The 40471-nt window shown below is 64.0% G+C and carries 38 protein-coding genes and 1 tRNA gene; 20 read left to right on the top strand and 19 right to left on the bottom strand.

Going from position 1 to position 40471, the window contains the following annotated elements; all coding sequences use genetic code 11:
- Nucleotides 1-146 precede the first annotated feature (146 nt).
- Together fusA and J7573_RS23195 are read right to left on the bottom strand one after the other, a co-directional pair.
- Nucleotides 147-2258 (bottom strand): elongation factor G, encoded by a 2112-nt coding sequence (fusA, locus tag J7573_RS23200; protein WP_294340652.1) that lies wholly within the window; start codon nt 2256-2258, stop codon nt 147-149.
- Nucleotides 2259-2331: 73 nt separating this feature from the next.
- Entirely contained in the window at nt 2332-2757 is a 426-nt protein-coding gene (locus J7573_RS23195) for a hypothetical protein (RefSeq protein ID WP_294340651.1), read from the bottom strand.
- Nucleotides 2758-2996: 239 nt separating this feature from the next.
- Here J7573_RS23195 and J7573_RS23190 point away from each other — a divergent pair, with 239 nt between their 5' ends.
- Complete coding sequence (locus tag J7573_RS23190) at nt 2997-3299, top strand: hypothetical protein (RefSeq protein WP_085676159.1); 303 nt, start codon at nt 2997-2999, stop codon at nt 3297-3299.
- 3 nt (nt 3300-3302) lie between these two features.
- On the opposite strand, the gene J7573_RS23185 is transcribed toward J7573_RS23190, so the two are convergent.
- Together J7573_RS23185 and gcvA are read right to left on the bottom strand one after the other, a co-directional pair.
- On the bottom strand, nt 3303-4553 hold the full coding sequence (locus tag J7573_RS23185; RefSeq protein WP_294340650.1) for an aspartate aminotransferase family protein: 1251 nt from the start codon (nt 4551-4553) through the stop codon (nt 3303-3305).
- 102 nt (nt 4554-4655) lie between these two features.
- Nucleotides 4656-5555, bottom strand: a complete 900-nt coding sequence (gene gcvA, locus J7573_RS23180; protein WP_294340649.1) for a transcriptional regulator GcvA — start codon at nt 5553-5555, stop codon at nt 4656-4658.
- A 267-nt stretch (nt 5556-5822) separates the two neighbouring features.
- Between gcvA and J7573_RS23175 the strand changes: the two genes are divergently transcribed.
- The 3 genes from J7573_RS23175 (at nt 5823) to J7573_RS23165 (ending at nt 8533) form a co-directional block, all read left to right on the top strand.
- Nucleotides 5823-7205: an amino acid permease gene (locus J7573_RS23175; RefSeq protein ID WP_294340648.1), complete on the top strand. Its 1383-nt coding sequence runs from the start codon at nt 5823-5825 to the stop codon at nt 7203-7205.
- 57 nt (nt 7206-7262) lie between these two features.
- Nucleotides 7263-7763 (top strand): hotdog domain-containing protein, encoded by a 501-nt coding sequence (locus J7573_RS23170; RefSeq protein WP_294340647.1) that lies wholly within the window; start codon nt 7263-7265, stop codon nt 7761-7763.
- Nucleotides 7764-7837: 74 nt separating this feature from the next.
- Nucleotides 7838-8533, top strand: coding sequence for a glutathione S-transferase N-terminal domain-containing protein (locus J7573_RS23165; protein WP_294340646.1), 696 nt, complete (start codon nt 7838-7840; stop codon nt 8531-8533).
- A gap of 169 nt (nt 8534-8702) precedes the next feature.
- Here the strand turns inward: J7573_RS23165 and J7573_RS23160 are convergent, their stop codons facing one another.
- Nucleotides 8703-10319 carry an inorganic phosphate transporter gene (locus J7573_RS23160; protein WP_294340645.1) on the bottom strand — a complete coding sequence of 539 codons (1617 nt, stop codon included), beginning with the start codon at nt 10317-10319 and terminating at the stop codon, nt 8703-8705.
- 121 nt (nt 10320-10440) lie between these two features.
- On the opposite strand from J7573_RS23160, the gene J7573_RS23155 reads away from it, so the two are divergent.
- Nucleotides 10441-10827: a DUF488 family protein gene (locus J7573_RS23155; RefSeq protein WP_294340644.1), complete on the top strand. Its 387-nt coding sequence runs from the start codon at nt 10441-10443 to the stop codon at nt 10825-10827.
- Complete coding sequence (locus J7573_RS23150; RefSeq protein ID WP_294340643.1) at nt 10817-11248, top strand: GNAT family N-acetyltransferase; 432 nt, start codon at nt 10817-10819, stop codon at nt 11246-11248. Before J7573_RS23155 ends, J7573_RS23150 begins: the two co-directional genes overlap by 11 nt.
- 125 nt (nt 11249-11373) lie before the next feature.
- Here J7573_RS23150 and J7573_RS23145 read toward each other — a convergent pair whose 3' ends face one another.
- The 11 genes from J7573_RS23145 to J7573_RS23095 form a co-directional block, all read right to left on the bottom strand.
- Nucleotides 11374-12828: a right-handed parallel beta-helix repeat-containing protein gene (locus J7573_RS23145; RefSeq protein ID WP_294340642.1), complete on the bottom strand. Its 1455-nt coding sequence runs from the start codon at nt 12826-12828 to the stop codon at nt 11374-11376.
- A gap of 3 nt (nt 12829-12831) precedes the next feature.
- A complete protein-coding gene (locus J7573_RS23140; protein ID WP_294340641.1) occupies nt 12832-13920 on the bottom strand; it encodes a polysaccharide lyase in 1089 nt (362 codons plus the stop codon).
- 131 nt (nt 13921-14051) lie between these two features.
- On the bottom strand, nt 14052-15464 hold the full coding sequence (locus tag J7573_RS23135) for an alginate biosynthesis protein AlgX (protein ID WP_294340640.1): 1413 nt from the start codon (nt 15462-15464) through the stop codon (nt 14052-14054).
- 27 nt (nt 15465-15491) lie between these two features.
- Entirely contained in the window at nt 15492-16121 is a 630-nt protein-coding gene (locus J7573_RS23130; protein ID WP_294340639.1) for an alginate O-acetyltransferase AlgF, read from the bottom strand.
- A gap of 18 nt (nt 16122-16139) precedes the next feature.
- Nucleotides 16140-17234 (bottom strand): alginate O-acetyltransferase, encoded by a 1095-nt coding sequence (locus tag J7573_RS23125; protein WP_294340638.1) that lies wholly within the window; start codon nt 17232-17234, stop codon nt 16140-16142.
- Nucleotides 17235-17243: 9 nt separating this feature from the next.
- The gene (locus J7573_RS23120; RefSeq protein ID WP_294340637.1) at nt 17244-18671 is read right to left on the bottom strand and encodes an MBOAT family O-acyltransferase; all 1428 of its coding nucleotides are present in this window, start codon (nt 18669-18671) and stop codon (nt 17244-17246) included.
- A 14-nt stretch (nt 18672-18685) separates the two neighbouring features.
- Complete coding sequence (locus J7573_RS23115) at nt 18686-20140, bottom strand: alginate export family protein (protein ID WP_294340636.1); 1455 nt, start codon at nt 20138-20140, stop codon at nt 18686-18688.
- Nucleotides 20137-21588 (bottom strand): sel1 repeat family protein, encoded by a 1452-nt coding sequence (locus J7573_RS23110; protein ID WP_294340635.1) that lies wholly within the window; start codon nt 21586-21588, stop codon nt 20137-20139. Before J7573_RS23110 ends, J7573_RS23115 begins: the two co-directional genes overlap by 4 nt.
- Nucleotides 21589-21609: 21 nt before the next feature.
- Nucleotides 21610-22773, bottom strand: coding sequence for a PilZ domain-containing protein (locus tag J7573_RS23105; RefSeq protein WP_294340634.1), 1164 nt, complete (start codon nt 22771-22773; stop codon nt 21610-21612).
- Between the two features lie 16 nt (nt 22774-22789).
- Entirely contained in the window at nt 22790-24319 is a 1530-nt protein-coding gene (locus J7573_RS23100; RefSeq protein ID WP_294340633.1) for a glycosyltransferase, read from the bottom strand.
- 88 nt (nt 24320-24407) lie between these two features.
- On the bottom strand, nt 24408-25715 hold the full coding sequence (locus J7573_RS23095) for a UDP-glucose/GDP-mannose dehydrogenase family protein (RefSeq protein WP_294340632.1): 1308 nt from the start codon (nt 25713-25715) through the stop codon (nt 24408-24410).
- A 525-nt stretch (nt 25716-26240) separates the two neighbouring features.
- Here J7573_RS23095 and J7573_RS23090 point away from each other — a divergent pair.
- The 5 genes from J7573_RS23090 to J7573_RS23070 all read left to right on the top strand — a co-directional run bounded on the left by J7573_RS23090 (nt 26241) and on the right by J7573_RS23070 (nt 29895).
- Entirely contained in the window at nt 26241-26630 is a 390-nt protein-coding gene (locus J7573_RS23090; RefSeq protein ID WP_294340631.1) for a helix-turn-helix domain-containing protein, read from the top strand.
- A 63-nt stretch (nt 26631-26693) separates the two neighbouring features.
- Nucleotides 26694-27332: a UvrY/SirA/GacA family response regulator transcription factor gene (gene uvrY / locus J7573_RS23085; protein ID WP_054884910.1), complete on the top strand. Its 639-nt coding sequence runs from the start codon at nt 26694-26696 to the stop codon at nt 27330-27332.
- Nucleotides 27333-27338: 6 nt separating this feature from the next.
- Nucleotides 27339-29162 carry an excinuclease ABC subunit UvrC gene (gene uvrC / locus J7573_RS23080; protein WP_294340630.1) on the top strand — a complete coding sequence of 608 codons (1824 nt, stop codon included), beginning with the start codon at nt 27339-27341 and terminating at the stop codon, nt 29160-29162.
- Nucleotides 29163-29195: 33 nt separating this feature from the next.
- On the top strand, nt 29196-29756 hold the full coding sequence (gene pgsA, locus J7573_RS23075) for a CDP-diacylglycerol--glycerol-3-phosphate 3-phosphatidyltransferase (RefSeq protein WP_027920568.1): 561 nt from the start codon (nt 29196-29198) through the stop codon (nt 29754-29756).
- 63 nt (nt 29757-29819) lie between these two features.
- Nucleotides 29820-29895, top strand: a tRNA-Gly gene (locus J7573_RS23070).
- 108 nt (nt 29896-30003) lie between these two features.
- On the opposite strand, the gene speB is transcribed toward J7573_RS23070, so the two are convergent.
- Together speB and J7573_RS23060 are read right to left on the bottom strand one after the other, a co-directional pair.
- Nucleotides 30004-30972, bottom strand: a complete 969-nt coding sequence (gene speB, locus J7573_RS23065) for an agmatinase (RefSeq protein WP_294340629.1) — start codon at nt 30970-30972, stop codon at nt 30004-30006.
- 9 nt (nt 30973-30981) lie between these two features.
- The gene (locus tag J7573_RS23060) at nt 30982-32013 is read right to left on the bottom strand and encodes an extracellular solute-binding protein (protein WP_294340654.1); all 1032 of its coding nucleotides are present in this window, start codon (nt 32011-32013) and stop codon (nt 30982-30984) included.
- Between the two features lie 213 nt (nt 32014-32226).
- On the opposite strand from J7573_RS23060, the gene J7573_RS23055 reads away from it, so the two are divergent.
- Nucleotides 32227-33126: a LysR substrate-binding domain-containing protein gene (locus tag J7573_RS23055; RefSeq protein WP_294340628.1), complete on the top strand. Its 900-nt coding sequence runs from the start codon at nt 32227-32229 to the stop codon at nt 33124-33126.
- A 1-nt stretch (nt 33127) separates the two neighbouring features.
- On the opposite strand, the gene J7573_RS23050 is transcribed toward J7573_RS23055, so the two are convergent.
- Nucleotides 33128-34024, bottom strand: a complete 897-nt coding sequence (locus tag J7573_RS23050; protein WP_294340627.1) for a LysR substrate-binding domain-containing protein — start codon at nt 34022-34024, stop codon at nt 33128-33130.
- A gap of 105 nt (nt 34025-34129) precedes the next feature.
- Between J7573_RS23050 and J7573_RS23045 the strand changes: the two genes are divergently transcribed.
- The 8 genes from J7573_RS23045 to J7573_RS23010 all read left to right on the top strand — a co-directional run bounded on the left by J7573_RS23045 (nt 34130) and on the right by J7573_RS23010 (nt 40307).
- A complete protein-coding gene (locus J7573_RS23045; RefSeq protein ID WP_294340626.1) occupies nt 34130-34918 on the top strand; it encodes a 2OG-Fe(II) oxygenase in 789 nt (262 codons plus the stop codon).
- Between the two features lie 95 nt (nt 34919-35013).
- Entirely contained in the window at nt 35014-35871 is an 858-nt protein-coding gene (locus tag J7573_RS23040) for a transporter substrate-binding domain-containing protein (protein ID WP_294340625.1), read from the top strand.
- Nucleotides 35872-35968: 97 nt separating this feature from the next.
- Entirely contained in the window at nt 35969-36691 is a 723-nt protein-coding gene (locus tag J7573_RS23035) for an ABC transporter permease subunit (RefSeq protein WP_294340624.1), read from the top strand.
- 17 nt (nt 36692-36708) lie between these two features.
- The gene (locus tag J7573_RS23030) at nt 36709-37470 is read left to right on the top strand and encodes an ABC transporter permease (RefSeq protein WP_294340623.1); all 762 of its coding nucleotides are present in this window, start codon (nt 36709-36711) and stop codon (nt 37468-37470) included.
- A complete protein-coding gene (locus J7573_RS23025; RefSeq protein WP_294340622.1) occupies nt 37467-38258 on the top strand; it encodes an ATP-binding cassette domain-containing protein in 792 nt (263 codons plus the stop codon). The genes J7573_RS23030 and J7573_RS23025 overlap by 4 nt, the downstream gene beginning before the upstream one ends.
- A gap of 184 nt (nt 38259-38442) precedes the next feature.
- Nucleotides 38443-39555, top strand: a complete 1113-nt coding sequence (locus tag J7573_RS23020) for an S-(hydroxymethyl)glutathione dehydrogenase/class III alcohol dehydrogenase (RefSeq protein WP_294340621.1) — start codon at nt 38443-38445, stop codon at nt 39553-39555.
- Between the two features lie 33 nt (nt 39556-39588).
- Nucleotides 39589-39972: a VOC family protein gene (locus J7573_RS23015; protein WP_294340620.1), complete on the top strand. Its 384-nt coding sequence runs from the start codon at nt 39589-39591 to the stop codon at nt 39970-39972.
- Nucleotides 39973-40067: 95 nt separating this feature from the next.
- Complete coding sequence (locus tag J7573_RS23010) at nt 40068-40307, top strand: hypothetical protein (protein WP_294340653.1); 240 nt, start codon at nt 40068-40070, stop codon at nt 40305-40307.
- The last annotated feature ends 164 nt before the right edge of the window (nt 40308-40471 follow it).

The following is a 40471-nucleotide window of genomic DNA, read 5'->3' as shown; positions in this document are numbered from 1 at the left end:
TTGCCGATGCCATCGTGAAAAAGAACCGCGGGGAGTAAGCGCTTCTCCTGCACCGCCCCCTTCGCGGGCACGCCCGCTCCCACAGGAATCGCATATTCCCTGTGGGAGCGGGCGTGCCCGCGAAGGGGGCGGTGCAGGAGAAGCGCTTACTCCCCGCGGTTCTTTTTCACGATGGCATCGGCAATGCTCGCCGGTGCCTCGGCATAGCGGGTGAACTCCATCGAGAAGCTCGCCCGCCCCTGGGTCATCGAGCGCATCGAGGTGGCATAGCCGAACATCTCGCCCAACGGCACCTCGGCGCGGATCACCTTGCCCGCCGGTGTCTCGTCGCCATCCTGGATCATCCCCCGACGCCGGCTCAAGTCGCCGAGGATATCGCCCTGATACTCCTCGGGCGTTACCACCTCGACCTTCATCACCGGTTCCAGCAACACTGCGCCGCCTTTCTGCGACAGCTGCTTGGTGGCCATGGAGGCCGCGATCTTGTAGGCCATCTCGTTGGAGTCGACGTCGTGGTACGAGCCGTCGAATACCGCCGCCTTCAGATTGATCAGCGGGTAACCGGCCAGCACGCCGTTCTTCATCTGCTCCTCGATGCCTTTCTGGATCGCCGGGATGTACTCGCGTGGCACCACGCCGCCGACGATCTCGTTGACGAACTCCAGGCCTTCCTTGCCTTCATCGCCGGGGGCGAAGCGGATCCAGCAGTGGCCATACTGGCCGCGCCCGCCCGACTGGCGAACGAAGCGGCCCTCGATCTCGCAGGTGTTGCGGATCTTCTCGCGGTAGGCCACCTGCGGCTTGCCGATGTTGGCGTCGACGTTGAACTCGCGTTTCATGCGGTCGACGATGATGTCCAGGTGCAGTTCGCCCATGCCGGAGATGATGGTCTGGCCGGTTTCTTCATCGGTGCGCACGCGGAACGACGGGTCCTCCTGGGCCAGCTTGCCCAGGGCGATGCCCATCTTCTCCTGGTCGCCCTTGGTCTTCGGTTCCACCGCCACCGAGATCACCGGGTCGGGGAAGTCCATGCGTTCGAGAATGATCGGCTTGTCCATGTCGCACAGGGTATCGCCGGTGGTGACGTCCTTCATGCCTATCAGTGCGGCGATGTCGCCGGCACACACGTCCTTGATCTCGGCGCGCTGGTTGGCGTGCATCTGCACCATGCGGCCGATGCGCTCCTTCTTGCCTTTCACCGAATTGAGCACGGCGTTGCCTGAGCTGAGCACGCCGGAATACACCCGGGCGAAGGTCAGGGTGCCGACGAAGGGGTCGGTGGCGATCTTGAAGGCCAGGGCGGAGAAAGGTTCCTTGTCGTCTGCGTGACGTTCCAGATGTTTTTCTTCGTCGTCCGGGTCGGTGCCCTTGATCGCCGGGATTTCCGAAGGGGCGGGCAGGTAGTCGATCACCGCGTCGAGCATCAGCGGTACACCCTTGTTCTTGAACGACGAGCCGAGAATGGTCGGGACGATTTCATTGGCGATGGTGCGCTGGCGCAAGGCAGCCTTGATTTCATCGACGCTCAGCTCCTCGCCTTCGAGAAACTTCATGGTCAGCTCATCGTTGGCTTCGGCGGCGGCCTCGATCATGTGCGCTCGCCATTCGTCGGCCAGCGCCTGCAGTTCGGCGGGAATGGCTTCTTCGCGGTAGCTGGTGCCCTGGTCGTTGTCGTTCCAGTAGATCGCCTTCATCTTCACCAGGTCGATCTGGCCGATGAAGTTCTCCTCGCTGCCGATGGCCAGCTGGATCGGCACCGGGTGGTGGCCCAGGCGCTGGTCGATCTGCTTGACCACCCGCAGGAAGTCAGCCCCCTGGCGGTCCATCTTGTTGATGTAGGCGAGGCGCGGCACATGGTACTTGTTGGCCTGGCGCCAGACCGTCTCAGATTGCGGTTCGACGCCGTCGGCGCCGCTGAACACCACCACCGCGCCATCGAGCACGCGCAGCGAGCGCTCCACCTCGATGGTGAAGTCGACGTGGCCGGGGGTGTCGATGATGTTGAAGCGGTACTTGTCGGCGAACTGCTTGGTCGAGCCTTGCCAGAAGGCCGTGGTCGCCGCCGAGGTGATGGTGATGCCGCGTTCCTGTTCCTGGGCCATCCAGTCCATGGTCGCGGCGCCATCGTGCACCTCGCCCATCTTGTGGTTGACCCCGGTGTAGAACAGGATGCGCTCGGTGGTCGTGGTCTTGCCAGCGTCCACGTGGGCGACGATGCCGATATTGCGGTACAGCTCGATGGGCGTTGTACGGGCCATGGCGGACTACCTGCGGATGGGCGGATTCCCCCACGGTAGCAGAGCGGGGGAATCCTGCCTGACCGCCGGGCCGTCAGTCAGCCTGGGCTTGCAGCATCCACTGGCCGTCGATTTCGCGGGCCAGGCCGCTGGCCGGCAGCAGGGCCAGCAGGCGCTCGTGCAGGGCGGCTTCGGTGAAGGTCTTGAGGGTGGTCAGGTCCAGCGCGCCGATCAGGCTGAGATCGGCCTTGGTGTACGACAGCCAGGCCTTTTTCAGCACCTGGGCGACGTCGCTGCCGGCGGTGCTGGCAAAGCGGCGGTGCCACGGGCGGCCCTCGAAGGTGAAGTTGTGTGCGTGGCTGTAGGTGCTTTCGTCGCTGCCTTCAGCGCAGCGGTGGCAGCGGCATGGGCCTTCGCCAAAGGCGTTGCGCAGGTAGCTGTTGAAATCCACGACGGGCTTGAGGGTCAGGCGTTTGTCGACCTCGAACAGGTCGGCGATCAGGGGTTCTTCGGCGCTCACTCAGGTGTCCTCGTGTGGTGTGGCGTGCATCGGCGGGCACCCTAACAGATCGGGACGTCTTTTGCAGGCCCGGCCTCTTCGCGGGTAAACCCGCTCCCACAGGTACCGCACAGCTTTTGAATACTGTGCGGTACCTGTGGGAGCGGGCGAGCCCGCGAAGAGGCCAGTAGAGACAACAAGGGCCACCTGCCGTACTCTACGCGCCCATATACCCAGACACCCTTTTGAGGTAACCCCGCTTGAGCACCAAGTACCCCTACACCGCCACCGTGACCATCAGCGCCGAAGACCGTGGCGGTGACACCGAAGCCTCGGAAAACCCGGGCATGCGCGTCGGTCTGGAAGCGGTAACCGAAACCCTGAAGAAGGTGCATTTCGTCGGTACGCTCGCGGCCCCCGAGAAGTCCGCCACGCACATCTGCGTGACCCTGGAGAACGGCCTGACCTACTACGGCCCGATCGTCAACGGCCACGCCGAACTCGAAGGCGGCTGGATCGCCTTCGAATCCGACATGCTCACCCCTGAAGAACTGGGCCTGTAAGGCTCAGCTCAGTTCAGCCAGGCACTGCTCGAGGATATCCAGCCCTTCCTCGAGCACCTCGGCCTCGATGGTCAGCGGTGCCAGCAGGCGAATGATGTGCCGCGCTTTGCCGCTGGGCATCAGTAACAGCCCCTTGGCCCGCGCCGCTTCCATCACCTTGGCCAACTGGGCTGGCGCCGGGCTGCCGTCGGCATTGACGAACTCGATGCCGCGCATGGCGCCGGTACCGGTCAGGCGGCCGATGTACGGGCTCAGGTTCGAGGCCTTCCAGCGGGCGTGGCGGCCAACGATCGCCTGTTCCTGGCGCTCACCCCAGGTGGCGACGTTCTCGTCGGTCATCTGTGCCAGGCTCGCCAGCGCCGCCGCGCAGGCGATCGGGTTGCCCGAATAGGTGCCCCCCAGGCCGCCCTTGGGCAGTGCCGCCATCAAGTCCTGACGCCCGACCACTGCGCCCAGCGGCATGCCGCCAGCGATGCTCTTGGCCAGCAGCAGCAGGTCCGGCTCGATGCCCAGACGTGGGAAGGCAAAACGCTGGCCGGTACGGCCGAAACCGGACTGGATCTCGTCGATGATGATCAGGATCCCGCGCTCGTCGCAGAAGCGCCGCAGCGCCTGGGCAAACCCTGGGTCAAGGGCGAGGAAGCCGCCTTCGCCTTGCACCGGCTCGAAGATGAACGCCGCCACGTCCTCCACCGCCAACTCGACGCTGAACAAGCGGTCCATGGCCTTGAGCGCCTGCTCGCAGGTCACGCCGGTATCGGCGCTGGGGTAGGGCAGGTGGTACACCGGCCCCGGCAGTTCGCCGACCTTTTGCTTGTACGGCGCGACCTTGCCGTTGAGGTTCAGGGTGGCCAGGGTGCGGCCGTGGAAGCCGCCGTCGAAGGCAATGATGGCGCGTTTGCCGGTAGCGCCGCGGGCGACTTTCAGGGCGTTTTCCGCCGCTTCCGCACCGCTGTTGGTGAGCATGCCGGCCAGTGGGTAGCTGACCGGGACGAACTGGCGCAGGCGCTCCATCAGCTCGAGGTAAGGGCCATGGGGGGCGGCGTTGAAGGCGTAGTGGGTCAGGCGGCTGGCCTGGGCCTGGATCGCCTCGACCACGGCCGGGTTGCAGTGGCCCAGGTTGAGTACGCCGATACCGCCGACAAAGTCGATGTAACGTTTGCCGTCGGTATCCCAGACTTCGGCATTACGGCCATGGGAAAGTGTGATCGGATGAACGATGGCAATGGATTGACTGATACTTTCCAGATTCATGGGCACGCGGACCTTGTTCGAGTTTCTTAATATCCAAGCGCGCCGCAGTATTATTCCGCAAACGAATTATTCGATTGCGATCATTCCCTGGATTCGCGAACTTTACCGATCACCTTCGGCCACCCGCTCACGAATCCACTGCACGAAGGCCTTGACCTTGGGCACTTCCGCGGCGTGTTCGGCATGGGCGATGAAGTGCCGGCCATTGCTCGCCACCGGGTGGTCCCAGGCCACCACCAGCTTGCCTTCGCTCAGTTCCTCAGCCACCAGGTAGCGCGGAATCAGGGCAATGCCACAGCCGGCGATGGCCGCGCGGATGCACAGGTAGAACGTGTCGAAGCGCGGCCCGTGGTAGCTGTTCTGGCTATGCAGGCCCAACCCCAGGAACCACTCGTGCCAGGCCTCCGGCCGTGATGCGCACTGCAGCAGGCGGTGTTCGGTGAGCGCCTCGGCGCTGTCGAAACGGTGCCGGGCCAGCAGCTCGGGTGCGCACACCGGCACCACCTCTTCGCTGAACAGCGCGATGCAGGTCGCCCCGGGCCAGGTGCCCTGGCCGAAGAAGAAGGCGATATCGGCCTTGGCCTGCACCAGGTCGAACGGCTCCAGCTCGTTGCGGATGTCCAGGTGGATGCGAGGGTGACGGTCGCCGAAGCCCTTGAGCCTGGGCACCAGCCAGCGTGCGCCGAAGGTTGGCTGGGTGGCGATGCGCAGCACCTCGGTCTCGTCGCCGTAGCTGAGGATGTAGCGGCTGGAGATGTCGATCTGGGTGAGGATCTTGTTCACTTCGGTGAGGTACAGCGCGCCAGCCGGGGTCAGGTGCAGGCGCCGGCGAATACGCTGGAACAGCGAATGCGACAGCATGTCCTCGAGCTGCGCGACCTGCTTGCTGACGGCGCTCTGGGTCAGGTGCAGCTCCTGTGCCGCACGGGTGAAGCTCAGGTGCCGGGCGGCGGCTTCGAAGCACTGCAGGGCGGTGGTCGAGGGCATCAGGCGTTTGGACATGGCAGGCGCATACCGAGCAAAAAAGGAAGAAGTTCATTCCGCAATGGAATCATGTGCTTCGAAAAGGTCGTTTGTTGACCTCGCCCTATAGATTAATACTGACCTCGATCAATGATTACAACCGGTATGGCGAAGAGGAGGTAATTGCGCGACCGGCGACTTAAAACAACAAAAAACAGCAACACGACCTACCCGAAATCTGCTCCAACTTTTCAGCCGTCGACGGCATGACCGCCGCACGCCGGCCGACCCATTCGAGGGTTCTTCATGGCTTCGCTACACAACAACAAACAGCGTTCCTTGCAGCACGGCCTGACCTCGCGTCAGGTGTCCATGATTTCCATTGCCGGCATCATCGGTGCCGGTCTGTTCATCGGTTCTTCCAACGCCATCGCGACGGCAGGCCCGGCCATTCTCATCTCCTACGCCATGACCGGCCTGCTGGTGCTGCTGGTGATGCGCATGCTGGGCGAAATGGCCATCGCCAACCCCAACAGCGGCTCGTTCTCCACCTACGCCTCGGAGGCCATCGGCCCCTGGGCAGGCTTTACCATCGGTTGGCTGTACTGGTGGTTCTGGGTGCTGATCATCCCGGTCGAGGCCATCGCCGGCGCGGACATCCTGCATGCCTACTTCCCGGGCGTACCGTCCTGGCTGTTCGCCTTCCTGATCATGGTCGTGCTGTCGGGCAGCAACCTGGTCAGCGTGAAGAACTTCGGTGCGTTCGAATATTGGTTCGCGCTGGTCAAGGTGGTCGCGATCATCGCCTTCATCGGGGTCTGCAGCCTGGCCGTGTTCGGCTTCTGGCCGCTGGCCGAGGTGTCCGGCATCAGCCGCCTGTGGGACAACGGCGGGTTCATGCCCAACGGTTTCGGTACCGTGCTCGGTGGTGTGCTGATCACCATCTTCTCGTTCTTCGGCGCCGAGATCGTCACCATCGCCGCCGACGAGACCGCCAACCCGAAAGACAAGATCCGCCGTGCCACCAACCTGGTGGTGTACCGCATCGCGATCTTCTACCTGGCGTCGATCTTCCTGGTGGTGTCGCTGGTGGCCTGGAACGACCCAAGCCTGAAAGCGGTGGGTTCGTTCCAGCGCGTGCTGGAAGTGCTCAACGTGCCGGGCGCCAAGTTGCTGGTCGACCTGGTGGTGCTGGTGGCTGTGACCAGCTGCATGAACTCTGGCCTGTACACGGCTTCGCGGATGCTCTATTCGCTGGGTGCCCGCGGCCAGGCGCTGAGCATGACCAAGCGCATTTCCGGTGCTGGCGTGCCGACCGTGGCGGTGATTCTCTCGACCCTGGCCGGCTTCGTCGGTTGCTTCGTCAACTATGTGCTGCCGGGCAAGGTCTTCGGTTTCCTGCTGTCCACCACCGGCGCCATCGCCTTGCTGGTGTACCTGGTGATCGCCGTGTCGCAACTGCGCATGCGTGCCCGTGCCGAGCGTGAGGGGCGGGCGCTGGAGCTGAAAATGTGGCTGTTCCCGTGGCTGACCTGGCTGGTGATCGGCACCATCGTCATGGTCCTGGGCTACATGCTGTTCAGCGATGCCTACCGCTACGAGACGCTGATGACCGCTGGCGTGACCCTGTTCATCCTGCTGGTGTCGCTGACCCAGAAGGGCGGCAAGGTGGTTGCCCAGCCGGCTTGAGGTTTCTGCTTTAATGGGGGCGTTTCGCGCCCCCATTTCAACAACCACAGGCAGCGTATGAACAACCCGATTCCCTCTCTCCAGGCCCTGGCCGCCCCCGAAGGCACCTGCTTCGGCTGCGGCTGTTCCCACCCCTCCGGCCTGCACCTGCAAAGTCACTGGGATGCCGATGGCATCCACCTGTTGTGCCGACACTCACCCGACAGCACTTATATCGGCTGGCCCGGCCTGGTCTATGGCGGCTTGCTGGCCATGCTGGTCGACTGCCATTCGAACTGGACCGCCATGGCCTACCACTACCGCGCCGAAGGCCGCGAAGCGGGCAGCTTGCCGCGCATCGATTGTGTCACCGGCAGCCTCGGGCTGAATTACCTCAAGCCCACCCCGATGGGCGTGGAGTTGCTGCTCAAGGCGCGCGTGGAAGGTGAAGTCGGGCGCAAGACCCGGGTCATCTGCGAGGTCTGGGCGGGTGATGTACTGACGGTCAGCGCCGACTCGGTGTTCGTGCGGGTGGACACCGAGAAGCTCAAGCTCAAGGCGCACGGCCAGGCCAGCTGATCAACGGCAGGTGATGGTCAGCCGCGCGGGATGTCTCTAGAGTGACAAGTCCATTCCCAAGGCCAAGGTTGACCATGACCGATCTGAGCGCTTTCCCCATCACCCGTAAATGGCCCGCGAAGCATCCCGAGCGCCTGCAACTTTACTCGCTGCCCACGCCCAACGGCGTCAAGGTGTCGATCATGCTGGAGGAGATCGGCCTGGCCTACGAGCCGCACAAGGTCAGCTTCGACAACGATGACCAACTGAGCCCCGAATTCATCTCGCTCAGCGCCAACAACAAGATCCCGGCGATTCTCGACCCCAACGGCCCGGGCGGCCAGGCGCTGGCGCTGTTCGAGTCGGGGGCGATCCTGCAGTACCTGGCGGAAAAGAGCGGGCAGTTGCTGAGCCAGGACCCGACCCAGCGTTACCAGACCCTGCAGTGGCTGATGTTCCAGATGGGCGGCATCGGGCCGATGTTCGGCCAGGTCGGCTTCTTCCATTTCTTTGCCGGCAAGGAATACGAAGACAAGCGCCCGCGCGACCGTTACGTCAACGAATCGAAGCGCCTGCTGGGTGTGCTGGACCGGCACCTGAAAGGGCGCGAGTGGATGGTCGACGAATACAGCATCGCCGACATCGCCATCTTCCCCTGGGTGCGCAACCTGGTGGAGCGCTACAACGCACGGGAACTGGTGGGCTTCGATGAATTCAAGGAAGTGCAGCGGGTGCTGGCGAAATTCCTCGAGCGGCCAGCCGTGCAGCGCGGCCTGAAAATCCCTGCCTGATCAGCTCACGCCACTTCCTGCAGGTGCGGCCTTTGTGGGAGCGGCCTTGCGTCGCGAAAGGGCTGCGAAGCAGCCCCCAGCGATATGTAATGGCGCAGAAATCTTGGGGCCGCTTCGCGCCCCTTTCGCGACGCAAGGCCGCTCCCACAAAAAAAGCGTTCATTCCAGATCAGAAAATCTGGTTCAGCAGCCAGTACAAGCTACCGGCCAACAGCATCGCCGCCGGCAGCGTCAGCACCCAGGCCATCAGCAGGTTGATCAGCGTGCGCTTCTGAATCCCCGAGCCGTTGGCGACCATGGCCCCGGCCACCCCCGAGCTCAGCACGTGGGTGGTCGACACCGGCAGGCCGAACATGTCCGCCGCACCAATGGTGCACATGGCGACCACTTCCGCCGAAGCGCCCTGGGCATAGCTCAGGTGGGTCTTGCCGATTTTCTCGCCCACCGTCACCACGATACGCCGCCAGCCGACCATGGTGCCCAGGCCCAAGGCGATGGCCACGGCGACCTTCACCCACAGCGGGATGTAGCGGGTGGCATCGTCCAGCTGGTTCTTGAGCAACAGCACATGGCTGCGGGTATCGGCGTCGAACGCCACCAGCTGCTGCTTCTCGATCAGGCGGATGGCTTCGCTGGTCAGGTACATGTCGTTGCGCACGTTGGCCATGGCTTCGGCCGGCACCCGTTGCAGCGAACCGTAGCCTTTGACCTGGTCACCGATCATGCCGGTGAGCGCGGCCAGTGCCGGCACCAGCTGCGGGCTGGCCTTGGGCTCGGCGATGAACGCCGTCAGCGCCTGGCGCGGATCGGTGGGGGCCGGCCCGGGGTCGGTGCGCACCAATGCTTGGCGGGTCACTTCGGCAACGGCAGAGAACTGCAGCGCCTGCTCGCTGGGCATGGTCTTGTTCAGGGCGTAGGCCATCGGCAGGGTGCCGACCAGGATCAGCATGATCAGGCCCATGCCTTTCTGCCCGTCGTTGGAGCCGTGGGCGAACGACACGCCGGTGCAGGTCAGGATCAGGATGCCGCGGATCCACCACGGTGGCGGCGTGCGGCCTTCTGGTGCCTGATACAGCTCCTTGCGCTTGACCAGTGCGCGCAGCGCCAGCAGCAACAAGGCTGCACAGGCAAAGCCGATCAGCGGCGAGAACAGCAGGGCATAACCCACCTTGCTGGCCTGGCTCCAATCGACCCCGCTGGTGCCGTCGCGCCCGTGCATCAACGCGTTGGCCACACCGACGCCGATGATCGAGCCGATCAGCGTATGCGAAGACGACGCCGGCAGCCCCAACCACCAGGTGCCGAGGTTCCAGATGATCGCCGCCAGCAGCAAGGCGAACACCATGGCGAAGCCCGCCGAGGAACCGACCTGTAGAATCAGCTCCACCGGCAACAGGGCGATAATGCCGAACGCCACTGCGCCACTGGAAAGCAGCACACCGAGGAAGTTGCACAACCCGGACCAGACCACCGCCACCGGCGCCGGCAGCGAGTGGGTATAGATCACCGTGGCCACCGCGTTGGCGGTGTCATGGAAGCCGTTGACGAATTCGAAGCCCAGGGCGATCAGCAGCGCCAGGCCCAGCAGCAGGAAGGGCGTGACGGTGGTGATCACCGTGCCGCTGGCGGTCACGTCCTGCTTGAGGTTCCAGGCGGTGTAGGCGATGCCGGCCAACAGCAGGCCGAAGAACAGCACGAGGGTGGCGCGCCCGGGTTTGTGCGAAAGCTGCGGGCGGGAATCGCTATGGGCCAGTGGCGGCTGGCTGGCCAGGGACGGGGTTGCCATGGGGGCTCCGATTGGCGTCGGCGAGGGTGGCTCTGAGCATAGAAACAATTCCTCGACTGGACGTGACCTCGGTCAATGAATTACCTAGGCTCAAGACAGACGGTAAAAGCAGGAGAACCCCATGATTCGCTGCAAGCGCGTCTACGACGCGCCAGAGAAGGAAGATGGCCGGCGCGTGCTGGTCGACCGCCTGTGGCCGCGCAATAAACGCAAGGACCAACTGCATGGCGAGTGGCTGCGCGAAGTGGCGCCATCCACTGATTTGCGCAAGGCGTTTCACCAGGGCGAGGTGGATTTTGCCGGGTTCACCCAGCGCTATCAGCAGGAACTGGCGGCGCACCCGGAACACTGGTATCCGCTGCTGGACCTCGCCGCCAAAGGCAACCTGACCTTGCTGTATGCCGGCAAGGACACCGCGCACAACAACGCCCAGGTGCTGGCGGCCTGGCTGGAAGACGAACTGGAGCGGCGCGGCCCAGGCAGCTCGCCGGTATGCTATGCCCGTTGAGCTGATCGCCGCGAGCGATGCCTGGTGCACGTTTGCCCGCGACCTCACGCGCCGGGCGATGTTGCCGTATTACCGCGAGTTCGACCTGTTGTGGATCGAGGAGGCTTTCGACGAAGCCTGGGGCTGGCGCGAGCAATGGCTGGTGATGGAAGGGGAGGACGTGCTGGGTTTCTGCAGCCTCAGCCAGGACCGGCAGGCATTGTTCATTCGTGAGTTGCACCTGGTGCCGGAGCAGCGTGGGCGCGGGGTGGGCAGCCAGGTGCTGGAAACACTGGCCGGCTGGGCGGCGCAGCGGCGTTTGCCACTCTTGAGGTTGATGGTGTTCAAGAGCAACCCGGCGCGGCAGTTGTACCTGCGCCATGGGTTTGTCGAGATGGGTGAGGATGATTGCTTTGTGAGGATGCAGCGGGTCATTGGTTGACCTGCGCCGGCCTCTTCGCGGGCTCGCCCGCTCCCACAGGATCACCACAATTCTGAATGCTGTGGAGTACCTGTGGGAGCGGGCGTGCCCGCGAGGAGGCCGGTGCAGTTACAGCAGATGCTGGATCATTGCTGCCTGACCCGCACTGTCTCACCCTGGCGAACCGTGGCCTCGAGCAACTGCCCCTGCACTGGCAACAGGTCGCCGATCAACAGGTTCTGCAGCAACGGCTTGCCATCGAAGCTGTTGCCCCCCAGCACCACATCCCGCACACCCTCCACCCGCACCAGCGCCTTGCCGACCCGGCCCAGGCGGTTGCCGCTGAGTACCAGCGGCCCGGCCAGTGGCGTGGCATTGCGCAGGCTGATGGCATATTCCGCCGTGTTGCCGATGTGGTTGTCGAGCAGCGCCACGGCGCTCACCTCGCTGGCATCCACCGCGCTGCCCTGGCTGCTGGCCAGCAGGTTGTCGTCGATCACCAGCGGAGCCGTTGCAGTGGGTGCCAGGTTGCGCAGCTGGATGCCGTTGCCACGGCTGTCGCCGATGCGGTTGCCGGCCAGCAGCACTGCGCCCTGTTGCTCGCTGACTTCGATGGCGGCCTTGGTCGCACCGAGGATCAGGTTGCCTTCGACCAGGGCACGGGTCTGGCCACGCAGGCGCACGCCGCTGTTGTTGTCGATGCCGCGCAGCTGGTTGCCCTGCAGCTTGACCTGGCTGTTCTGCACATCGATGGCGTATTGCTGCGACTGCTCGAATTGGCTGCCGGTAATGGTCGCCTGGCTGTGTTGCAGCTCCACCGCGCTGGACATCTCGCTGAACTGGCTGTCGCGGATGATCACCGTGGCCGGGCGCGTGCTGGCGGCCTGCTGGGTGCTCAAGGCAGTGGTCAGGCCACGAGAGAGGTTGGCGTTGTAGCCCAGGCGCTTGAGCGTCGAGCCGATCACCTGGGTATGGCTGCCGGCCCAGGCCACCACGAACGGCCGCCAGGCCCGGTCGGTGCTGCCCGGCTTGTCGCCAGCCATGCTCTCCAGGCTGGACTGGTTGAGCCCGAGCCAGCCCTGGTTGATCAGTGCCGTGCCGGAGAAGCTCGACAGGTACAGGCTGGTGCCTTCCAGTACCAGCCCGGCGTCGCTGGCGATCATCAGCGGGTAGCTGAGCAGGTAGCCATCCTTGTAGCGCTTGAGAATGCGTGGTTCGTTCAGGGCGTCGTGCAACTGCGCCAGGGTGATGCTGCCACCGCGCAGCATCACCACCTGCGGGTGGTGCGCCTGGTAGCCGGCGATGGCGCGGAACAGGCCGTTGTTGACGAACGGCTCGAACGGCCAGCTGCCGGCCTGGGACGAGAACATCGGCTGCAGGCTGACGCTGGCGCGCCCGGCCGGGCGTTGCCGTTCGGCCTGCTGGAAGGCCACGGCCTGACGCACCTGCTGGCGCAGTTGCTCGACCTTGAGCTGGCGTTGCTCGCGGGGCAGGGTGTCCACGGTCTGCTTGACCGGCAGCGATTGGCTGGCAGCCTGGGCGGCGCCTGCCAGGCACAGGGCGGCCAGGCAGGTAAGGGAAAAGCGGGCGAGGGCAGCCATGGGTCAGCTCCTTGATCCGGGCAATGGGGGGTAGAACGCTTTGATCGGGCCACCGAGCTGGCTGTAGTTGTCCACCTCGCCGTCTTCGCTGTCGTACAGCTGGCGCGCCAGCGCATGGCCGGGGTTGCGTTGCAGGAACGGGATCAGCCAGGCCAGTTTGTACGGTGCCACGTCCGCCTGGGGCTGGCCCTTGAGTTCGGGCAGCTCGCCCGGGGCAAGCACCGTACGGGCAGCGAAGCTGGCCAGCTGGTCGAGGGTCTGCTGGTCGTCGTGGCTCCACGGCAGGTTATTGGCACGTGCCGACTCGGCCAGCAGCACCAGCGGCACCAGGGCGTACTGGCTGTAGTTGGCCGCCAGCTTGCTGCGCGCCACTTCCAGCGGCAGATAGGCGTAGTTACCGTTGTTGGCGCGCACGGCCTGGGCCAGGGCGCGGCGCAGGTTGCCGTCGGCCCACTGGATGAAGTCGTCGCGGCCGACCAGCATGCCGGTGGCGGCCACGGCCCAGGCTGCCCAGTAGTCGTGGTTGTTGAAGTACACACCGCTGGTGCTGCGGCGCGGGTCGTACTCACGGATCACCTGCTCGCCGAGGCGGGTGAACCAGCTGCGCTGCGTTTCGTTCAGTTGCAGCTTGCCGTCGGCGGCCGACTGGGTCAGCAGCACGGCACCGGCCATGGCCGCCAGCGCCCATTTGCGCGCGGCCATGCCGGTGCCGCTGGCATCCGGGTTGAGCAGGGCGCCGGCTTCGGCCCAGTGTTGCAGCCACTGGTCCTGGCAGGCCAGGGCCATGTTGGCGTCCTGGGGTTTCTTGGCGGCCTGGAAGCGTTTGCTGGCGTAGATCAGGCCACCGACGAACTGCTTGACCTGCTTGGCGACCTGCTCGCTGTTGGCGTCGGGGCTGCTGCGCAGGGTCGACTTGCTGGCGTCGCGCTGGTCGTACTTGCTTTCCAGGCGCAAGCTGCCGGTGTAGGGCGCGGGCGGTTCCCTGGTGCAGGAGAGGGTGCGGTAGTCGGCGATCATGGCCGACTGCGGGGTGCTGTGGGCGGGCCAGATGGATTGCGCCGCCTGTGTCAGTGGGCTCATCAGAAACATCATGAGCAGGACTGGGGCTGCTTTGCAGCCCTTCGCGGGCATGCCCGCTCCCACAGGGATTTGTGAGGCTGAGGTGGTAGGTGTGGGAGCGGGCGTGCCCGCGAAGGGCCGCAACGCGGCCCCAATCAGCGGTATTACAGGCATAGCCGGGTCTCCACATCGGTCGCCACAGTCCCGGCCTTGGTCGGCTCCATGAACACCGACAGCAGGTTGGCCCCGGCATACTCCGGTGCCTTGCTCAGCTCCAGGTAGTACTGGCCACCGGTCACCGCCGCCTCACGGCGGAACCACACCTTGTCCCGCGCACCGTTGTCGTAGTAGACGATGATGTAGAAGTCCTTGACGTTCTTGTCGCTCAGGCGAATGTCGAGGAACCCTTTGGACAGCGCCTGGCGGCCACTGCCGGCATTGCTCAGCAGTTCGATGCGCTCGCCCACCTGCAACGCCGGGCGCTGCAGTTTCGAGCCAAGTACTTCCCTGTTTGCCGAGCACCCACCCTGGACCGCCGGCACCAGCTGGCGATACATCAGCGGCGAATCGAGCCGGTAGTTGGCCGGCAGCTCCCAGACGATCAGCTTGGGCGGCGCCTTGGGCTTGTAGTCGCTGGACAACAGGTACTCCAGCAGCGAGCCATCTTCACCCACCCCGGGCAGGGCGTAGTTGAGGATGTCGACATTCAGGTACTGCTTCAGGTAGCCGTCGAAGTTGTACTGTTTGCTCTCGTCCTCACGGGCCGCGGCGTTACTGTCGCCGACCAGGATCACTTCCGGGTCCGGTGCCTCGTCGAACAGCGCGTCGGCGCCTGCGGCCACCGGGATGGTCTGGTAACCACGTACGTACTGGAAACCGTAGTTGTTGCCGCAGATGCTGCTCATCGCCAGGTTCATGGTGCCATCCTTGGGCACCATCACGCCCGGCTCGGTGCGGTACGCCTTCTTGGTCAGCCCGGCATAGAACGGCTGGCGGCGGATTTCCTCGGCCATCAGTTTCGCCGTGGCTTCGGCGCCGGTGGGTGTCCAGTGGTGGTCGCGGCGGAAGAAGTACTCGCCCTGCGGCGGTTGCTGCACCAGCTGCATCATCGGCGCCACCACCGCGCCGCCCTGGCGCAACTGGCCGAGATAGGCGGCAAGGCTGTTGCTGGCGCGGGCATAGTCGAAGCCGTGCAGCTGGTCGGCGAACAGCTTGTCGCGGTGCATCAGCCCGCGGGTCGGCTGGATCGCCATGGCCACATGGATGCCCTGGCGCTCGAACGCCTGCATCAGGCGGGCGAACTCCGGGCGCATCGGCGCGGGGATGCCAAAGTCATTGGTCAGGTCGACGGCCGAGCGGAACAGCCAGCGGTCCTTGCCAGGCACGATCTCGCGCATCAGTTTCATGCGCCCTTCGGCGTAGCGTTGCGGGTCGCTCAAGGCCGGGCAAACCATGCACTGCAGGTTCTCGCAGCCGGCCCCGGCCACTTGGGCAGCCTGGGCCGGCTGCGCAGCCAGGCCGGGCAGGCTGAACAAGGCCAGGGCAGCGCTCAGGCCAAAAGGTACAAGGGTCTTCATGTGCCATTCATCCTTGCAGGGCATTCATCACTCGGTCGGGTCGATGCTGTTGGCCAGGGTCATGCTGCGATTGCCGGGCAGCAGCACATAGCTGTACGAGCGGCCCTTCTTGAGGAACTGCTCGTCGAAGCTGGCGACCTTGGTGTCCTGCTGGTAGGCGGCGAAGTCGATCTTGATCTCGTTGACCATGCGCGTGCCGGTCTCGCCGTTGCCAATGGCCTCGACCACGTCATGCTTGCCATCGGAGGTTTTCAGCGTGGCCTGGTTGGCGGTCAGGTTGTAGAAGGCGATCTGCGCCTTCTTCGGCTCGTTGACGTACTTGTCGCTGATCAGCTTCAGCTGCTTGCCGTCGTAGACCACGGTGCTGGCGGCATTGGCCTTGAGCTGCGGCTCGATCGACTTGCCGCCGACGGCGATCTTGTGCGGGCCGGCAGGGGTGAAGCGGTAACCGCTGAGCTGGCCGGCGGCGACCCGCTGCGGGTTGACCTTGCCGCTGAGGGTCACGTCGATGTTGCTGTCGGACAGGTTCAGCACGCGGACAAACGCCGAGTCGGCCGGGGCCACGGCATCGTACAGGTCGGCGTTGCCTTCGGCGGCCAGGGCGGCATGGCTGGCAGCGGCCAGGGCGATGGCGGTGAACAGCTGGGTAAGTTTCATCAGGCTCTCCTTGAATCGTCAGAAATGCTGGGGCGCAGCGCTGCGGCTGAGCGAGCCGGGGCGGTGGGCGAGCAGGGTGCGCAGGGGGAATTCCCAGACCACGGTGTCGATCTGCGTGTTGGCCAGCTGGTCGCTGGCCAGGAACTGGTTCATCGCCTCGAACGGGCCGCGGGCTTCCACGGCGATGCTCAGCAGGTCGCGGTTGAGTGCTTCCTTGAGGAAGCCGACGAAGTTCCAGTCGTCGATCTTGCTGTAGCTGGTGCCGACCAGCAGCAGGCTCTGGTTTTCTTCGGCGAACAGGTCGTCGGCGCCTTGCGTGGCCTTCAGGGTTTCGTACAGGGCGATCGGGTTGGGGCCGAACTGTGGCGCCAGGCGCGCGTGGTCGAACTGGATGTAGTTCATCAGGTCGCCCTTGACGCTCTTCTCGCCGGCCTTGCGCGACACGTACACCTGGTCACCCAACAGTTGCGGGCGCTGGCGCGCCAGTTCGTAGGCCGACAGCCGTGCGCCTTCCGGGCTCCAGTGGGTGTCGGACTTGAGGAACAGCTGCGGGCCGTCGAGGTTGGCGAGGAACGCCCCGCGCAGCGGCACCACGTCCAGCTGGCGGTTTTGCAACTCGCCAACGAAGTGGTCGTAGAGGCTGGTCACCCGTGGGTCGAAGGCATGCTGGGCATGGGCCGCGTACACGTCCAGCTTCATCGGCAGCGGCAGGATCACCAGCTGCTTGCCGTGCTCGGCCAGCTGCGTGCGGACCTTGGCGATCTGCTCCAGCTGGCTTGCCAGGTTGGCCTCAAGGTCGTTGGGTACACGGTATTCCTGGTTGGTATAGAGCCAGCCATCCTTGCCCAGCACCACACCCTTGGTACCTTCGCCGAACAGGTGGAACTGGGCATCGGCCCACAGCTCCACCGACGGGTCACGCAGGAAGAAACGCTTGTCGTAGGCCTGCTCGAACTTGCGCAGCAGCTTGCCGTCGACGAACAGGTTCCAGGTATCGGTCGAGGTGCGGGCAAAGCTGAACACCGGTGGCAGCGAATAGACGAACATCGCCGCCAACACCACCACGAACAGAATGCCATTGGCCTTGCTGGCCGAATTCATCACCGGGTACATGGCCGTCTCCTAGAACTGGAAATACAGGAAGGGCGAAAACGAGTTGGCCGCCAGGCTGCTCAGCGCCAGCAGGAAGCCGCCCCACAGCAGCACGCTGTGCAGCGCGCCGACATGGCGCATGAAGTAGCCGTCCTTGTTGCCGGCGTAGAACCGCACGTTGTTGATCCCGGCCAGTACCAGCCAGGCCAGCGCCACCAGGGCGAAGGCCATGGCCATCTTCGAGGCGCCGAGCACGTACAGTTCCAGCGAACCGAAGCCGTTGAGGCCGAACAGCGCCTGGTAGATGTCGATGCTGTGGCGCAGGTCCATGGTGAAGAACAGCGGCATGCTCAGCAGGATCAGCCCCCCGGTGCGCAGGTTACGGCCCAGGTGGTAGGGCGTGCTGACCTTGGTCGCCAGGTTGAACTTGCGCTCGATCACCATGCCGACGCCAAAGAACAGGCCCCAGCAGATGAAGGCGAAGCTCGCCCCGTGCCACAGGCCCGACAGCAGCATGGTCCAGATCAGGGCCGGCAGGGCACCGGCCACGCGCTTGCGCACCAGTGGCATGTACACGTAGTCGCGCAGGAAGTGCGCCAGGGTCATGTGCCAGCGTGCCCAGAACTCGGTGATGCTCTGCGAGACATACGGCTGGTTGAAGTTTTCCGGGAAGCGGAAGCCCATCATCAGCGCCAGGCCCAGGGCCATGTGGCTGTAGCCGGCAAAGTCGAAGTACAGCTGCAGGGTCGAGATCACCAGGCCGAACCAGGCATCGGCGAACTGCAGCGTGCCTTCGCTGACGAACAGCACGTTGATCGGCGCCAGGCGGTCGGCGATCAGCACCTTCATGATGAAACCGAGCATGAAGCGGCACACGCCCAGCGAGAACAGCTCCAGCGAATGGGTACGTTCGCGCAGCTGCGGCGCCAGCTGGCTGTAGCGCAGGATCGGCCCGGCCACCAGGTGCGGGAACAGCGCGACGAAGGCGGCGAAGTCGATGAAGTTGCGCGTCGGCGTGGCGTCCTTGCGGTAGATGTCGACGATGTAGCTCAGGGCATGGAACACGTAGAACGAAATGCCCAGCGGCAGGAAGATGTTCTCCAGCGTCCAGGTGTTGATGCCCAGCGGCGCCAGCAGCAGGGCCAGCACCTCGGCGCCGAAGTTGGCGTACTTGAAGTAGCCCAGGGTCGACAGGTTGCCGGCGATGCCGATCCACAGCAGGCGCAGGGCCATGACTTTGTCGCCGGCGTCCAGGCGTGCCTTGATGCGCAGGCCGAACCAGTAGTTCCAGTAGGTGATGCCCACGAACAGCAGCAGGAAGTCCGGGCGCCACCAGGCATAGAAGATATAGCTGGCAGCCACGATCACCGTGGAGCGCCACTGTGCCTTGGCCAGGAAGTATACGGCCAGGAACAGCGGCAGGTAGAGGAACAGGAACACATTGGAGGCGAAGATCATGGCACGGCCCTTCCTTAGTAACTGATTACCACGCCGACGCTCAGCTGGTAGTCATCGCCGGTTTCCAATGCACTGCCGGCATTGAGGTAACTGGCGCTGACCAGCGCGTTGACGTCCAGGTGCTTGCCATCGATAGCCACCGGAAACATCTTCCAGTAGTAGTTGAGGTCGACCATCTGCCCGACATTGCGCCCGTTGCCATTGCTGCCTTGGGTAATGGCGCGGTTGCGCTCGGCGCGTTGATCGCCGTTCATGCGGATCGGCAGGGTGCCGTCGGCATCGCGCAGGTCGAGCTGGGTCACCCGCAGGTCCAGCGCGCTGCGCGGGGTGGGGCGGGTCTCCACGGCAAAGCCGTAGTAGCTCAGGTTGCGCAGGTCGAGGGCGACGAACGAGCTGGTCAGGCGCGTGCTGTAGGAGCCGGTGCGGGTGATGCGGTCGGACTGGATGGCGTTCAGGCGGAAGCCGTCGTTCTCGTCGCTGGGCTTGTCGGTCAGGCCGCCTCGCAGTGCCACGCGCGGGGTCCACGCCAGGCTGTCGAAGCGCTTGCCGACTTCGCCCAGCACCGCCCAGCCCTTGCTGCTGTGGCCGGTGGTGGTGACGCCGTTGCCGTCGGTGTTGTCCATCTTGCCGTCCAGCGCCGCCAGTTCCAGGTGGTAGTCGCTGAGCACCGGGTAGGCGAGGTTGTCGCCCTTGAAGAACAGCCCGTAGCGCATGCCCTTGAAGTCGTAGCGGTCGTCGGCGTCGTGGCCGCTGTGGTCGTTCTCGTGCATCAGGCGCACACCGACCTGGTTGTTCTGGCTCCAGCGGTAGGCGTACTGGCCCATCAGGTAGGTGGTGCGCTCCTCGCTGTCGGCCAGGCGGTTGACGTCGGTGTTGTAGTTGTGGAACTTCTGGCCGACGGCAAAGAACGCCTCGCTGAAGGTGTCCTGGTAATTGAAACGCAGCGATTCGAGGCTGTCGTCCCACCAGATGCCGTAGTCGTCATAGAAGCGCTGGCGGCCGAACGAGGCAGAGAAGCGCGGGTCGTCGCCGATCAGGTTGCGCTTGACGTACAGCTCGCGCAGTTCGGCGTACCAGCCTTCGGGCTGCTCGCGTTCGTTGGCGTTGGACGCTTCGTTGGTCAGGTTGCTCGACTGGCTGGAGTCGTAGTTCAACCACAGGCGGCCGTAGACCATCCATTTGGCCCAGCGTTTTTCCGGCGAGTACCAGGCGAACGATGGCTCGTAACGCAGGCTGTAGAACATCTCGCGGTCGCTGCCGACCTGGGAGTCTTCGGGGCCGTAGCCGGTTTGCACGGTGAGCTTGTTGAACACTTCCGAGGTAATCACCGGCTCGCTGCCATCCAGCGCGGCGACGCGCACCGGTTCGTTGCTGTCGGCTTCGGGGCCGGTGATTTCTTCTGCGGCGAAGGCCGCTGGCAACGGTGCCAGGGCCAGCAGGGCGCCGAACAGGGGGTGATGCGCTTTCACAGGGTGGCCTCCTTGAACAGCCCGTTGCGAGCGGCCAGGGCACGCTCGATGTCATCCTTTGGCAGGGTCTTTTCCAGGCGCTTGATCAGGCTGCGCGCGCTGCGTTCACCCAGGTCGAGGGCGACGCGGGCGTAGGTGTAGGCCTTGACCGGGTCGTGGCACAGGGCACGGCCGTAGGCGTGCAGGGTGGCCATGCGGTACCAGGCGGCGGTGTTGCCCTTGTCGGCTTCGGCCTGGAACAGCGCCAGGGCCTTCTCCTGGTCGGGCTGGTCCTCGACACCTTTGCTGTAGTACTCGCCCAGCAGCAGGCCGGCACCGGGGTAGCCGCTGGCACGCAGTTCGTCGATCAGTGCGCGGGCCTTGTCCGGGTCCAGGGTCAGCCAGTTGTTGACCATGTAGAACTGCGCCTGCAGGGCCTTGGCCCGGGTCGGCTCGCGCTCGCGCACCTGATCGATCATCGCCTGGGTTTCCTCGGCGTTGTGCTCGGTCGGGTTGGAAATCATGTAGTTGGCCTTGGACACCATGGCCGGCACGAAGCCGCGGGCCACGGCCACATTGCGCCAGCGCTGGACCCGGGCGGTGGCGAGGTTCAGCGCATCGCCCTGGGCTTTTTCGCGGGCCAGTTGCTCCGGGGTTGGCGGCAGCTTTTCAGCACCGGACGCGCTGGCCTGGTTCTCGTAGCGGTCGGCTTCCTGTTCGGCGCGCTGCACGCTGGTGATGCTGTCGAGCAGCGCAGCGACGCGGTGGACGATCTCCACCGGCAACTGCTCGCGCTCAGGTTCGAGCTGGTCAGCGAACGGCGGGAACAGGCGGTCCTGCTGCTCGCCGAGGAAGGCGTAGTAGCGGTCGACGGCGCGCGCGTCCACGCGCACCGCCTGGCGATACCAGCGCTCGGCGCCGGCACGGTCGCCCTGGCGCTCGGCGAGCACGGCGTGGTACAGCTCGGGGCGGCAGTTGAGCAGGCAGGCCTGCTCGTACAGCGCCAGCAGTTGAGTCGCCTGGGCGGTGTCGACCAACTCCGGGTAAGTCAGGAACACTTCCAGCGTGGTACTGGTGTTGCGCGGGTCGAGGTTGGCCGGGTAGCGCGTCAGTGCCTGCGCCATCCAGGGGCGCTGCGCCTCGCGCAGGCTCGGCGTGCGGTCGATCAGGCGAGCCAGCGAAGCCAGTGCCGGGACCATGCCATGGCCGTCGGCAAAGGCCTTCTGGTACAGCGCCACCACTTCTGCGCGGCTGGCGTCTTCGCGGCCGGCCAGCACATCGCCAAGCAGCAGGGTACTGGCCAGGTCGCCACGGGCTGCCAGTTCGCGCAGGTCGGTGGTGACCTCGGCCGACGGGTCCTTGTACAGCGCGTAGCGGATCTGTTCCAGGCTCTGCCCGGCACTGGCCGTGGTGGCGCAGGCCAGGGCCAGGCCGGCCAGCAGCAGGCGGGGAGGCATATTGGCGGTCATGGCGTCATCGTCCTCGGCCGCTTAGCGCGCTGCGCCGAACGGCAGGCCCATGAACAGGTCGACCGCCACCGCTTTCTGGTAGGCAGCGGCCGGCAGCGGGCTGTCAGGCTGGATGGTCAGTGCCAGGTTGCGGTTGACCTCGTCGACCCGGGCGTCGACCACTTTGCCGCTGTAGTGCTGATCGAGGCCGAACACCTGCATGTCCACCGACTTCACCCGGTCGACATCGGCGAGCTTGTCGAACGGCACGTTGGCGCGCACGAACAGGCCCTGGTCCTTGGGCAGCAGGTGCATCAGCGGGGCTTCCTTGTAGCCGTAGCCGTCCAGGCGCTGGTTCGGGTAGTAGACCGTGCAGTCGCACGGGCTGTTGATCACCGTCTCGATGGTGGCGCGGCCGAGCAGGGTCTGCAGGTCGCCAGGCGACAGGTCGGCAACCGCCTTCATGTCGGCCGGGCTGGTGAAGCTGGTGGCCAGCTGCGTGGAAATGCTGGCCAGCGGCTGGCCGGCCTGCACTTCGGTGGCGCCGGCGGGCAGCAGGTACTTCACATAGCCGTTGTCGGGCATGCTGATGACCTGGGCGTTGGTCGCCACCTGGGCCTGCAGCGCCGGGATGCGGAAGAACAGCAGGTAGCCCTTGTAGCCGACGAAGGCCAGCGCGGCGACGCCGGCGGCGGTGTACAGCAAGGTGCCGGTCAGGGCCTTGAGGCGGGCGCCCGGGGTGCGTGCGCTGGCGTACTTGTGCTTGCGTTCCTTGATGTAGTTCTCGCGCTGCATGACATTGAACAGGCCATTGATGTCGGCGATCTCGCCGGACATGTAGGCACTGATCAGGTAGCGCAGGATGTCGCGCTTCTGCGCATCGAGCTCGACGAACTGCGCGCCCACTTCGCTGCCACGCTGGGAGACGATGCGGATCTTGCTGTCGATGTTCAGGTCCACCTGGTTCAGGCGCAGGCGGATCGAGGCGTCGTACAGCGTGCCGACTTTCAGCGGCGCGTCGTGGGTCAGGCCCAGGCCACCCAGCGAAATGTCCTGCAGGGCCACTTCGAACGGGGCCTGCCCGGCACTGGCCAGGCGCACCCGCGCGTTCATCCGGGTGCGCACGTACTGGCGCTCGTCGACCGCTTCGTGGACGATGTTGGCCGCTGTCTTGCCCGGGGCCGCGGGAATGTTCGTGGTACTCATGTGCAGGCGCCTTTCCTTAACGTTGCGAGAGTTCTAAAAGAACGGTGATGACCCCGAAGAAGATGGCGATCGACGAGCACAGCATCGCCTTCGAGGACCAGCGGTTGAGGCTGGCGTCGAAGTCGACGCTGCCAGTGGCCAGGGTGGTCTTCTGCCGCGTCCAGCTTTGCTGGTCCATGTGGAACATCGCGTAGACCTTCATCAGCGAACCGACGATCTGGTTGTAATAAAGAACGAAGGGGTACATCGGGCTGACCGGGTGGCCGGCGAAGACGAACAGCACCGTTACCAGGCTGCGCGAGATCAGCACCCAGAACAGGTACACCAGCAGGTACTGGATGCCGAACACCAGGCCGGCCACCACCGAGGCGGTCAGGCCCATCAGGCAGGTCCACATCGACACGCGCTGGTCGAGCAGCACGTACAAGGTGAACAGCCCCAGGCGGGCGCGACCGAGCAGGGCGGTGGCGCGGAAGTTCTGCCGCAGCGAGTTGCCGTACCAGCGGAACATCAGCTGGCGGGTGGCGGTCAGGAAGCTGTCGCTGGGCGGGTGCTCGACGGTCAGGGTGTGGCTGTCGGGCACGTAGAAAGTGTTCCAGCCGGCACGCATCAGGCTCAGCCAGCTCGACTTGTCGTCACCGGTGAGGAACTGGAAGCGGCCCAGGCGCCAGTGTTCGAGGAAGTCGGCCTCGACATCGCGGATGAATTCGGGGTCGGTCATCACTTCGGCGCGGAAGAACGACAGCCGCCCGGTCAGGGTCAGCACCCGGTGCGACAGGGCCATCGAGCACATGTTGATGTGGCGCTGGACAAAGCGCATCGAGTGCCACTGGCGCATCCAGCGGCTGCCTTCGACTTCGCAGAATTCGTTGGTGGTCAGGCCGCCCACGTCCGGCAGCACGGCGAACAGCTTGACCGCACGCTCGACACAACCGGGCAGCATCATGGTGTCGCCGTCGACCACGCCGACGACCGCGTCATTCAGCGGCATCTGCCGCGACAGCGCACGGAAGGCATGGGCCAGGCCGTCACGCTTGCCAGTGCCACGGGCGCGAACGATCACCAGCTTGATGTCGTCGCGGTCCTTGACCTCGTTGCGCATGATCTCCTTGATGAAGGTCTCGTCGCCTTTCTCGACGATCGAGGCGATCACCGTGCACGGCACGTTCAGCCGCTGCACTTCCTGGAACACCGACTGGTAGACCTTGAACGTGGTCGTGGTGGGGATTCGGAAGCTGGTCACCACCATGAACATGTGCGAGGGCAGTGCGGCATCGCCCAGGCGGTCGACCTGCCGGCGCATGCGCGGGAACTTCCAGTGCAGGAAGTACATGCCGCGCAGGTAGTGGACGATGGCGTTGCCATAGCGCCACATGCCCAGCGTGCCGATGATGAAGATGAACAGGTGGTGGTTCGGGTCCAGGTACTGCGGCGCGACCATCTCCGAGGCCAGCGCGATCAGCCCGGCGAGGCACGCCCAGCCGAAGAAGCTGGCGGCTGCGCGCAGGTAGCCGGGTGCCACGAAGGGTGGTTGCTGTCGATCCATGTCGCCTTGACTCCTGTTTTTGCGGTGCCCGCGCGCCACCCCCAGGCGTGAGCCTGTGGCAGGTGGCGCGCGGTAGGTGCCGGGTCGGTTACCAGCAGATGCCTTGGGTGCGGCTGTCGCTCAGGCCGGGCATGAAGCCGACCAGGTCGATCACCTGCTTGCCGTGGCCGGCTTGCAGGGCGCTGGCGAAGCGCGGGTCGTTGTTGCCCAGGACGATCACCTCGGCGTCATCGATCACCTGTTGCAGGTCGCTGTGCAGCAGCGACGAAACATGCGGGATCTTCGCTTCGATGTATTCCTTGTTGGCCCCGTGCATGCGGGCGTATTCGACGTTCTCGTCGAAGATGTTCAGCTGGTAGCCCTTGCCGATCAGGCGCTCGGCCAGCTCCACCAGGGGGCTTTCGCGCAGGTCGTCGGTGCCGGCCTTGAAGGCCAGGCCGAGCAGGGCGACCTTGCGTTTGTCCTGGCGCTCGATGAGGTCGAAGGCGTTCTGCACCTGCGAGACGTTGCTGGCCATCAGCGAGTCGAGCAGCGGCGCCTTCACGTCCAGGCTGGCGGCGCGGTAGGTGAGGGCGCGCACGTCCTTGGGCAGGCACGAGCCGCCGAAGGCGAAGCCCGGGCGCAGGTAGTAGCGCGACAGGTTGAGCTTGTGGTCCTGGCAGACCACATCCATCACCTCGCGGCCATCGACGCCGGCGGCCTTGGCGATGTTGCCGATCTCGTTGGCGAAAGTGACCTTGGTCGCGTGCCAGACGTTGCAGGTGTACTTGATCATCTCGGCGACTTCGATCGGCTTGCGGATGACCGGTGCGTCGAGTTCGCTGTACAGCGACGCGAGCAGGTCGCCCGACTGGCTGTCCAGTTCACCGATCACGGTCATGGCCGGGAAATCGTAGTCCTGGATCGCGGTGCTTTCGCGCAGGAATTCCGGGTTGACCGCCACGCCGAAGTCGACGCCGGCCCGTTTGCCCGAGTACTGCTCGAGGATCGGCACCACCACGTTCTTCACCGTGCCTGGCAGCACGGTACTGCGCACCACCACGGTGTGGCGGCTGCCCTTGTCGCGCAGGGCGGTGCCGATTTCCCGGCAGACCGCTTCCATGTACACCAGGTCCAGGTCGCCGTTCTTCTTGCTCGGGGTGCCGACGCACAGCAGCGACAGGTCAGTGGCGAGAATCGCCGCCTGCACGTCGGTGGTACCGCGCAGGCGGCCCTTGCTGACACCGTCCTGCAGCAGTTGCTCCAGGCCCGGCTCGACGATGGGCGACTTGCCCTGGTTGATCAGTTCGATTTTCGCCGGGGAAATGTCCACCCCCAGCACATTGTGGCCGCGGGCCGACAGGCATCCCGCGCAAACAGCGCCAACATAGCCAAGTCCAAAGATGCTGATGTTCATAGGTCCCTCTCCCTGGGGCACGGCAAAGCCGGCCGAGATACATCGTTCATGAAGTTGTCGAAATGGCAGACGCGCAGAAGTAAGCCGCGCTCAGAAGTGGCGTTGCAGGCTGTTTCTTAGTGGTCTTTTTACAGCCTAAAGGCGTTCTTATTTTTATTGCAAGCTTTGATATCTGCTTGTTTGAAAATAACTTACATGTTCTCTGTGAAAGTTTAAAAACCTTTATAAATCAATGACTTAAAGTTGTTGTTAGTTGGGCGTCAAAAAAATGATATCGCTGTAGGTGGCAATAAAGTGACGCCAAAGCCGTGGCGCCTTGCCGGTTTCCTCTCCCGTTGTGCGGCCTGGCGTGCCCCGACGGGACGTATCAAATCCCTGTAAATCAAGGCCTCGCAGGACGCGCTGGTGGCGCAATACTGGCTTGCGACGCTGGCTGGCGATGGGCATAGTGACTGCACAGTCTGCAACTGCTTACAGGATTGTGAGCGGAACCCATGACGGCAAAGGAACCAGGAGAAACGTCATATGAAAGGACTCGGTCCACGTCTGCGGGAAGAACGTGAACGGCTGGGCATGACCCAGCGGGTGTTTGGTGACATCGGTGGTGTCGAGCCCAATGCCCAGGGCAAGTACGAAAGCGGTGAGCGCACGCCGCGGGCGGACTACCTGGCGGCACTGGCGATCCGCGGTGTGGATGCGCTGTATGTGCTCAGCGGTGAGCGCACGCCGGCACCGCTGGAAAGCCTGACGGCGGATGAAAGCGGTCTGCTGGGCGTGTTTCGGCGTTTGCCAGCGGCCGACAAGGCGGCTTTGTGGCACCTGTTGGGCCGTCTGGTGGGTGAGGGCAGCGGCGGTGAACTGGCACGGCAACCGCGTCATGAGCGTCAGACGTTTCTGAAGGAAGTTTTACGCTAGGTCCGCCATGAAAAATTTTGTTAAGGTGGCGGGATCCAATCGCCCTGTTGACGAGGTGTCTGCTTGATTAGGGTCCTAGTGGTCGACGATCACGATCTGGTTCGAACCGGTATTACCCGCATGCTGGCCGATATCGACGGCCTGCAGGTGGTGGGTGAGGCGGATTCGGGCGAGTCGGCACTGAAACTCGCCCGGGAACTGAAGCCAGACGTCGTGCTGATGGACGTGAAGATGCCTGGGATCGGCGGCCTGGAAGCCACCCGCAAGCTGCTGCGCAGCCACCCCGACATCAAGGTGGTAGCGGTTACCGTGTGTGAAGAAGACCCGTTTCCCACCCGGCTGATGCAGGCCGGCGCCGCCGGTTACCTGACCAAGGGCGCCGGGCTGGACGAAATGGTCCAGGCCATCCGCCTGGCGTTTGCCGGCCAACGCTATATCAGCCCGCAGATCGCCCAGCAGCTGGCGCTCAAGTCGTTCCAGCCGCAAGCGTCGCCGTTCGATGCGCTGTCGGAACGGGAAATCCAGATCGCCCTGATGATCGTCGGCTGCCAGAAAGTGCAGATCATCTCCGACAAGTTGTGCCTGTCACCCAAGACCGTCAATACTTACCGTTATCGGATCTTCGAAAAACTCTCGGTCACCAGCGACGTCGAACTGACCTTGCTGGCCGTTCGCCACGGTATGGTTGACGCAAGCCTGTAAACCTTCATGTCACAAGTCTTTGATGCCAGCGCGTTCCTGGCGACCTGCAGTGGTCGCCCGGGCGTTTACCGGATGTTCGACGCCGAGGCGAGGCTGCTCTATGTGGGCAAGGCCAAGAACCTCAAGAAGCGCCTGGCCAGCTATTTCCGCAAGACCGGCCTGGCGCCGAAAACCGCCGCGCTGGTGGGGCGCATCGCCCAGGTCGAAACCACCATCACCGCCAACGAGACCGAGGCGCTGCTGCTCGAGCAGAACCTGATCAAGCAGTGGCGCCCGCCGTACAACATTCTGTTGCGCGACGATAAGTCCTATCCGTACGTGTTCCTGTCGGACGGCGAATTCCCGCGACTGGGCATTCATCGTGGGGCGAAGAAAGCCAAGGGGCGCTATTTCGGGCCATACCCCAGTGCGGGTGCCATTCGCGAAAGCCTCAGCCTGCTGCAGAAAGCCTTTTCCGTGCGCCAGTGCGAAGACAGCTACTTCGCCAACCGCACGCGCCCGTGCCTGCAGTACCAGATCAAGCGCTGCAAAGGCCCGTGCACCCAGCTGGTCACGGCCGAGGAGTATGCCGAGGACGTGCGTCACTCGGTGATGTTCCTCGAAGGGCGCAGCCAGCAGTTGGGCAACGAGCTCAACGAGGCCATGGAAAAGGCGGCGATGGCCCTCAACTTCGAGAAGGCCGCCGAACTGCGCGACCAGATTGCCTTGCTGCGCCGGGTCCAGGACCAGCAGTACATCGAAGGCGGCTCCGGCGATGTCGATGTGGTGGCCGCCTTCGTCAACCCGGGCGGTGCCTGTGTGCACCTGATCAGCGTGCGCGGCGGCCGGGTGCTGGGCAGCAAGAACTTCTTCCCGCAGGTGGGCATCGAGGAGGAGGTGGCCGAAGTCATGGCCGCGTTCCTGTCGCAGTACTACCTGGGCAATGCCGAGCGCGAGCTGCCTGGCGAGCTGATCGTCAACGTGGTGCACGAAGACTTCGCGGCCATCACCGAAGCCGTGCAGAGCCTGCGCGGTCGCGAGCTGACCATCAGCCACCGCGTGCGCGGCACCCGTGCGCGCTGGCAGCAACTGGCGGTGACCAACGCCGAGCAGGCGCTCAATGCCCGCCTGGCCAACCGCCAGCACATGGCCGCGCGCTTCGAGGCCCTGGCCGAAGTGCTGGGCCTGGATGAAGTGCCACAGCGCCTGGAATGCTATGACATCAGCCACTCCAGCGGCGAAGCCACGGTGGCCAGCTGCGTGGTGTTCGGCCCGGAGGGCCCGATCAAGTCGGATTACCGACGCTTCAACATCGAGGGCGTCACCGGCGGCGACGACTATGCCGCCATGCACCAGGCCCTGACCCGCCGTTACGGGCGGATCAAGGACGGCGAGGGCAAATTGCCCGACGTGCTGCTGGTGGACGGCGGCAAGGGCCAGCTGAACATGGCCCGCGAAGTGATGCAGGAACTGGCCTTCACCGACCTGACCCTGCTCGGCGTGGCCAAGGGCGTGACCCGCAAGGCCGGCTTCGAAACCCTGTACCTCAACGACGTGGCCCACGAGTTCACCCTCAAGGGCGACAACCCGGCGCTGCACCTGATCCAGCAGATCCGCGACGAAGCTCACCGTTTTGCCATCACCGGCCACCGTGCCCGGCGCGGCAAGGCTCGCCGTACCTCGAGCCTGGAAGACGTCGCCGGGGTAGGGCCCAAGCGCCGCCGCGACCTGCTGAAACACTTCGGCGGCCTGCAGGAGCTCAACCGCGCCAGCATCGATGAAATTGCCAAAGCCCCCGGCATCAGTAAAAAGCTTGCCGAGTCGATTTATGCCAGCCTGCATAGCGAGTAGAATGCCGGGCTCAACCCGCAGCCAGTCGTACCGATGAATATTCCAAACCTGCTCACCGTTCTACGCGTCCTGCTCATCCCGATCTTCATCCTGCTGTTCTATGTGCCCTATCACTGGAGCTACATGGCCGCCAGCACGGTGTTCGCCATCGCCGCCGCCACCGACTGGCTGGACGGCTACCTGGCGCGTCGCCTGCAGCAGAGCACACCGTTCGGCGCCTTCCTCGACCCTGTGGCCGACAAGCTGATGGTGGCCGTTGCCCTGGTACTGCTGGTGCAGGTGCACGCCAACTTCTGGCTGACCCTGCCGGCGGCGGTGATCATCGGCCGTGAAATCGTCGTTTCGGCGCTGCGCGAGTGGATGGCCGAACTGGGGGCGAGGGCGCATGTGGCGGTGTCCAGCCTCGGCAAGTGGAAGACCGCGGCGCAGATGCTGGCGCTGGTGATCCTGCTGGCCAACCCGCCGGTGGTGAGCTTCTGGGTGGTGCTGGGCTACGGCCTGCTGCTGGTGGCGGCGGCACTGACCCTGTGGTCGATGGTGCACTATCTGCTGGCCGCCTGGCCGCACCTGCGCGAAGGCTCCGAGCAGAAATAAAACTTTTTTGAATCAAGGGGTTGACGCCGTTTCAGATATCGCTAGAATGGCACCCATCACGACGCGGGAATAGCTCAGTTGGTAGAGCACGACCTTGCCAAGGTCGGGGTCGCGAGTTCGAGTCTCGTTTCCCGCTCCAAATTGGCCTTAACGAAGTATTTCGGTAAGGCAAGAAAGAAGGCCCTTCGGGGCCTTTTTTCGTTTCCGGCGAAAAAAGGCGATGGGTCGCCTTTCGCCGCCTGGGTCTTCAGCGGCCGCCGGTCAGCTTATGCCGGGCTGCATACAGGCAGATCATCTCCATGGCCAATGCCGCGGCGGCAAGCGATGTGATTTCTGCATGATCGTAGGCGGGGGCGACCTCGACGACGTCCATCCCCACCAGGTTGATGCCGCGCAGCTGCCGCAGAATCCGCAGCGCCTGGTGTGTCGAGAGGCCGCCGCAAACCGGGGTGCCAGTGCCGGGGGCATAGGCCGGGTCCAGGCAATCGATGTCGAAAGTCAGATAGACAGGGCTATCGCCTACACGGCCATGGATGACTTCCGCCAGCTCCCGCGCAGAGCGGTCATGCACCTCATTGGCATTGAGCACCTGCAGTCCCATGACATCTTCGATGGTGGTGCGTTGGCCAATCTGTATCGAGCGAGCAGGGTCGATCAGCCCCTCACGAACGGCGTGATAGAACATCGAGCCATGGTCGATGCGTTTGTCTTCGCCATCGCATTCCAGGTCGTGGTGCGCATCGAAATGGATCAACGAAAGTGGCCCATGCTTGGCCGCATGGGCCTGCAGCAGGGGGTAGCTGATGAAGTGATCCCCGCCCAGCGTCAGCATCGCGGCACCGGTGTCGAGAATCTTCCGGGCGTGTGCCCTGATGGCGGCCGGTGTCTGCTCGGGTGTGCCGTAGTCGAAAGGGCAGTCGCCATAGTCGACGCAGGCCAGCAGCTCGAACGGGTCGAACTCCCAAGGCCAGTGGCGTGTCCAGGCGGACTGCACCGACGCTTCGCGAATGGCGCGCGGCCCGAACCGGCTCCCTGGGCGGTTGCTGGTGGCCGTGTCGAATGGCACACCGCTGATGACCAGGTCCACGCCCCGCAGGTCACGGGTGTAGCGGCGGCGCATGAAGCTGGTGATACCGCCGTAGGTGGGCTCGGCCAAGGTGCCATAGAGGCTTTCACGGGTGATGGCCTGGTCGATGATGGAGGAAGTGTCAGTCATGGCAGATGCTCATTGCTGGTTGCGGAAGGACGTCCAGGTGCGTGTGCGTTCGCGCAAGGTGCGCAGCGGCAAGGGGGGCTCGCCGAACAGCGTGTGACGCACGTTTTCCGGGGGGTAGATGGCGGTATTGCCGGCAATGCTTGGGGCCAGGAGCGCAGTGGCGGCCAGGTTGGCATTGGCGAAGAACATCTTGCCGGTAAGGTCGGCCATTGAGTCCGGTCGGGTAATGAATTCGATCAAGGCCTTTGCTTCTGCTGGATGCGGCGCATCTGCCGGTATGGCCAGGGTGTCGATCCAGGTGAGGGTTCCTTCCCGGGGGACTGCGTAGTCGATGGTGTAGGGTTTGTTCGCCATCATTGCCTGGCTGTTGGCCAGCACCGCATCGCCACTGTAGGTCAGGGCCATGCAGAGGTTGCCATTGGCCAGGTCGGTCATTTGCGTGCCGGTCGATATGTAGCGCACTGACGGGCGCAATGTGGCGAGCAGGTCCTTTGCCGCTTGAAGGTCGGCGGTGTCCGAGCTTGAGGGGTTCTTGCCCAGGTAGTTCAAGGTGACGTTCATGACTTCCTGGGGCGAATCGATGATCGAGATGCCGCAGTCCTTCAACTTGCTGGCGTACTTGGGTTTGAACAGCAGGTCCAGGCTGTCCAGTGGCGGGGCAGGGATACGTTCCTGCACCTGCTGGAGATTGAGCGCCAGCCCGACGGTGCCCCAGGTGTAGGGCACGGCAAAGAGATTGTCAGGGTCTACCTGGCGCAGTTGGGCCAGCAACTGAGGGTCGAAGTCGGCATGGCCAGGCATGCGTGCCAGCTCGACAGGCTGGAGCGCCCTGGCCCGAATGAGCCTGTCCAGCATGGCGATGCTGGGGACGACGACGTCGTAGCCGCTCTTGCCGGTCAGCATCTTGGTTTCCAGTACTTCAGCGCTTTCGAACGTGTCGTACTGCACCCGGATGCCCGTTTCGGTCTCGAACCTTTTCAGGGTGTCGGGGCTGACATATTCGGCCCAGGCATAAAGGCGCACCGCACGTTCGTTTGCCATCGCCTGACCGGTCAGGGTCACAAGGGCCACCAGCGAGGCCGTTTGAAGCGTCTTGGACAACCCAGGCAGATCCAGCCAATCAACCTTCATGGAGCCTCCTTTTGGAGTTGTTGTTTTCGTTGTGCTCCCGCGCATTCTTCAGGTTGCCCAGCGTGCAATCAATCTATATAAATTGAGCTTTTTAACGGTAAAAAAACTAAACGGTTGACGTCAATGGCATTGCCTCCGCTTCATGCTTTTCGCGTATTCGAATGTGTAGCCAGGCTTGGCCATGTCGGTGCGGCCGCTGCGGAACTGCACGTCACCACAGGCGCTGTCAGTCAGCAGATCCGGTCGCTGCAAAGCAGCCTGGGTGTCGAGCTGTTCCACAAGCAGGGGCGCCACCTGGTGCTGACGGAGCGGGGGCTGGCGTTGCAGCGTGCGGTTGCGCAAGGCCTGCGTGAAATCACCGAGGGGGTGCGGCAAGCCTGTGACGTGGCCTTTCACAGCCCGGCCGTGACGATCTTGACCTTGTCGACAGAGCCGGTCTTCGGTGCCACCTGGCTGATACCCAAGCTTTTTGCGTTTCGCACGCTGTATCCGCACATTCGGTTGCGTGTGATCACGGCTGACCATATGTCTGCGGTGGACTGGCGGCGGGCGGACATCGCAGTGCTTTACGATGCCCCGAACTGGGAGGGCTTCTGGTGGCGGCCCTTGCAGGTCCTGCACATGTTTCCGGTCTGTTGCCCGCAGCTTCTGCGTGGCCCTCACGCACTCAGGCAGCCATCGGACCTGATGCATCATCGTTTGCTGCATGAAGACGATGGCAGCCAATGGCGCCACTGGTTGCGCGAGGCGCGCTTGCCTTACCCCGGCGATGCCGACGTACACCTGGAAGACTTCGGCATTGCCCTGCAGGCCGCGCGTGATGGGTATGGTGTGGCCCTCAGCGACGAGATCAATTCGGCGCGGGACCTGGACGAGGGCCGCCTGGTGCAGCCCTTTGAGCTGAAGGTGCCCACAGGCATGGACTACTTCTGCATCTGCAACGAAGAAACCCGTTTGCGCCCGGACGTTGCGCTGCTCATCAACTGGCTGATCGAGCAAGCGCAGGTCAAGGGCGCACGCTGAACTACTCCTTCAACAGCTCCATCATGCGGACGATGTCCTTGCGGCTCTGCTTCGCTGCCGGCACGAATGCGCAGTAGAAATGCCCCAGTGGCAGTGTCACCGGGGAGAGCGCGATCAGGCGCCCGGCTTCAAGGTCGGCTCGGGCGATGAGCCGGTGCCCGAGGGCAACGCCAAGCCCCAGGCGGGCCAGCGAGACCGACAGGCTCGACAGGCCGCAGCGTACACCTTGCTTGGGGTCGGGGTAGTAGTTGCTGGAGATCAGCGAGAACCAGGCATGCCAGGTGGGCCCGGAGGCATAGCTGGCGCCCCAGTGGGTATGGATGAACAGGTTCTGCTGCAGCTGCGTCAGGTCGAAGGTATCGTTGCCGTGGGTCGACCAGAACGTCGGTGTACAGACCGGCATCACTTCATCGCGCACCAGGTGGATGGCGTCCAGCCCCGGGTAATGGTAATCGCCATAGCTGACCCGGATATCGATGTCATGGCGGACCAGGTCCACCGGGTCGTCCTCCACGCGGATGTCGACCGCCAGGTGCGGGTACGCCTCCTGCAGCGCCGACAACTTGGGGGCCAGCCAGGGCTCGGCCAGCGAGAAGGGCACACTGACCACCAGCCGTCGCGAATGCAGGTCGCCTTCGAGGATGCGGCTGGTCATGGTCGCGATGTCGTTCAGGGCGCGGGAGGTCTGCGGGTAGATCGCGTGCCCGGCGTCGGTGAGGGAGATGCGATTGCCGGTGCGCACGAACAGCTGGCGCTCCAGAAACTGCTCCAGGTGCTTGACCTGCTGGCTGACCGCCGCAGCCGAAACGCCCAGTTCGGCCGCGGCCAGGACGAAACTGCCCATGCGCGCAGCCACTTCGAATGCCTTGACGGCGTTGAGCGGGGGAAGCCGATCCATGGAGTGTCCTTCATAAGATTTTCTAACGCTAAGCTAACAATTAATGCCGTTGTGGCAAAGTTTTTCTCAGGGTACGTTCATGTCTCACCAACATGGGAGGCACTGATGAAAGACATCCTGGATTTGGACCGCTATCCGCTGGACCGGGAAGGTTCCCCGCAGTGGCAGGCCGCCGTCGAGCGTGCGGCGGCAGAGCTGCAGGAGACTGGCATGTTCAACCTGAAGCAGCTGATGCGACCTGAGGCGATCAAGCAGGCCGTGGCCCAGTTGCAGCCAAAGATGGACACCCAGTCGCACACGCATTCTCGTCGGCACAACATCTACTTCCTGCCGGACTTCATGGGTGTTGCGCCTGACCACCCGGCGTTGCGCGAAGTGGAGTCGACCAACCACACCCTGTGCGCCGACCAGCTGGAAAAGAGCATCGTCCTGAGCATCTACGAGTACCCGCCGTTGCTGCGGTTCATCGCGGCGGTCATGGGCAAGCCGTCACTGCACATGATGAAAGACCCGCTGGCCCGCGTGAACGTCATGGGCTATCGCGACGGTGAAGCGTTGAACTGGCATTTCGACCGAAGCGAATTCACCACCACACTGCTGCTGCAGGAGCCGCTCGAAGGCGGCAAGTTCCAGTACCGCAGCAACCTTCGCTCGCCGCAGGACCCCAACTACGATGGCATCGCCGACGTACTGGACGGGCGCGACCCGCAGATCAAGACCATGACCCTGGAAGCCGGCACCCTCAACGTGTTCCGGGGCGTTAACGCCCTGCACCGGGTAACGCCTGTGCAAGGGCCGCAAGAGCGGCTGATTTCCATTTTCTCCTATTACGAGAAACAGGACGTGGTGTTCAGCGAAGAGGAGAGCATGGGGTTCTATGGCCGTGCCAGCTGAGTAGTGCCGCCAGCGCTCGCAGGGCCCAATACAGGCGCCCTCCGCAACCGCTGGAGGCGCCAGACCTATCCCGTAACCGTGCAACGGGGACGCATATGACAACAACAAGAAACAACGCGTTAAAGAAAGCCGCCACGCTCACCCTCGTCGGTGCCGCCTGGTTGTTCCTGTCGGCAGCCCAGGCCAAGGACTGGACCGCCGTCACCATCGCCACGGAGGCGGCGTATGCCCCTTGGAACCTGACCCTGCCCAATGGCCAGATCGGCGGCTTCGAGCCTGAGCTGCTGGCCGACCTGTGCGCGCGGATGAAGATGCAATGCACGCTTCACTCCCAGGATTGGGACGGGATGATCCCCGGCCTGCAGGCGGGCAAGTTCGATGTCCTGATGGACGCCATCGTCATTACCCCCGAGCGTGAAAAGGTGATCGCCTTCTCGCGCCCCTATGCCGCGACCCAGGGTGTACTTGCCGCAGCCGACCCGGCCTTGATCGCCAAGGCGGGGCTTGCCACCGAGATGGTCAAGCTCAGCGGCGATGCCCAGGCGGACAAACCCTACATCGACAAGCTGCGCAGCCTGCTCGATGGCAAGACCATCGGTATTCAGTCCGGTACCGCCTACACGCAATTCGTCGAAGACAATTTCAAGGACATCGCCAGCATCCGCGAATACAAAAAGTCCGGGGAGCATGTGCTGGACCTGCAGGCCGGCCGCATCGACTTCGCCTTCGACGATGTCACGTTCTTCCTCTCGACCGCAGACGTGCCTGACCGCGTGACCATGGTCGGCTTCAAGATCGGTGGCCCGATCTGGGGGCCGGGCGAGGCCCTGGCATTCCGCCAGGACGCGCCCGAGCTCAAGGCCAGGTTCGATGAGGCGCTGGGCGCGGCGCTTGCCGATGGCACCGTGAAGCGACTCTCCGAGAAATGGTTCAAGGCCGACATCACGCCGTGAACCGGCCTGGACCATTGGCACCTTCATCGGCGCGACGTCGTCGGCCCGCCCAACGGCCGGTCGGCAGCGACAAGCCGGTCAATACGAGGAGACGTACATGGAAACCTTACATTTGCTCAGCGTTGGCGAGGGCGGCTGGGGGCTGACGTTACTGGCGGCGATCGGCACGACCCTGGCGCTGACCTTGGTGTCGCTCATGGGCGGCGCAGTCGTCGGCAGCCTGGTGGCGGCGGCCAAGCTGTCGCGCCGGCCAAGCCTGCGTTGGGTGGGCAACACCTACCTGGTCCTGGTACGTGGCATCCCTGAATTGCTGGTCATCTACCTGTTCTATTTCGGCGGCGCCACGCTGGTATCCGCACTTGGGCACTGGCTGGGCAAAGAGGGCTATGTCGACATGCCGCCGTTCTGGGTGGGCGCGCTCGCGGTCGGGCTGCTCTCGGGGGCCTACCAGGCGGAGGTCTATCGCGGCGCCTTCCTGGCCATCCCACGGGGGCAACTGGAAGCCGCGCTGGCCATCGGCATGAGCCCCTTCACCCGCTTGCGGCGGGTGCTGCTGCCGCAGGTCCTGGGCCACGCGCTGCCGGGCCTGGGCAATGTCTGGCAGATGACCCTGAAGGACTCGTCGCTGATCTCGGTCATCGGCCTGGTGGAACTGATGCGTGCCAGCCTCATGGCCGCTGGGTCAACCCACCAGTACTTCACGTTCTACCTGATCGGTGGCATCGGTTACCTGCTGCTGACCGGGCTGTCGGGGCGGGTGTTCAACCATGCCGAAGCGCGCGTGAATCGCACGCGGCAGCGTCCCCCCATCCCTCACTGAAGCAGGCGAGCCGAAAAATGATCGATTTCCAGTTTCTCTTCGACACCTTGCTCAAGTTGCTGGCGGCGCTGCCTACCACGTTGACGCTGTTTTGCACTTCGCTTTCGCTGGGGCTGCTGCTGGCGCTGGGCATCGTCAGCCTGCGGGTCAGCCGTTCGCCGCTGTTGAGCCTGCCTGCGCGTGGCTACATCTGGGTTTTTCGTGGCACGCCGCTGCTCATCCAGATGTACCTGATCTACTACGGGCTGGGGCAGTTCCCGGCCATCCGCGAAAGCTTTGCCTGGCCGGTGCTGCGCTCGCCCTACGGGTGCGCGATCATCTCTCTGGCGCTGTGCACGGCAGGTTATACCGCCGAGATCATTCGCGGCGGGTTGCTCAGTGTGCCCCATGGCCAGGTCGAGGCCGGGCTGGCCTGCGGGATGTCGCGCTGGCTGCTGCTTCGACGGGTCATCGCGCCGATCACCTTGCGCCAGATGTTGCCGGCGTACTCCACCGAAGCGGTGCTGATGCTCAAGGCCACGGCGTTGGCCAGCCTCATCACCGTGTGGGACGTCACTGGCGTCGCCCAGCAGATCATCCAGCGTACCTATCGTGTCGTCGAGGTGTTCGCCTGCGCGGCGCTGATCTACCTGGTCATCAACTACCTCATCGTGCGCGCCATTGGCTGGCTGGAGCATCGGCTGACGCCGCATCTGCGCGAGCGTCCCATGCATGAACCAGCCGCTGGCAGCGGGAACGGGGACATCCACCATTCGAACATTCAGCGGGGTTCGGTATGAACGCTCAGTCAGCGGTTGCGTTGTCAGTGACCAATATCCAGAAATCCTACGCAAGCTTACGTGTACTCCAGGGGATTTCCCTGGAGGCCCGGCGCGGGGATGTCGTCTCGATCCTGGGCGCCAGTGGCTCGGGGAAGAGTACTTTCCTGCGTTGCATCAACCTGCTGGAAACCCCCGATGAGGGCAGCATCTGCCTCGATGGCGAAACCATCGAGATGAAGCGTCTGCGCGACGGTCGCCTGGCGCCGCGCGATGGGCGTCAGGTGGAGCGGGTCCGTAGCCGCCTGGGCATGGTGTTCCAAGGCTTCAACCTGTGGTCGCACCGGACGGCACTGGAGAACGTCATGGAGGGGCCTTTGCAGGTACTCAAGCGCTCTCGGGCCGAATGCATCGAGGAGGCCGAGCATCTGTTGCAGAAGGTCGGGCTGTACGAGCGTCGCCACTACTACCCCGCTCATCTGTCGGGCGGCCAGCAGCAGCGCGTGGCAATCGCCCGCGCCCTGGCGATGAACCCCCAGGTCATGCTGTTCGATGAGCCCACCTCGGCGCTGGACCCAGAGTTGGTGGGCGAGGTGCTCAAGGTGATGCGCTCGCTCGCCGAAGAGGGGCGCACCATGCTGGTGGTGACCCACGAGATGGGCTTCGCCCGCCATGTGTCCAACCGGGTGGTCTTCATGCACGGCGGGCGCGTCGATGCGCAGGGCACGCCTGCGCAGTTGTTTGAAGGCCTGCCGACCGAACGCTTCCGGCAGTTCGTCAGCAGCCATCAGAGCAGGAGCACGCAATGAGTGATGTGAACGCAGCGGCAGGCTTGGCAGCGGGTACGCCAGCCGGCCCATTCGCAGTCCGTCGAGTAACCCTGCTGCAGCAAGCCTGAACGCCTGATACGGCTCATCCCGCCACCTGAAAGTGGCGGGACGGGCCAGTGCCGCCCCAATTACCTGATAACAACCACGATAGGTATTCATTGTCATGATCAAGTCACGCGCGGCGGTGGCCTTCGGGCCCAACCAACCGCTGGAAATCGTCGAAGTCGATGTGCAGCCTCCCAAGGCGGGGGAGGTACTGGTACGGATCGTCGCGAGCGGCGTCTGCCACACCGATGCCTACACCTTGTCTGGGCAGGACTCGGAAGGGGTCTTCCCCTGCATCCTCGGCCATGAGGGGGGTGGGGTCGTTGAAGCGGTGGGCGAGGGCGTGACGTCGCTGCAGGTGGGGGATCATGTGATTCCGCTGTACACCGCAGAATGCGGGGTCTGCAAGTTCTGCACCTCTGGCAGGACCAACCTCTGCCAAGCGGTGCGCGCCACCCAGGGCAAGGGGTTGATGCCTGATGGCACCACGCGGTTTTCCTACAACGGTGAGCCGATCTACCACTACATGGGCTGCTCGACGTTCTCCGAGTACACCGTTCTGCCGGAGATATCCCTGGCGAAAATCCCCGTGAGCGCCCCACTGGAGCAAGTCTGTCTGCTGGGGTGTGGCGTCACCACCGGCATTGGTGCCGTGCTCAACACCGCCAAGGTGCAGGCGGGCGCCAGCGTGGCCATCTTCGGCCTGGGTGGCATTGGCCTGGCCGCGATCATCGGTGCCCGGATGGCCAAGGCCGCGCGGATCATCGCCATCGACATCAACCCGGCCAAGTTCGCCATCGCCCAGGCGCTGGGGGCCAGCGACTGCGTCAACCCGCTGGATCACGACAGGCCGATTCAGGACGTGATCGTCGAAATGACCGATGGCGGCGTGGACTATTCGTTCGAGTGCATCGGCAACGTGCAACTGATGCGCGCAGCCCTGGAGGCCTGCCACAAGGGCTGGGGCGAGGCGACCATCATCGGCGTGGCGCCAGCGGGCGCAGAAATCAGCACCCGGCCATTCCAGCTGGTCACCGGGCGTGTGTGGCGCGGCAGTGCTTTCGGTGGCGTGAAAGGGCGCTCCGAGCTGCCCAGCTACGTTGCCTTGGCCGAGAAGGGCGACATCCCGCTCGACACATTCATCACCCATACCCTGGAGCTGGGGCGGATCAACCAGGCCTTCGAACTGATGCATGAAGGCAAGAGTATCCGCACGGTCATCCATTTCTGAGCAGTAACTCTCAACAACAAAAAGGAGACTTCCATGTCGATCTTCACGCACGTCACCGTTGGCACCAACGACCTGTCCAAGGCGCGCAAATTCTATGACGAAACACTCGGCAAGCTCGGCTTCAAGCGCTTGGCCGACCTGGGTGACAATGGCTCGATCTGGGGCGTGGACCAGCCTTCGTTCTTCGTGCTCAAGCCTGCCAACGGGCAACCCGCCAGTGTCGGCAATGGCGTGACTGTCAGCTTCCAGGCTTCGAACCGGGCGCAGATCAATGCCTTCCACGACGCGGCCGTTGGCGCTGGCGGCAAGGATGAAGGGGCTGCCGGGCCGCGTGGCTGGGCAGAGAACGCCTATGCCGCGTATGTCCGTGATCTGGATGGCAACAAGCTGGCGGTGTATTGCTTCAAGGCTGAGTAGGAGGGATAGGGACGCCTCTTAAAAAGTGCGCTCCATTTCTCGGACAAAAGAGGCGCCGGCAAGACAAGAAAGAAGGCCCTTCGGGGTCTTTTTTCATTTCTGGCTACCCCGATCCACCCCACGATATTCATTCCCTTGAAGACACCCTGATCCAGGCGACGGACTACGCGTTGTGCGCGTCGACCGTGGTGCATCAGGCGTTGCTGCTGCGGCCCAAGTCACCGGCGTCGATCCTGATGATGACCTCGATGCATGAAATGGAGGCGCTGCGGGCTTTGCTCGAATCGGCGCTGATCCAGGTGCAGATGCCCACTGGGCCTCGGACTTTGCACTAAGGCTCAGGTGATGTGCTGGCTGGTCTGGCCTCTTCGCGGGCACGCCCGCTCCCACATGGATGCGCGATCCCCTGTGGGAGCGGGCGTGCCCGCGAAGAGGCCAGACCAGGCAATAGAGATTTCAGGGAGATTTACACAATGACCACAGTCAACCTCCGATGCAC

Source organism: Pseudomonas sp. (assembly GCF_017744435.1).
GTDB lineage: Bacteria > Pseudomonadota > Gammaproteobacteria > Pseudomonadales > Pseudomonadaceae > Aquipseudomonas.
The sequence above is the reverse complement of the archived record's forward strand: the minus strand, read 5'-3'. Positions and strand labels throughout refer to the sequence as shown.

What these genes read in the sequence shown, in the direction of transcription:
- fusA (WP_294340652.1), bottom strand. Translation starts at nt 2,258, where the DNA reads ATGGCCCGTACAACGCCCATCGAGCTGTACCGCAATATCGGCATCGTC.
- J7573_RS23185 (WP_294340650.1), bottom strand. Translation starts at nt 4,553, where the DNA reads ATGAATCTGGAAAGTATCAGTCAATCCATTGCCATCGTTCATCCGATC.
- gcvA (WP_294340649.1), bottom strand. Translation starts at nt 5,555, where the DNA reads ATGTCCAAACGCCTGATGCCCTCGACCACCGCCCTGCAGTGCTTCGAA.
- J7573_RS23175 (WP_294340648.1), top strand. Translation starts at nt 5,823, where the DNA reads ATGGCTTCGCTACACAACAACAAACAGCGTTCCTTGCAGCACGGCCTG.
- J7573_RS23170 (WP_294340647.1), top strand. Translation starts at nt 7,263, where the DNA reads ATGAACAACCCGATTCCCTCTCTCCAGGCCCTGGCCGCCCCCGAAGGC.
- J7573_RS23165 (WP_294340646.1), top strand. Translation starts at nt 7,838, where the DNA reads ATGACCGATCTGAGCGCTTTCCCCATCACCCGTAAATGGCCCGCGAAG.
- J7573_RS23160 (WP_294340645.1), bottom strand. Translation starts at nt 10,319, where the DNA reads ATGGCAACCCCGTCCCTGGCCAGCCAGCCGCCACTGGCCCATAGCGAT.
- J7573_RS23155 (WP_294340644.1), top strand. Translation starts at nt 10,441, where the DNA reads ATGATTCGCTGCAAGCGCGTCTACGACGCGCCAGAGAAGGAAGATGGC.
- J7573_RS23150 (WP_294340643.1), top strand. Translation starts at nt 10,817, where the DNA reads ATGCCCGTTGAGCTGATCGCCGCGAGCGATGCCTGGTGCACGTTTGCC.
- J7573_RS23145 (WP_294340642.1), bottom strand. Translation starts at nt 12,828, where the DNA reads ATGGCTGCCCTCGCCCGCTTTTCCCTTACCTGCCTGGCCGCCCTGTGC.
- J7573_RS23140 (WP_294340641.1), bottom strand. Translation starts at nt 13,920, where the DNA reads ATGATGTTTCTGATGAGCCCACTGACACAGGCGGCGCAATCCATCTGG.
- J7573_RS23135 (WP_294340640.1), bottom strand. Translation starts at nt 15,464, where the DNA reads ATGAAGACCCTTGTACCTTTTGGCCTGAGCGCTGCCCTGGCCTTGTTC.
- J7573_RS23130 (WP_294340639.1), bottom strand. Translation starts at nt 16,121, where the DNA reads ATGAAACTTACCCAGCTGTTCACCGCCATCGCCCTGGCCGCTGCCAGC.
- J7573_RS23125 (WP_294340638.1), bottom strand. Translation starts at nt 17,234, where the DNA reads ATGTACCCGGTGATGAATTCGGCCAGCAAGGCCAATGGCATTCTGTTC.
- J7573_RS23120 (WP_294340637.1), bottom strand. Translation starts at nt 18,671, where the DNA reads ATGATCTTCGCCTCCAATGTGTTCCTGTTCCTCTACCTGCCGCTGTTC.
- J7573_RS23110 (WP_294340635.1), bottom strand. Translation starts at nt 21,588, where the DNA reads ATGACCGCCAATATGCCTCCCCGCCTGCTGCTGGCCGGCCTGGCCCTG.
- J7573_RS23105 (WP_294340634.1), bottom strand. Translation starts at nt 22,773, where the DNA reads ATGAGTACCACGAACATTCCCGCGGCCCCGGGCAAGACAGCGGCCAAC.
- J7573_RS23100 (WP_294340633.1), bottom strand. Translation starts at nt 24,319, where the DNA reads ATGGATCGACAGCAACCACCCTTCGTGGCACCCGGCTACCTGCGCGCA.
- J7573_RS23095 (WP_294340632.1), bottom strand. Translation starts at nt 25,715, where the DNA reads ATGAACATCAGCATCTTTGGACTTGGCTATGTTGGCGCTGTTTGCGCG.
- J7573_RS23090 (WP_294340631.1), top strand. Translation starts at nt 26,241, where the DNA reads ATGAAAGGACTCGGTCCACGTCTGCGGGAAGAACGTGAACGGCTGGGC.
- uvrC (WP_294340630.1), top strand. Translation starts at nt 27,339, where the DNA reads ATGTCACAAGTCTTTGATGCCAGCGCGTTCCTGGCGACCTGCAGTGGT.
- pgsA (WP_027920568.1), top strand. Translation starts at nt 29,196, where the DNA reads ATGAATATTCCAAACCTGCTCACCGTTCTACGCGTCCTGCTCATCCCG.
- speB (WP_294340629.1), bottom strand. Translation starts at nt 30,972, where the DNA reads ATGACTGACACTTCCTCCATCATCGACCAGGCCATCACCCGTGAAAGC.
- J7573_RS23060 (WP_294340654.1), bottom strand. Translation starts at nt 32,013, where the DNA reads ATGGCAAACGAACGTGCGGTGCGCCTTTATGCCTGGGCCGAATATGTC.
- J7573_RS23055 (WP_294340628.1), top strand. Translation starts at nt 32,227, where the DNA reads ATGGCATTGCCTCCGCTTCATGCTTTTCGCGTATTCGAATGTGTAGCC.
- J7573_RS23050 (WP_294340627.1), bottom strand. Translation starts at nt 34,024, where the DNA reads ATGGATCGGCTTCCCCCGCTCAACGCCGTCAAGGCATTCGAAGTGGCT.
- J7573_RS23045 (WP_294340626.1), top strand. Translation starts at nt 34,130, where the DNA reads ATGAAAGACATCCTGGATTTGGACCGCTATCCGCTGGACCGGGAAGGT.
- J7573_RS23040 (WP_294340625.1), top strand. Translation starts at nt 35,014, where the DNA reads ATGACAACAACAAGAAACAACGCGTTAAAGAAAGCCGCCACGCTCACC.
- J7573_RS23035 (WP_294340624.1), top strand. Translation starts at nt 35,969, where the DNA reads ATGGAAACCTTACATTTGCTCAGCGTTGGCGAGGGCGGCTGGGGGCTG.
- J7573_RS23030 (WP_294340623.1), top strand. Translation starts at nt 36,709, where the DNA reads ATGATCGATTTCCAGTTTCTCTTCGACACCTTGCTCAAGTTGCTGGCG.
- J7573_RS23025 (WP_294340622.1), top strand. Translation starts at nt 37,467, where the DNA reads ATGAACGCTCAGTCAGCGGTTGCGTTGTCAGTGACCAATATCCAGAAA.
- J7573_RS23020 (WP_294340621.1), top strand. Translation starts at nt 38,443, where the DNA reads ATGATCAAGTCACGCGCGGCGGTGGCCTTCGGGCCCAACCAACCGCTG.
- J7573_RS23015 (WP_294340620.1), top strand. Translation starts at nt 39,589, where the DNA reads ATGTCGATCTTCACGCACGTCACCGTTGGCACCAACGACCTGTCCAAG.